We start from the raw sequence: 57,209 nt of genomic DNA, 5'->3' as shown, positions 1-57,209 counted from the left end.
CGACAGCATCAGGAACACAACCGGCAGCGTCAGATAGTTGTTGTGGGTCGACCGCAGCTTAGCAATCTTGCCATACTTCGGATCCGGCGTGCGCCCGTTCTTGAGGTCGTCCACCACGATCCGCTGGTTCGGCATGATGATGAAGAACACGTTTGCCGTCATGATCGTGGCGGTGAAAGCACCCAGATGCAGCATCATTGCCCGGCCAGTGAAGATCTGATTGTACCCCCAGCCCATCGCGACGAGCAGTATGAACAGCAGAATCATCAGCAGGGTAGGGCGTTCGCCCAGTCCTGACTTGCAAAGGAAGTCATAGATCAGCCAGCCCACTGTCAGCGAGGCAGCCGAGATCAGAATGCCCTGCCACAACGCCAGATCAGCTTTTTCGGCATCAATCAGATACAGTTCGCCTCCTACCCAATAGACAATCATCAGCAGGGCCGCACCGCTAAGCCAGGTCGCATAGCTTTCCCATTTGAACCAGGTCAGGTGGTCTGGCATGCGATCCGGAGCGACCAGGTACTTCTGGATGTGATAGAAACCACCGCCATGGACCTGCCACTCTTCGCCATCTGCAGGACCGGGTATGTTGCGATTCAGGCCAAGGTCCAGCGCGATGAAGTAGAAAGATGATCCGATCCAGGCAATCGCGGTGATCACGTGCAACCAACGCACTGCAAACGCCATCCAATCCCAGAATACGGCGAATTCGAACATGAGAGGTCTCTCCGATAAGGTGCCGCAACACTAGGCAAACCCGATTTTCTTCGGTATTCCCGTATATTGTCAAACTGTATCAAAAAAAACGATAAGATGTCCTATCTGGATAATATCCGTACCTTTGTTCGCGTCTACGATCTGGGCAGCATGTCCGCCGCGGGCCGCGATCTGCGCATATCGCCGGCGGTGACATCTGCACGTATTTCTCAGCTTGAAGATCACCTTGGCGTGCGTCTTTTCCAGCGTACGACGCGCAATCTCAGCCCGACCGAGCAAGGCAGGGCGTTCTACCCCGGGGCCGTTTCGGTTCTGGATGCGGTGGATGAGGCCGAAGCGCAGGTGATCCACCTGACCGAAGCGCCCCGCGGGTCTTTGTTTGTCGCTGCGCCCTTGGGTGTCGGTCGTCGATTATTGGCGCCGCATGTGCCTGAGTTTTTGGATAAGTATCCCGAAATCGACGTGCGCCTGCGCCTGACGGACAGGTCGGTGGACCTGACGACCGAGGGGTTGGATTTGGCGTTTTTCATTGGCCAGCCTGAAGACAGCACTTTGCGTATCCGCAAAATCGCTGATTGCCAGAGGGTGCTTTGCGCCGCCCCGGAATACGTGCAGCGAAAGGGCATGCCGCAGACCGGTGCTGATTTGATTTCGGGCAAGTATGAATGCCTGAACCTTCGTTTTCCGGGCGCGACGGAGTTTCAGTGGCAATTGGAAACACCCGAGGGGCCCAAGCGGTTTGCCGTTTCAGGCAGGTTCGAATGCGATGACGGTGACGTGCTGACCGATTGGGCCTTATCCGGGCAGGGCATTGCGATGAAGCCTGTCTTCGAAGTGGCTGAGCACCTGCAAGCGGGGCGTTTGGTGCCGGTTGCTGCGATGACGCCGCCGGTTCCTGTGCAGATGGCCTGTCTTTACACGCATCGCCGGCACCAAGACCCCAAGGCGCGTTTGTTCATGGATTTCATGATCGGTCATATCGCAAAGGTCGTGCGCAATGCGGAGTCGCCGGGCTAACCCGTCCTCCCGCCTCTGTTTGCGCCCTGCGGGCACTGCACAGCGTTGGGTCCGGCGCCGCGGCTTGGCCGCGGCGCGGCTGCATGAGTTTTAGCGGTACATGAGTTTCGTCTTGCGACCGCGCCGCGCCTGAAAGGTGCGGCGCTTGGCCCAACGGAAGGTGCCCCAAATGGGGCAGCCGACGGGCGGGAGGGTTTCGGGTTCTCCTAGCTGCCCCGGTACGTTGAATAGCCGTAGGGCGACAGCAACAAGGGAACGTGGTAATGCGCCTCTGGATCTGACATGCCGAACCGGATTGGTATCTGATCCAGAAACAGGGGATCCTCGGCACCCTGACCTGTGCCGCGCAAATACTCTCCGGCAGAGAAGATCAATTCGTAGGTGCCAACCTTGAAGTTTGCTTGTGGCAGGATGGGGCTGTTGGTGCGCCCGTCTGAATTGGTTTCGGTCTCAGCAAGCTTACGGCGGGTGTCTCCGGTGATCTCGTACAGCGTTATCTTCAGCCCTTCGGCAGGGCAGCCACGGGCCGTGTCCAGAACATGAGTTGTCAGATAGCCAGCCAAGGGAAGCTCCTTCGATTTATCTTTTGCTTTGTCGCAGTCTGACGCAAAGTTCAAAATAGTGGAAATGCCGAAAGAACCGGAAGCAGCGTTCGGATTAGTTTGATAATCACGGGCGCATTTATGCGGTAAGGCTGTCGAAACGCTTAAGAACGGAAGTTGTCATGAAGCCGCCCAGATACCCTCGCGACATGATCGGATACGGTGAGAACCCAACCAACGCCAAATGGCCCGGTGGTGCAAAACTGGCCGTGCAGATCGTGCTGAACTACGAAGAAGGTGGTGAAAACAACGTGTTGCATGGTGATGCGGCATCCGAGGCGTTCCTGTCCGAGATCGTCGGCGCTGCGCAATGGCCCGGTCAGCGTCACTGGAATATGGAATCGATCTATGAATACGGGTCGCGCGCAGGGTTCTGGCGCCTGCATCGGTTGATGCATGATCTTCCGATCACAATATACGGCGTAGCGACTGCTTTGGCCCGATCGCCCGATCAGGTTGCGGCAATGAAGGATGCGGGTTGGGAGATCGCCAGCCACGGCCTCAAATGGGTCGAGTACAAGGATATGCCGGAAGAGCAGGAACATGCAGACATTGCCGAAGCCATTCGACTGCATACCGAGGTTGTTGGAGAGCGTCCACGCGGTTGGTATACTGGGCGCTGTTCAGAGAATACCGTTCGATTGGCAGCCGAGGAAGGCGGATTTGCCTATGTGGCGGATAGTTATGCCGATGATCTGCCCTATTGGACGCAAGTCGAAGGGCGCGACCAGTTGATTGTTCCCTACACTCTGGACTGCAACGATATGCGGTTTGCCACGCCGCAAGGGTTCAACTCGGGTGATCAGTTCTATGCGTATCTTAAGGACAGTTTCGACGCGCTCTATGCCGAAGGCTTGGCGGGTGCGCCGAAGATGTTGTCTATCGGCCTGCATTGCCGATTGATCGGACGCCCGGGCCGCGTGATGGCGTTGAGGCGATTTTTGGACTACGCGCGCGGATTCTCGGATGTTTGGTTCGCGACGCGCCTGCAGATCGCCGAGCATTGGGCGGCACAGCACCCGCCAGCCCAGCACCCAAAACCTTCATTGATGACGCGCGACGTCTTTGTAGGCACCTACGGCGGGGTCTTTGAGCACTCCGCCTGGATTGCTGAGCGCGCCTATGATCTTGAGCTTGGTCCGGCCCATGACACAGCCGGGGGGTTACATAACGCGCTGACGCGTATGATCCGCTCGGCCTCGCAAGAAGAGCGGTTGGGCGTCCTGAAAGCTCATCCGGACCTGGCGGGCAAGCTGGCGCAGGCAAAGCGTTTGACGCAGGAAAGCACGTCTGAGCAAGCCTCAGCCGGGTTGGATGCGCTGACGGATCAGGAGCGAGAGACCTTTACCGACCTGAACCAGCGATACACAGAGAAGTTCGGATTTCCGTTTATCATTGCTGTACGGGATCACGACAAGGCGTCAATCCTGCAAGCGTTTCAACGACGCATTTCGCAGGATCGCGATACAGAATTCGCAGAGGCCTGCCGCCAGGTAGAGCGCATCGCGGAGTTTCGTCTGCGCGATCTTTTGCCATCATGACCCGGATTGTTGCCGCGCCGCTGACCGCAGCGGCTTTTGAGCCCTTTGGTGATGTTCTTGAGGTTGCAGGAGAGCCGGACAAGATCATAAATCAAGGACAGTGTGGCCGGTATCACGACCTTGCCGGGTTGGATTTTTCCGATGGCCGGGCAGGTATCAGCCTGTTCCGCGCAAATCCTAGGCACCTGCCGTACCGGCTGGACATGGTCGAACGGCATCCTGCGGGCAGTCAGGCCTTTATTCCCATGACGCATCAACCCTTTCTGGTTGTTGTCGCGCCGGATGTTGATGGACGGCCGGGGCGGCCTTTGGCCTTCGTCACGGCACCTGGGCAGGGCGTGAATTACCGGCGCGGCACGTGGCATGGGGTTCTGACACCCTTGCATGACCCTGGCCTATTCGCCGTTGTGGATCGGATCGGCGATGGAGCCAATCTGGAGGAGGTTTGGTTCGACGAGCCATATGAGGTGGTCGCAAGCTAAACCGGGTTCTCCCGCCCGGTCCGGTCGCATCAAAGATGCTTGGGACCGGTTGGGCCCGGCAGCGCGCGGGCAAGCCCGCCCGCTGCGCCCCTGTGCGGGATCAGGGTTGCGCCATAAGGCGGGCGACATCAATCATGCGCGCCGAGAAGCCCCATTCATTATCGTACCAACCAAAGACGCGGATTTGATTTTCGCCAACCATACGTGTCTCGGGACCGGCGATCACAAGAGACTCAGGTCTTGCGCGCAGGTCCGACGACACCAGCGGGTGATCAGTCCAGCCGAGAACCCGGGATTGCGCAACCGCGTTGCGCAATGCGGCTTCAAAGTCGGGGGCGGACATCCCGCGTTCCAGCGTTGCGACCAGGTCCACGGCTGAAACGCTGGCGGTCGGGACGCGTACGGCGGCGCCTGAAATGCGGCCCGCAAGATGCGGCATAACCTCATCAATCAGGTGCGTGGCGCTGGTGGTGGTAGGCACCATCGACAGGGCTCCGGCACGTGACCGCGCAAGATCGCCGCGCGGGGCGTCAATCATGGGCTGACTGTTGGTGTAGCAGTGAATGGTTGTCATATGGGCCGAAGCAATGCCACCTATTCCGTCGATTACCTTGACCATTGGTGCCAGCCCATTGGTGGTGCAGGACGCATTTGATACGATCCGTGCATTGCCCAATGTGTCTTCATTCGCCCCCAGAACGATGGTCACTTCGGTCGCGGGCGAGGGGCCGGAAATCAGCACTTTTCCCGCCCCTGCGGTCAGGCCTTGACTTGCAACGTCCGAGGTGCGCGCCACACCTGTGCAATCCATCAGAACGTCGACCCCGGTCAGATCAACGCAGGACAGGTCCGGGTTGTGCGTCATTGGTATGGCGTGTCCGTCAACCACCAACATGCTATCTGCAGCCTCGACCGTGCCAGGGTAGGGGCCGAATGTGCTGTCGTATTTGAACAGATAAGCGCAGGTTTCGAGCGGCGCGATATCATTGATCAACGCCAGCTCAATATCTTTGCCCAACGGCAACGCAAGCAGTTGCCGCAGAATCGTGCGACCTATGCGGCCGAATCCATTGATTGCGAGTTTCATGCGCAAGCTATGGCAGTGGGGTGCGCCGACCTCAATGCCCGCCCGGCGAAAGAATCAGTTGCAGCTAACCTGCGAGAAAAACTGACCCGAGATATTTTGATACATGCTGGCCACGATCGGCTTGCAACCGGTGGCCGCCTGAATGGCGGCAATAGCCTGAATGGTCCGCAGACGGGGCGGCGGGCCAAACGGGTTCAGGTTGTTGTTGTCGCGGGTGGCGCGAAACACGACCGGAGTATCCGCGACCTGCGTGATAGCCCAGGTGCGGCTCATGACGGAAACCGATTTGGTCTCTTTCGCGGCAACAGGGGTTGCCTCAAGGGCCGTCAGGCCAACTATAGCTGCCAGTGCCAGCAGGGATCCACGCAGTACCATTGAACAATCTCCAGTGCTAAAAACAGGTGTTATTTCACCAGATTAAAGCGCCCCTGTGAACCCCCGCGCCGTAAAAAGCGGGGTTAGCCGTGGCGTTTTGCCAATGACAGCGGCATGTGACGGTTCACATCCTTGTACAAAAGATAGCGGAATCGTCCCGGCCCACCGGCGTAGCATGCCTGTGGACAGAAGGCGCGCAACCACATGTAATCACCGGCCTCGACCTCGACCCAGTCCTGATTGAGCCGGTAAACCGCCTTACCTTCCAACACGTAAAGCCCGTGTTCCATCACATGCGTTTCGCAAAAGGGGATGACGCCGCCTGGCTCAAAATTGACGATGTTTACATGCATGTCGTGGCGCAGATCCTGGGGGTCGGCGAACCGGGTGGTCGACCATCGCCCCTGGGTGCCAGGCATTTCAACCGGAGCCACGTCGCGTTCATTGGTGATGATCGGATCTGGTGTCGGCAGGCCGGGCACGGCCTCATAAGCTTTGCGAATCCAGTGGAAGCGCGCGATTTCTTCGGTCCGGTTGTGCAAGGTCCAATCGCTGCCGGGGGGGATATAAGCGTATCCACCAGTATCCAGAACATGTTCGGAGCCGTTCAGATCCAGCGTTACGGCACCTTCGACGACAAACAGTACGCCCTGAGCCGATGGGTCGGTCTCGGGTCGGTCACTGCCGCCGCCGGGCTGAACCTCCATGATGTATTGCGAAAAGGTTTCGGCAAATCCGCTCAGCGGCCGGGACAGGACCCAAAGGCGGGTTTTTTCCCAAAACGGAAGGGCGCTGGTGACGATATCGCGCATAGTGCCCTTGGGGATCACCGCATAGGCCTCGGTAAACATGGCGCGGTCAGTCAAAAGCTGGTCCTGCCCAGGGTGGCCGCCCGTGGGCGCGAAATAGGTCGGGTTTGCCATCGGTGTCCTCTGATTCTTGGTGTGGGGACTATGGGCCGGTTGCAGGTCCGGACCAACCGGCAGAGTCCCACTAGGTTTGTTCGGCATAATTTGAAGGTCACTCCGGGGCTTGGCCCGCACCATTTGCCGGTATAGTCTTGAGCGCGAGATTATTTCAGTCAGGCGAGGCGAGTATGACAGCCCGGATTCTTTCTACCTTGGTTGCGATATGTGTGCTGGCAACGGCCTCAGCCGGTCAGGCCAAACCGCTGTCGCGCATAATTGCAGAAATGGGGCTGACGCCTGCGGATTTTAACGTTCTGAATGCCGCGTCGAATGCGATGCTGTCGGGGTCGGTGCCCCAGGTGGGTGAAGAACGCGTTTGGACCAATGATGAAACCGGTTCGAAAGGCACGATCCGCGTGCGCGATGTGCGGGACAATTGCGTGCATCTACAGCACATCATTCAGCCTGAAGGCGCTGATCAACCGCGTGAGGTCCGGACCCGCCGGTGCCGCGATGCCAGCGGCAACTGGATTCTGACCCCTTGACCCGAACCTAGTAGCCGCGCGATTTATCGACCTCGTGCAGTAAGGGCTCGCCTGAGGTCAACCGACGGAAATTTTCACCGACATCCGCCAGGGCTTCACCAAGATGCCAGCCCGAGACATGCGGTGTGATCGTAACGCTGGGATGTCTCCACAGCGGGCTTTGGGACGGCAGCGGTTCTGTCGAGGTGACATCCAGCACCGCGTGGCCCGGCGTGCCACGATCCAGTGCCGTGATCAGGGCGGTTTCGTCAATCAGGTCTCCGCGCCCCGCGTTCAGCAACTGGCTGCCCGGTTTCATTGCGGCCAGCATTTCCGCATCGAACAGCCCGACAGTTTGCGGGGTCGAAGGCAGAATGGCGCAAACATGATCGCATCGGCCCAAGAGATCAGGCAGAGCGGCCTCACCGTGCAGGCAGGTCACGCCTTCGATCTGTTTGGCAGAGCGGCTCCAACCCATCACCTGAAAACCAACGGCGTTCAGCATTCTGGCACTGCGTGCCCCGATATGGCCCAAGCCCAGCACGCCAACCACGGTATCCGGTGAGTATATCGGTGCCTTGGGCACCCATTCGGCACGGCGCTGGGCCGCCTCGTGAAAGGTCATGTGGCGCTGGTGGCGCAGCACATAAGCGACGAACCATTCGGCGATTCCCTGTGCAGGAGCATCAGGTTTAAGCCGCGCAATGCGCACATGGGCGGGTAGATTCGGGTTGCTGATGATCGTTTCGACCCCCGCGCCCAGCTTTTGAACCAGTTGCAGATTGGGCAGGCGCTGCGGATGGGTGTCCTTCAAGCCGACGACTGCAAGCATCGTGATATCGGCAGGATCACCAAGAGTGTCCGGCGTCCGCACATCCGCGTCGGGATACAGGTGACGAATGTTACGGGCAATGTCGCCGTCATTGATCCAATCTGTCAGCCCGGTTTCGATCAACAATGCCATGTCGCGCCTCCTCGGCTGCAAATTGAGTGAAATAACGCCCCGTCACCGAACTGGACATTGCTGGCGCAGCTAAGCCATTCTTTGATCGAACGTAAAGCCCGGTTGCCGGGTGGAAGGATCAAACAACACAATTGAGGCACCCCATGAACGGGACACAAGACCTGAGCCAGCAGGCCTATTTTCATCTGCGCGACGATGGCGTTTTTGTAGGCAACGATCCTGCGCGGGGGCCGTGGTCAGCGGATCACTGCCACGCAGGGCCGGTCAGCGGGCTGATCGTACGTGCAGCCGAGGCCGAGGTGGGACCGGAAAAGATGTTGACCCGCCTGTCGGTTGATCTGCTACGGCCGCAACCCTTGACCGGGTTGCGGGTTGCGGCGGAAACAACGCGCCACACCAAGACGCTGGCCACCACGCGGGTTACGGTTCACGACCTGAATGACTCGCTTTGCGCCACGGCGACGACAATGCATCTTGCGCGCCGGAATCTTGGATCTGTACCGAATGTAGAAATGCCGTCACCTCGGCTAGAAGATGCGGTCGCAGGCCCGTTTCCAATCGGCGAAGTGCGTCACGGACTGCCGGGTTTTGCCAACCATTCCAATGTTCTGTACCCCAAGGGCGGCAATCAGGGGGCAGGGCCAAAAACGGTCTGGATGCAGACCCCGGCCTTGCTGGAGGGTGAAGTGCCGTCACCGATTCAGGCGCTCTGCCCGCTGGCCGATTGCGGGAATGGTATATCGTGGAACGCACCAACCTCTGAGATGGGGTTCATGAATACGGACCTGACTGTGCAAATCCACCGCGAGCCTGCCTCGGATTGGTTGGCCTCTGAGTCGGTGTGTCATTGGCAGCCGTCCGGTATCGGAATGTCTCAGTCGGTTCTGTATGATACCAAAGGTCCGGTGGGTACGGCCTTGCAAACCATCATTCTGTTTCCACCCACCTGATCCGGTGGCCGGTTTCTGCGTGCGCAGTGTGAAACACATTGCCGCGCGCGGACCAAAACCCTATCGTGCGGCTATGCGCTGGATTGCACCTTTTTTGTTTTGCTGCCTGCCGATCCCGGCCATGGCCCATCCGCATGTTTATATCGACACCGGGTTGGAGTTCATCGTCGATGCGTCTGGCCACCTCACACATGTGCGCGTGACTTGGGCTTATGACGAGTTCTATTCGCTCTTGGTGCTCGAAGAGTTGAATCTGGATCAGGATGCTGATGGCGTTCTAACGGAAACGGAAGAACAGATCCTGTCAGGTTTCGACGCGCAGTGGGTCGAAGGATATAACGGTGATCTGGTTGTATTTGCAGACGGCGTGCCTGTGGCTTTGTCGGGCCCGATGGAGGCGGACGCCACGGCTGAAGAGGGGCGCATCGTGACGTCTCATATTCGGGTGGTGGATGGCGGTGGGGTTTCGGCAGCTGCGCTGACGGCCAAAGCCTATGATGAGACATTCTACACCGCCTACGAGGTGACGCGCCCGGTAGAGGTGTCCGGGCCAGCATCGTGCAAGATCGACCGGATCGATCCTGATATCGACGCGGAGTTGGCGCAAATGCGGGCCTTTCTGCTGACGCTGGATGCCAATTACGACCTTGAGGAAAATGACATTCCTTTGGTCGGTGAAAGTTTTGCAACCGAGATTTTTGTTACATGTCCAAGTACCTGATTGTTCCGGTTGCTATTGCCATTGCCGTATTGCTGTGGTTCTGGGGAAGCGGCGGTTTTGACAGCCTTGCGGCCTGGGCCGCAGGTGAGCAACGCGAATTCCAGAACCAGATCGCACGCGCCCTACGCGCAACGCGCGCCGAACAGCCTGCGGCCATCGCGACCTTACTGACAGTTTGCTTTGCCTATGGCTTTTTCCACGCGATCGGTCCCGGCCATGGCAAAGTGCTGATCGGGGGGTACGGGCTCGGTCGCAACGTCGCTTTTCTGCGCCTGTCCGCCATTAGTGTCCTGTCCAGCCTCGGGCAAGCGGTCACTGCCATCGTGGTGGTCTACGCGGGTGTGTTGATCTTCCAGATGTCGCGTGAAAGCTTGGTGGGTGCGACCGAACAGGTCATGGCACCGATCAGTTACGGAGCGATTGCCGTCATTGGTCTGTGGCTCGTGCTGCGTTCCATTCGCAGCTTCGCGCGGCGTCATCGAAACAATGCTGAACAGAACTACCACGATCACCATGATCACGGTGCTTGCGCGAGCTGCGGGCACCGTCACGGCCCAACGGCCCAAGAGGTGGCGCAGGTCGGAAGCCTACGCGAGTCTGTCTTGCTGATCGCAGGCATCGCAGCCCGCCCATGTACCGGAGCTTTGTTTCTGCTGATCCTGACGTGGCAGATGGGTATTGCCCTGGTCGGCATCGCCGGGGCTTTTGCAATGGCGCTTGGGACAGCGACGGTGACGACCCTTGTCGGTTGGACCTCGTTTGGGTTGCGCGGGGGATTGATAGCTTCGGCTTCGGCGACCCGGTTTGCCTCGGTACTGGCGCCCACAATCGAATTGGTGGCAGGTCTGATTATCGCCGTGATCGCCAGTGGCCTGTTGATGCGCGCAATCTAGTCGAACACCGGGTCCGGATAACCGACCCGCGCCAGATACAGACCTTGTGGCGGGCATACCGGCCCGCACGCGGCGCGATCCATGGCCTCAAGCGCGCTGCGGACATCCTCAGGTGTCCATGCGCCTGCGCCGACCCTTTCCAACGTTCCAACAAAACTGCGCACCTGATTATGCAGGAATGACCGGGCGCGCACGTGGAAATGCACCTCGGGGCCGGAAAATCCCTCAACCCGTTCGACACGCAGTTCATCCAGCGTTTTGACGGGACTGGCAGCCTGACAGATGGATGAGCGGAAGGTGGTGAAATCATGCTGTCCGATCAAAACATCCGCACCGGCCTGCATGGCGGTGACGTCAAGATCATGGCTGATCTGCCAGACTTGCCCGGCGTCATGTGTCGCAGGTGCGCGCCGCATCAGGATGCGAAACAGATATTGTCTTTCCAAAGCCGAGAAACGAGCGTGCCAGTCATCACCGACCCTTGCGGCCTTGACGATGGCCACAGGCTGCGGCTTGAGGTGATAGTTCAGCGCCTCGGACAGGCGGAACGAGTCCCAATCCTTCACTAGATCGCAATGGGCCACCTGACCCAGCGCATGCACGCCCGCATCCGTGCGACCAGCAGCAGCAATGGTGTGGTCGCCGGGCTGGATACGCGACAGCGCGTCTTCGATCGCCCCCTGAACGGATGGCTGATCCTTTTGGCGTTGCCATCCGGCAAAAGGCCCACCGTGGTATTCAACTTTCAGCGCGTATCTAGGCATGGCCCGCTCGTACCCTGACGCGCCATAGGGGGCAAGGGCGGGAAAGCTCTGGCATGTGGCGTGTCCTCTACCTATCTTGGGCGAAACGAAAAAAGCGGGGCGGCGGTTTGGTCATCTCATCCCTGGCAGACAGTCTTGTGCGCGGAGTCGAAGCCGTTGGCGATCGCGTATCCGAGACATTGTTCGAGCCGGTAATCCGCCTGGGCGTCACCGGTCTGGCGCGCTCGGGCAAGACGGTTTTCATAACGTCCCTTGTCGCGAATCTGCTGAACAGGGGGCGGATGCCGGGTCTCGTTGCGCAGCAAGAGGGGCGGATAAACGCCGTCTATCTGCAACCACAGCCTGACGATACGGTTCCGCGCTTTGACTATGAAAACCACCTGGCCGCGCTGACCGGACCGCAGCCGCACTGGCCCGACAGCACGCGCGCTGTGTCCGAACTGCGCCTGTCCTTCAAGGCCCGGCCTTCAGGCTTGCTTGCGGGGTTGCAAGGGCCGCGGACCCTCCATCTGGACATCGTGGATTATCCCGGCGAATGGCTTCTTGATCTGGCTCTTCTGGATAAATCCTATGAGGCTTGGTCGTCCGAGACGCTGGACCGCATTTCCGGGCGGCGTGAAGCTGAACAGTTTCTGGCGCAGGCCAAGGCTTCCGACCCGGCGGCGGCCCATGACGAGCCAACGGCGCAGGCATTGTCCAAGGCGTTTGCTGAATACCTTGCCGGCGCGCGGGAGGCCGGGTTTTATGACTGTACGCCCGGGCGATTCCTTTTGCCCGGTGATCTTGCAGGGTCACCTGTGCTGACCTTTGCGCCACTGCCCGTCGATGGCCATGCGCCCCGGCGCAGCTTGCACCGGGAAATGGCGCGGCGGTACGAGGCGTATAAGTCTCAGGTTGTGAAACCCTTCTTCCGGGACCATTTCGCCCGAATTGACCGGCAGGTTGTTCTGGTCGATGCGCTGGGGGCAATCCATCATGGGCCGCAAGCGGTCGAGGATATGCGCCATGCGATGGCAGATATCCTGTCGGCGTTCCGCCCGGGGCGTAATGCATGGCTCAGCCAGTTGCTGTTGGGGAAACGGGTTGAGCGTATCCTGTTCGCCGCCACCAAGGCCGACCACTTGCATCACACGCAACACCCCCGCCTGACCCATATAATGGAGGCCCTGACCCGCGACGCGCGTGACCGCGCCAGCTTTGCCGGTGCGCAAACGGCGGCGTTGTCGCTGGCTGCCTTGCGCGCAACAACCGAGGAAACACGGACGCACAACGGGGTTGAGCTGCCCTGTGTGCGCGGGACCTTGCTGAACGGCAAACAAGCTGCTTTTTTTCCCGGCAACCTGCCCGAGGATCCGGCCCATCTGCTGGGTCCGGCCCGCAACGGGGCCGAAAGCTGGCTGAACGAGGATTTTGGTTTCATGTCTTTTGCGCCTGCTCATCTGACGCTGCGCCCCGGAGACGGCCCGCCGCATATCCGGCTGGATCGCGCGGCGCAATTCCTGATCGGAGACCGGCTGTGACCCTAACCCTCCGCCCAGCCCGCACCACGGATGCCGGTCGTATAGGAGACATTTTGCACGGCTTTGCCCGCGAACACGAATGGATGCCCGAGCTGTATTCCGGTGCCGAAGCCATCGCGTTTGGTGGCTGGATGATCGACCAACACTGGGTCACGGTTGCCGAAACCAATGCAGGTGTCGTAGGGTTCTTGGCACTGAACGGGACAGAGATCCACTCTTTATACCTAACACCGTCTGAATGCGGCCGGGGGATTGGTCGGTGCCTGTTGGATCAGGCAAAATCCAAACGGGAAGAATTGTCTTTGTTTGCTTTTCAAGCCAATCAGCGAGCCTGTCAATTCTATGAGCGTAACGGCTTTATCGAAGTCGACCGCAGTGATGGGGCAGACAATGACGAAAACCTGCCGGACATCAAATATGTCTGGCGCAGGGGTGAGGTGGCGGATGGCTAAAGGTCCGGTACTGATTGATCTGGAAGCAGAGGAACCTGCGGCAGACGTGTCGCTGGCCCCGCCCGTGCCCGATATTGCGCCACCACAGGGGCAGGCCATGCAGACAGCCGTTCGGCTGGCGGCGCGGAAGCCATCAAGGCTTTCGCGCTGGTTCTGGGGGCTGTCATTGGCTGTCATCGGCGCGGTGGTGTCCGTTGCGGCGTGGGATTTCGTCAATTCACTGTTGCTGCGGGCACCTCTATTGGGTTGGTTTGTCACCGTTTTGATCGGCGCGCTGGTAGTGGTTGCCCTGATCATCGCGGTGCGAGAGCTGGCGGCGATTGGTCGGCTGTCTCGCGTGGACGGGATGCGCCAGGCCGTGGATTCAGCCCTTGCAGAAGACGATCTGGCCCAGGCCCGAAAGGTCACAACCCGATTGATCGCGTTCTACAAAGGGCGCGAGGAAACCAGGTGGGGCCGCGACCGGCTGGCAGAACGGATGGGGGAACAGTTCGACGCCTCGACCTTGTTCAGTTTAGCCGAGGATGAGTTGCTGGCCCCCCTCGATGCCGCCGCCAGCCGCGAGGTTGAGGCTGCAGCCCGGCAGGTCGCGACAGTGACGGCGCTGGTGCCCTTGGCGCTTGCGGATGTAGCAACGGCGCTCGCAGCCTCGTTGCGTATGATCCGCCGGGTGGCCGAGATTTACGGTGGCCGCGCCGGGTTTCTGGGCAGTTGGCGGCTGACCCGTGCTGTTTTCGTGCATCTCGTCGCAACCGGAGCAGTGGCCGTCGGAGATGATCTGCTTGAGCCGGTCTTGGGCGGATCGGTTCTAAGTAAACTGTCCCGCAGATTTGGTGAGGGTCTGGTGAACGGCGCGTTGACCGCCCGGGTCGGCGTCGCCGCGATGGAGGTCTGTCGCCCGCTGCCCTTTTCCGACCGGCACAAACCTTCGACTCGCGGTATGATCAAACGTGCGCTCAGCGGGTTATTCTCGAAAAGTTGATACAGCGCAAAGTCTTGTGGCCCGCTAAGATGCATAACACAGCCGGAGCCAGCGATGATCGACCACGGACACAGCCAGCAGGAAATCGCAGAACGGATCAATGCACCGCCGGGGCGCGGGGTTCTAAGAGACGTGGTTTATGGCGGCATTGACGGGTCCGTTACCACTTTTGCCATTGTCGCCGGGGTTGCTGGGGCAGGGTTGTCTCCGTTCATTATCGTGGCTCTGGGTTTGGCAAATGTGCTGGCCGACGGGTTTTCGATGGCTGCCGGGAATTATTCCGGCACCAAGGCCGAGCTGGACAATATCCGCCGTATCCGTGTCACCGAAGAACGTCATATCCGGCTGTATCCAGACGGCGAACGCCGCGAAGTGCGTGAGATACTGGCGCAAAAGGGGTTGACGGGCCGTGTTTTGGAAGAGGCCACAGATGCCATCACAGCCAACCATGACAATTGGATCAACCTGATGGTTGAGGGCGAGTATGGGTTGGGCAGCGTTGATCCCCACCCCCTGAAGGCGGCGATCGCGACGTTCCTGGCCTTTCTTTTTGCCGGTTTGGTGCCCTTGTTGCCGTTTTTGTTCTCGGTGGAAAACGCTTTTGTCGTCTCGGCCTGCATGACCATGTGCGTATTCTTCGCCATCGGTGCGTTCAAAAGCCACTGGTCCTTGTCGCCTTGGTGGCGTTCCGGCCTTGAAACCTTTGCGATCGGAGGTGTCGCAGCGTTGGTCGCCTTTTTTGTGGGATCTTTGTTCCATCCTTGACTGCCAACACTGTTGCAGGCCAAGCACCTAAGGTAGCCTGACGGGGCAACAACCCGGAGAACCCTGTGGAATCATTGTTAGTTCTGCTCGGACTGATTGTGCTGGCCATCCCGGTCACCATTCTCGTTCTATTGGTCAACCAAACACGCCTGCGCCGCCGGGTAGAGCACTTGGAGGCACAAATCCTCTCACTTGGTGGCGCGCTGCCAGAGCCAAAGAGCGTACAACCTAGTCAATCCACCGAAGCACCGGACAAGGCATCGAAGCCCGCCCCATGGGCCAAGCCCGAGGCTCCAACGGTTGAGCCTGCCGCTGAAAGAGCGCCGCCCGCAGCGGTTGTATTTCGCGAAGATCGCCTTGCGGCGCTCGGCTCCTGGCTTCGGGAAAACTGGTTTTACGCGGTGTCAGCCCTATCGCTGGCGCTGGCGGGGATTTTTCTGGTCCAATACGGCGTGGAGAGCGGCCTGCTGCCGCCATCTGCCCGCGTTGGTGCGGCCTTACTTTTTGGTGCAGCGCTGATCGCGGCCGGTGAGGTCATCAGGCGCAGATACGGTGATGACGAAACCTCGGCCACGGCCTATCTGCCGTCAGTTTTTTCCGGAGCCGGGCTGGTTACCCTGTTCGGAGGCGTGCTGGCTGCAAGGCAGCTTTATGATCTCATCGGTCCCGAAGCGGCGCTGGTCGCAATGGTCGCCATTGCATTGGTGGGTCTGGTGCTGGGTTGGTTTCACGGCCCCTTATTGGCTGCTGTCGGTTTGATCGGAGCGTTCTCTGCCCCTTTCGTAGTGGGCGGCGCGTCCGAGAACCCAAGCTGGCTGTATGCCTATTTCTTGATCGCCGCCACTTTGGGTCTGGGGATCGACACTGTGCGGCGCTGGGCGTGGATATCGGTATTGACGCTGTTCGGTGCCTATTCCGCTTGCTTGTTGCTGGTGCTGTCCGCGCCGTTGACCGAGGCCGCGTATCTGGTTTGTGTATCGGCACTGGCCGTGATCGCCATCGCTATTCCCGTCCACCGACTCTGGCCAAACCACGGCGGGGCGATGATCAGTTCAATTCTTCGGCGCAAGAAGGGGGACGCCTGGCCGGAATTCCCAACGCGATTGGGTTTTGCAGCGGTGGCTGTCAGCGCGGCCATTGTATCCCTGCACTGGCCGGATTCCTTGGGTGAGTTCTGGCTGGGCATTACCCTTCTGTCAGGGCTGACACTTGGGTTAATGGTCTGGGGACAGCGGGCCGAGGCGTTACAGGATGCAACCGCATTGCCCGCGCTTGGCCTCATCTGGTTTGTTTTGATGCACGGATGGGACAGCGGTATTGTGTTTCGCCAGTTTACCGAAACCTATGCCGAAACGGCTGAGGCTGACTACCCTTGGGTCGTTACTGTTCTGACTGTGCTGGGGGCCGTGGTTTCGCTGGCTGCGGCCTGGCGGTCGATGCGAGCGCGCAGCTACGCCGCGGTCTGGGCCGGTGCCGCGGTTGTTTTTGCGCCCGCCATGGCCATCGCGCTTGAGGTCGGTTGGCATCCTGCAACGGTTATCGGAGCGTACCCCTGGGCGCTGCACGCGATTGCGCTGGGCGTGTTGATGGTCGCCTTTGCCGAACGGTTTGCGCGTGTTGACGGCGAAAACCGCATGCGCCCTGCGCTGGCCACGTTGTCAGCCTTGTCCTGCCTGACCTTTGCCTGCGTCATTGTACTAAGCTCGGCGGCGTTGACGATTGCTTTGGTCGCTATGGTGGTTGTTGCTGCCGCCTTGGACCGGAAGTTTACCCTGCCGCCGATGGCCTGGTTCATCTGGGCAGGCGTCTTTGCCATAACAGTGCGGTTGGTGCTGAACCCTGGCCTTGATTGGGCCGGTACGGCGCCGATCATCGAAATGGTGCTCGTGTACAGCGTGGCGACAGTTGGCTTTGTGTTCGGATGGATGCTGCTTTGGCCCATGGATCGTCCTGTCGCGAAACTTCTGCTTGAAAGCGCAGCCTGGGCGACCGGAGGCATTCTTTTGTCCCTGTTGTTGGAGCGCTGGCTGCAAAGCTTTGGCGAAGGCAACGCCACCAACAGTCATTGGGGGCTGAGCCTGTTGGCGATCATCTGGTTGCTGTTGGCTTTTGCGCAGGTGCAGAGGTTCGAACTGGGCGGCAAGCTGAACTATGCCCGGTATCTGCTGGCCATTTTCTTTGCCGGGCACGGGATGTTGCGGCTGGGGCAAGCATTGTTTGACGCAAACCCGTTGCTCAACCCGGTTGCGCCACCGGTTCTGGGTCCGCCGGTGCTGAACACGTTGGCAGTGGCCTATCTGATGCCCGCACTGGCCATCGGTTTTTCGGTCTGGCGTATTCACGGGGCTCCGCTTTGGATCAAGCGGGCAAGCTGGGGGGTGGCAGGTGTCTTGGCGAGTATCTGGCTAGGGTTGATGATCCGCCACATCTGGCAGGGAGCAGGGGGAATGTTCGAAGGCAACGGTGTCACCCAGCCCGAGCTTTACACCTATACAATGGCTTTGCTGGTGATCGGTGCGGTGCTGTTCTACCAGTCGCTTGCGCGCCGCTCGGATGTGATGCGTAAGGCGGGGCTTGCGGTCATCGGACTGGCCGTGGCCAAGGTGTTCCTGATCGATATTGCGGGGCTGGGCGGGCTGATCCGGGTGTTCTCGCTGCTGGCTTTGGGTCTGGCGCTGGCGGGCTTGGCGTGGCTGAACCGATGGGCCAAGCTGCGCCATTCGCCGCATTTGGCGGAACCTCTGGACCATTAGGCGCGGGCGTCTTATAAGCCCGCCATGCTTGACCGTATGGCCATCATTATTCGAATTATATCCCCGGCGCTCTGACCCTCTGAGACGCCGGGCAAAGGTGTTTGAGACTTCGCACCGACCGCTTCGATCCTAGTACGACCAGATCATCCAAAGGACGCCCCCAATGTGCGCCGACACGATCCAGACACCTGACTACAAAGACACGCTGAACCTGCCCAAGACCGACTTTCCCATGCGCGCCGGATTGCCCAAGCGCGAACCCGCATGGCTGGAACGGTGGGAGACCATCGGCGTCTACGACCGACTGCGCGAGAAAGAAGGCCGTACGCCCTTTACCCTGCACGATGGCCCGCCCTATGCCAACGGCCACCTGCATATCGGCCACGCGCTGAATAAGACGATCAAGGATATGATCGTACGCAGCCATCAGATGATGGGTTTCGACGCGCGTTACGTGCCCGGCTGGGATTGCCACGGCTTGCCCATCGAATGGAAGATCGAAGAGCAGTACCGCAAGAAAGGCAAGAACAAGGATGAGGTGAACATCGTCGACTTCCGTCAGGAGTGCCGCAAGTTCGCCGAAGGGTGGATCGACATCCAGCGCGAAGAATTTAAGCGTCTGGGAATCACCGGCAACTGGGCCGACCCCTACATCACCATGGACTATCACGCCGAGGCCGTGATCGCGGACGAGTTCATGAAGTTCCTGATGAACGGCACGCTCTATCAGGGCTCGAAGCCAGTGATGTGGTCGCCCATCGAGAAAACCGCTCTGGCAGAGGCCGAGGTCGAGTATCACGACAAGGACAGCTTCACCATCTGGGTGAAGTTCAAGGTATTGATCAATGAAACTACGCCTCAGGTCACGGGCAAAGTGGGGCAAGTGCAACCACTTAGCGATCTTGACGGATCTTATGTTGTAATCTGGACGACAACCCCTTGGACCATGCCGTCGAACAAGGCAGTGGTGTACGGCAACGACATCTCGTATGGCCTGTACGAAGTCACCGGCGCGCCGGATGAATGCTGGGCCAATGTGGGTGACAGGTTCCTGCTGGCGGACAATCTGGCCGCTGATGTTCTGGGCCGTGCGCGCCTGAACGACGATCAGTGGACCCGCGTCCGTGACGTGACCACCGATGAGCTGGCGGGCGTTAAACTGACTCACCCGCTGGCCGGGGCCGAAGGCGGCAACGGAGAATGGGACGATATCCGCGACTTCCGCGCCGCTGACTTCGTGACCGACACCGAAGGGACCGGGTTCGTCCACTGTGCGCCCTCGCACGGGATGGAGGAGTTCGAACTGTACCGCGATCTGGGCATGTTGGAACAGGTCATCACCTATAACGTGATGGACGATGGCTCGTTCCGCGCCGATCTGCCGTTCTTTGGTGGCAAATACATCCTGTCCCGCAAGGGTGGCGAGGGCGACGCGAACAAAGCTGTCATCGACAAGTTGGTCGAGGTCGGGGGTCTGCTGGCACGTGGCAAGATAAAGCACAGCTATCCGCATTCCTGGCGCTCGAAAGCTCCGATCATCTATCGCAATACGCCGCAGTGGTTTGCATCCGTTGACCGCAAGTTGAACGACGGCATGGGCGAGATGGGCGATACCATCCGCGAACGTGCGTTGCGGTCCATCGACGAACTGGTGAAATGGACACCGAAAACCGGTCGTAACCGCCTGTATTCCATGATCGAAGCGCGCCCGGACTGGGTTCTGTCCCGCCAGCGCGCTTGGGGCGTGCCGCTGACCTGCTTCACCAAGAAAGGCGCCTTGCCCACCGACGCGGATTACCTGCTGCGCAACGAAACACTCAACGCCCGTATCAAAGCGGCTTTCGAGAAAGACGGCGCGGATATCTGGTACACCGATGGCTTCAAAGAGCAGATGTTGGACGGCATTGCCAACCCAGACGATTACGATCAGGTCTTCGACGTGCTGGACGTGTGGTTTGACTCGGGTTCGACGCACGCCTTTGTTCTGCGCGACCGCGAGGACGGCACAGAAGACGGTATCGCCGACGTCTATATGGAGGGCACCGACCAGCACCGCGGATGGTTCCATTCCTCAATGCTGCAAGCCTGCGGCACCAAGGGGCGTGCGCCGTATCGCAACGTTATTACGCACGGCATGACGCTGGATGAAAAGGGCATGAAAATGTCAAAGTCCATCGGCAATACCATCGTGCCGGAGGAAGTGATAAAGCAATACGGTGCGGACATCCTGCGCCTGTGGGTGGCACAAACCGACTATACAACCGATCAGAGGATCGGGCCTGAGATTCTGAAAGGTACCGCCGACAGCTATCGCCGTCTGCGCAACACCATGCGGTTCATGTTGGGCTCGCTGGCTGATTTCACCGAAGCGGACCGCGTCGCACCCGAAGATATGCCGCGCCTTGAGCGCTGGGTGCTCAGCCGTCTGGCCGATCTGGATGCACAAGTGCGCAACGGCTATGCTGCGTTTGACTTCCAAGGTGTGTTCAGCGCCATCTTCACCTTTGCAACGGTCGATCTGTCGTCCTTCTACTTCGATGTGCGCAAAGATGCATTGTACTGCGACGGTGACACCCTGCGCCGCCGATCCGCGCGTACCGTTCTCGATATCCTGTTCCACCGACTGACGACATGGTTGGCCCCGGTCTTGGTATTCACCATGGAAGAGGTCTGGTTGGAGCGTTTTCCAGGCAGTGACAGCTCGGTTCATCTGGTGGACTTCCCGGATACGCCAGCAGACTGGCGGGATACCAACCTTGAAGCCAACATGGCCAAGGTCCGCCGCGTCCGTCGCGTCGTTACCGCTGCGCTTGAGATTCAGCGTCAGGACAAGGTCATCGGGTCCAGCCTTGAGGCCGCCCCGATCGTCCATGTTGAGGAAGGCGACACGCGCGACTTGCTGGCAACCTTCGACGTGGATGACATGTGCATCACTTCGGGTTTGACCGTCACCGGAGACCCGGCCCCGGCCGAAGCGTTTCGCGTTCCGGAAATCGAAGGCGTATCAGTAGTCTTTGAAAAGGCGGTGGGCGAAAAATGCCAGCGTTGCTGGAAGATTTTGCCCGATGTGGGCCTGCATGCACATGCGGGCGTCTGCAAACGCTGCGATGTGGCATTGGGCTAACCTTTTAAACCCCTGGCACGCCGCCGGGGGTTTTCTTTCATCGCTTGCGTTGACGGTGGTGATCTGGAACGTTGCGCTCATGCCGATGATCGCCGTTGATACTCAGTTTGGTCGCCTTGGGGTCGAAGAAACCGACGGCGCAATCACACGCCTTGTATGGGGCGGCCGGAACGAGGGGCCGGAAACACATTTGCTGCAAGAAGCCGCGGCGCAGTTGATGGCTTATGATCAGGGGCGGCTGGACAAGTTCGATCTGCCGTATCATGTCGCCGGATCAGCGTTTCAGCAACAAGTCTGCGACCTGATGTATGCTATTCCAAAGGGCTATACCCGCACCTACGGTGATATCGCCAAAGAGCTTGGTCAGCCGGCGCAACCTGTGGGGCAGGCTTGCGGGGCAAATCCAATCCCGGTGATTATCCCGTGCCATCGCGTGTTGGCCGCCAACGGGCTTGGCGGCTTTTCCGGTGACGGCGGGATCGAAACCAAGGTTGCCCTGCTGCGTCATGAACAGGCGGCTGGCCTGTTGATCTGAAAAGACGGATTTCTGTTGCAATCAAGCTGGTTGAGGCTCAACCTGTCTCTGATGCAGAATTCAAAGGATCGTATTGAATGACCGCCCAATCAGACCCGGCTGCCCGCAAAAAGGCCATCATCGACCGATTGATGTCATTGGAAGCGCAGGAACTGGCGACTGCGCAGGCCCACTACGACGCATTTCTCAAAGACTCTCAGTTAGATGACCGGGAAGGGCATGACAAGGACGACATCGCCGCTTCGCGCGAGAATGCGGATTTGGCGGCGGCTTTCGACGCACCTGTTCACGCACATCACGCCAAGATCGACGTCATCGAAAACACAGATTTCAGCATAACGGATACCGTGCAGCCCGGCGCGGTGGTCAAGTTCAACAACCGGCGCTTTGTTGTTTGCGTTTCAACCACGCGATTTGATGTGGATGGAAAAACCTATATGGGAATTTCAACCCAAAGCCCAATTTATCTGGCCATGGCCGGTCTGCAAGAGGGCGAGGTTTTTACTCATAACGGCAGCGAGTTCGAGGTTCAGGAGGTTCTGTAGTCCGCGCTCTTGCGTTGTGGAATGATTTGCTGCGCAATCCCTGCGAAAACCAGATAAAGGCTGGTAATCACCAAACCCCAATGGGCCCAGCTTTCCGGGTGGAAATCAACCCAAGCCGCCCAACCTGCAAAGAACGTCCACGCGAAGGCAATGGGCAGCGATACGTTGCGCCATCTTTTGGTTCGTACCGGGTGGATGAACTTCAACGGCAGGAACATCGCCAGCGATAGCAGTGAAACCAGCAGCAATATGACCCAGAAATTAGGTTCCAGCGCGAAAATCACGATGACGACCATATTCCAGCACCCGGGAAACCCGGAAAAGGACTTATCCTTTGTTTTCATCCGGGTGTCGGCGAAGTACATGGCGCTGGCAAAGGTGATGACGATGATGGCGACCCATCCAGTCCAGCCATCCATCAATCCCGATTTGAACAGCGCAAACGCTGGGATAAACACGTAGGTCAGATAATCGATTATCAGGTCCAGAAGCTCTCCGTCGAATTCCGGCGCGTTTTTCTTGACATGGTAGTGTCGCGCAAGCGGGCCATCGATGCCGTCAACGACGAATGAAACCACCAGCCACAGGTACATCAGGCTCCATTTTTCATCGACAGCGGCCAGCATGGCCAACATTGCAAAAACGGCGCCTGTCGCCGTGAAGAGATGGACGGAAAGTGCTTTGAATCTGAGTGTCATGGGGGTGTCATGGACGATGCGTGAAGCAGATGCAAAGCAAAAAGCCCCAGATTGCCAGCCTTATAAGAACAGGTGTGAAAATTGGTCACTCAAACTTGGTTGTCTGGCTGTTACCTTGGCGTTTCAGGGCAAAATCGCGCGATTTAGGCGGCGGCTTTTTTCAGGGACCTGCTTGAAAACTCAGGCCTTTGGGTGCGCGCGGTTGTAAACATCCATCAACCGTGCGGTGTCGACTGCGGTATAGGTCTGGGTTGTGGACAACGACGCATGGCCCAGCAATTCCTGAATGGCACGCAGATCACCGCCAGCAGATAAAAGATGCGTGGCAAAACTGTGCCTCAAGGCGTGCGGGGTAGCCGTTGCGGGCAGACCAAGTTGCATCCGCGCTTTTGCCATAACCCCTTGGATAGCACGTGGGTTCAACGGACCACCGCGCACGCCGCGAAACAGTGCTTTGTCAGCGGTTTGCGTGTAAGGGCACAGCTTCAGGTACCGGTCCACTGCCGCGCGTGCAGCGGGCAGGACAGGGACGATCCGTTCTTTGTTGCCTTTACCAACAATGCGCAAGGTTTCAGGCAATGGTGCGTCGGTCCCGGTCAGGGAAAGCGCCTCGGAGATGCGCAGCCCGCAGCCGTAAAGAAGCGTGACAACGGCAACATCGCGGGCCGAAATCCAATCGTTTGCCGATTGCACCTCGACCGTTTCGATCATGGCGCGAGCGGCATCTTCGGCCAACGGTCGCGGCAGTTTCCTGGTGAACTTTGGTGCGCGGGTCGACAGGACGGCGGTGGGCTCAAACCCTTCACGCTCGGACAGCCAGCGGTAGAAGCTTTTCACCGCCGAGAGTTTGCGCGCCAGTGAACGAGCACCAACCCCTGAGGCCCGCTGATCCGCCATCCACGCACGCATGTCTGACACGGTGATCCGTGCCAGCGCCGCAAGGCCCTGCCGATCGCTGTGATGCAGGGTCATGAACGCTAGAAATTCTGTCACGTCACCGTTATATGCGGTCTTCGTGTTTTTCGACCGCCCGGCCAAGGCGCCCAAGCTGTCCAGCCACAGCTGTAACGCATCACGGCAAGCTGGTGAAATCAGGCTCACGACAGCCAGTGGCGCATCGACCGTTCAAACACGCCAGCAAAGAACGACAGAAGATCAGTACCAAGTTGCGGGGTGAAGTGGTTGGCATCCTTGGCGCCCATTGCGATCATGCCGGGTAGGCGACCCTCACCCAGATCAAGCTTCAGGCAGGCTTCAGACTTGATTTGGCTGGCATTGAGGCCAAAAATCCGAGGGCTGGGTTGTTGCACTTGACGCAGAACGACGTCACGCACAGGACCGCCGCGATCCTTGCTGAGATAAGTGTCGATCACACCGGGTTCGACCACGTTCAGAACGCCACCCAGTTTTTCGATTGCCGGGTCTTCCTGAATAACCGTGGATTCCAGAACCAACGTGATTTGGTCAACGCGCAGTATCTCGGCTACGCCATTGCCAAGCGTCTGCAGGAAGTCTTCGAACTCTACCGGCTCCAGCAGGCGCAGAATGGCGCGCTGTACTTGGTTGGTACCGGCCAGATTTTCATACGCTGCAGCAATGACTGAGCGGTGCGTGTCTTCAAGCCGATCCAGTCGCGCCTCAAGCCGCTGCATGGCGATGCCCCGCAAGTCGATAACGTTGGCACCGCGTGCGTGTTCGTTTGCGGCCACCAGTGCCTGCATCAAATCCTTGTCGTCCAGCACGGCGTCCGGCTCGGCCAGAATCGCGGCGCGGAGATTGTCCTTGAGTTTTGTGTTGCTGCTCATGTCCCGTCCGGTCTTTTTTTGTTGGCAGGTTTATAACATGAGATGTCGATTTTGCCTTGGAAAAAATGCAGGCAAAATCGGATTTTAAGCTGGTATGTGTTGCCAAGGCTCCCGCCTGCAAAATCCTGATCAAAAGATCAGGTTTTGCAGTTGGGCCCGGCGCGGCGCCTGACAGCGCCGCGCGGCCGCGCCAAAAATCAGAGGATTTTCTGACCGGTCTTTGCCCAATCAGACAGAAAGCTTTCCAAACCCTTATCCGTCAGCGGGTGGTCAGCCAGTTTTTTGATGACACCCGGCGGGGCGGTGATCACGTCCGCACCAATGCGTGCGCTGTCCGTCACATGATTCACAGTGCGGATTGATGCTGCGAGGATTTCGGTTTCAAACCCGTAGTTGTCATAGACCTGTCGGATGTCCGCGATCAGTTCCATGCCGTCGAGGTTGATATCGTCCAAACGACCTATGAAGGGCGAGATGAAAGTTGCGCCCGCCTTGGCTGCCAGAATCGCCTGGTTGACCGAAAAGCACAGCGTGACATTGACCATCTGACCTTCGTCGCTGAGGGTCTTACAGGTTTTCAGACCAGCCCAGGTCAGCGGCACTTTTACGGCTATATTTGGCGCGATTTTGGCCAGCTTGCGGCCTTCGGCGATCATGTCCTCGGCCTCGGTCGCGACTACTTCGGCGGAAACGGGGCCGTCGACGAGATCACAGATCTCTTTGGTCACTTCCAGAATATCGCGGCCTGATTTCAGGATCAGCGAAGGGTTAGTGGTCACGCCGTCCACCATTCCCAGGTCGTTCAGTTCAGCGATGGCGTCGATCTCGGCTGTGTCTACGAAGAATTTCATGAGGGCAGTCCTTTGATGGGTTGGCCTTGGTCGCGGATGGCTTTACCCCAAAGGAAGACATGCTGAAACCCCCTTGCCTAGGATATGCGGTGAGCACTCAGGAGTATTTCGACCACGGAGAACTGGTGGCGGTGCTGACAACGCAGCCGCTGGACCGGACGCTGGATTACAAATCGCCCGAGGGTGGTTGTTTCCTGGGTGCCTTTGTCGAGGTGCCATTGGGGCCGCGCAAGGTGCTGGGCGTGGTCTGGGGGCCGGGGCAGGGTGGCTTTGACCTGGCCAAGGCGCGTTCGGTGATCCGGGTGCTTGAGGTCGCGCCGATGCGCGAAGAGATGCGGGTTTTCCTGGGGAAAGTTGCGGATTACACGCTGACGCCAATGCCTGCAATGTTGCGTTTGGCGACGCGGGCGCCGGGTCTGGGTGACCCGCCATCGATGCGGAAAATTTACCGGTTGGGGCAGGCTCAGCCGGATCGGATGACCGACGCGCGGACCCGCGTGCTTGGGGTGTTGCAGGACTACGGCGGGCTGGCGTTCACGCTGAAGGAATTGGCCGAACAGGCGGGGGTGACGTCTTCGGTTGTGAAAGGGCTGGTCAAGCAGGGGGCCGTGCGCGAAGAGGACAGCCCCCGCGATCTGCCCTATCCGCATCTGGACCCGGATTTGCCGGGTAAGGCGTTGACCGGGGATCAGGCAGAGGCAGTTGCCAAACTGCAGGCAGGCCAGCGGACCGGCGATTACGGCACAACACTGCTGAAAGGCGTGACCGGATCAGGCAAGACCGAAGTGTACCTTGAGGCCGTGGCCGAAGCGCTGCGCATGGGGCGGCAGGCGCTGGTTTTGTTGCCGGAAATTGCGCTGACTGCGGAATTCCTGACGCGCGTCGAGGCAAGATTTGGTGCGCGCCCGGCCGAGTGGCATTCAGGCGCAACCATGACCGAACGCCGTCGGGTCTGGCGTATGGTCGGGCAGGGTGATGCACAACTGGTGGTAGGAGCGCGGTCGGCCTTGTTCCTTCCGTTTCGCGATCTTGGCCTTGTCGTTGTCGATGAGGAACATGATACCTCGTACAAACAGGAAGACGGGGTGCATTACAGCGCCCGTGATATGGCGGTTCTGCGTTCTGCCATTTGCGGCGCGCGGGTGATCCTTGCCAGTGCAACGCCATCGCTTGAAAGCTGGGCCAATGCCGAAGCCGGAAAGTATGACCGTATTGACTTGACCTCGCGGTTTGGTGCGGCAGTGCTGCCCGAGATGAACGCCATAGACATGCGGGCCGAGCAAATGCAGCCTGGAACGTGGATTTCACCGTCCCTGCGGCAGGCGGTTCTGCAGCGGATCGAAAAGGGTGAGCAGTCGCTGCTATTTATAAACCGACGTGGCTATGCGCCCGTGACGCTGTGCCGGGCATGCGGTGAGCAGATCGCCTGCGACCATTGCGATGCCCGAATGGTTGAACATCGGTTTCTTAAACGTCTGATGTGCCATCAATGCGGAGAAACCAAACCGATGCCCGATGTGTGTCCCTCTTGCGGGGTCGAGGGCAAACTGGCTCCGATCGGGCCCGGGATCGAGCGGTTGGCAGAAGAGGCTGAGGCAACCTTTCCCGATGCGAAAATCGCGATGCTGAGCTCTGATCTGTTTGGATCTGCGCGCGCGCTGAAAGCCAAGATCGAAGAAATTGCCCAGGGCGATGCGGATATTATCATCGGTACGCAACTTGTGGCCAAGGGGCACAATTTTCCCAAGCTGACACTGGTGGGTGTTATTGACGCGGATCTCAGCCTTCACGGGGCCGACTTACGCGCGGCTGAGCGGACATTCCAACTGATGCGGCAAGTTGCGGGGCGGGCTGGCCGGGCAGACAAGCCAGGGCAGGCTTTATTGCAGACGTTTCAGCCGGAACACCCTGTGATCCGGGCCATTTTGTCGGGTGATGAAGAAGGGTTTTGGAAAACCGAGGCCGCTGGACGACAAGCTGCAGGCGTACCGCCTTACGGACGAATGGCCGGGATCGTACTGTCCGGGCCAGAGGTCGGACCGGTCTTTGACATCGGCAACACCTTGGCCCGAAACGATGCGCCCCTGCGCGAAATCGGAGCGCAAGTCTTTGGACCTGCTCCTGCCCCAATTGCGCGTATTCGTGGCCGGCATCGTGTGCGTTTGTTGGTCAAGGCACCCAAGGGAGCACCTATTCAAGACGCGATCACACGCTGGATCAATCCGCTACGCCTGAAAGGTGACATACGCCTGACCGTGGACATCGACCCACAGAGTTTTTACTGACCCTGCGCCAATGCAGGGCGCTTGTGCGCGGCTTCCTTCTCGCCAAACTGAAAAAATGGGCGTAGAGGGGGTGCATGTTTAAACCCATGCCACTCTCTGAGGCGCAGAGCCTGCCGTTCTGGCGACGTCCTGTGACGTTGTTGTTCATGATGGCATTGACCATGCCCATCGCGTTCAATGGGTGGAGCGCCCTGCTGAACAACTTTGTGATCGAGGTGGCGAATTTTGACGGCGCGGATATCGGCCTGCTGCATACGGTTCGTGAGATCCCCGGATTTCTGGCCGTTGGCGTGATCGCCGTGATCATCTTCGTCCGCGAGCAGGTTCTGGCGATGATTTCGCTGATGATGCTTGGGGTGGCGACGGCAGTGACTGCGTGGTTCCCTAGCCTTGGTGGATTGCTGTTCGTCACGCTGTTCAGTTCGATCGGTTTTCACTACTACGAGACGGTAAACCAATCGCTGCAGTTGCAATGGCTGCCAAAAGACCGTGCCCCACAGATACTTGGGTGGCTGGTGGCCATGGGATCGGCGGCGACGGCTGTGGTTTATGGCTTGATCGTGCTGACCTGGGACCGGTTCGACCTGTCGTACAATGTCGTTTTCATGGCTGCCGGAGGGGTGACTACCCTGCTCGCTCTGTTTTGTCTGTTCGCCTATCCGCAGTTTAATGCGCCGACGCCGCAGACTAAGAAACTCATCCTGCGCAAACGGTATTGGTTGTATTACGCGCTGCAGTTTATGGCCGGAGCCCGGCGCCAGATCTTCGTTGTTTTCGCGGGCTTCATGATGGTCGAGAAATTCGGCTTTCAGGTCCATGAGTTGACTAGCCTTTACCTGATCAACCTCATGATCAACATGGCCGCCGCACCTTTGTTGGGCAAAGCTGTTGCCATGTTTGGTGAACGCCGAACGCTTATATTTGAATATACTGGCCTTGCGATCGTCTTCGCGGCCTATGGTGGCATCTACTGGTTCGGCTGGGGCGTAGTGCTGGCGGCGATCCTATACGTGATCGACCACGTTCTGTTCGCGCTGGCATTGGCTTTGAAAACCTATTTCCAGAAAATCGCGGATCCCGCAGATATTGCGCCCACAGCGGCCGTGGCATTTACCATCAATCACATTGCTGCGGTGTTTTTGCCTGCCTTGCTCGGCCTGCTTTGGGTCGTGTCCCCCGGTGCGGTTTTTGGCTTGGCTGCGGCGATGGCCATCGTGTCGTTACTGCTGTCGATGTTAATTCCACGTCACCCCGAGCCGGGCAATGAAACAATTCTGTCAAAATACGCACCGGCCCCGGCGGAATAGCGGGCAGAGCTTGACCTTGGCTGGCACACATCCTAGGCGCTGTCTCAACTGAGACAGGAGGCCGAAATGCCCACATTCACCGCGCTTACGACGCTGAAAGGCAAGAAAGCCGCCGACAGTTTGGGTGAAGCGATGGAGCGTCTGAACCCCGAACCCACGGGTGTCGGCGTTTTCGAGGTCGAAGATGGCTCGGGCCTTTGGGAAGTTGGTGGCTATTTCACAGAGGCTCCGGATGAAGCGGCGTTGGCCGTTCTGGCTGTTGCGTTCGAAGCAAAGCCGTTTGTGGTGTCGGAACTGCCCGAGACCGATTGGGTGGCCCATGTGCGCCGCGAATTGGCCCCGGTCGAGGCGGGGCGGTTCTTTGTGTACGGAAGCCATGATGCCGAAAAACTGCCCGAAGGGCGCATCCCGCTGCTGATCGAGGCCGCGATGGCCTTTGGCACAGGACACCACGGCACGACATTGGGATGCCTCAAGGCGCTGGATTACCTGCTGGATACGGGGTTCTCGGCGACCAAAGTGGCCGATATCGGATGCGGCACTGCTGTTCTGGCCATGGCCGCAGCGCGGGTTTGGGATGGCGATATCATCGCAAGTGACATCGATCAGGTCGCCGTGGATGTGGCGGAGGCTAACCTCAAGGCCAATGACATGGCCGGACAGGTCCACTGCGTAGAAGCTGCTGGTTTCGACCATCCAGACTTGCAGGCGCGTGCGCCTTACGATTTGATTTTTGCGAACATTCTAAAAGGTCCTCTTGTCGCATTGTCCCCCGAAATCGCAGCGAATCTGAGGGGCGGTGGATACGCGATCTTGTCGGGAATCCTCAACGAACAGGCCGATGACGTGATATCGGTTTATCTTCAAAATGGGTTCAATCTTATTAAAAACGATAAGATTGGTGAGTGGACAACGCTGATATTAAGCAAACAGGGCTTAAATTAGACCATTTGCAGGAGTTTCGTGGATTCTTGCCTCTATTTTGTCGCAATCTGTAACTACCGTCTTTACGTGGTTACGGGGGCGGTTTTTTGGAGGCTGCCATGACGGGAAAACAACTGGAATTTGATCGGCGCATTCATCGCCTGAACAAGAAACACGCAAAGCTCAGCCGGGGCTATCGCGCCACGATGCGCAAAGATGGTCTTGTCGTGATGAAACCGCAGCGGGTCCGTTCGGCTGTTCCGGCAAAGTTGCTTTTGATCTGTCTTGCGGGATTGTTCGCGTTCAAAGTCTTTTTGATGAGCAGCTTGGGCTCATCGGCCTATCAGTATCGCGTTGATAACCTGGCATTGGGAACGCCTGTTGAAAAAGCCGGTGCCTGGGTGATGCAAATCGATCCTGTGTCAGCGTTCCTTGCAACGCAGATCAACAGTTTCATAAACTAAGCCTCAACGGCTTTCGCAAAAAACGCCGCGCATTGCGGGATGCGCGGCGTTCTGTTTCGCCCCTTGTGGAGCGAGAGAGTGGTAAATTCGTCTTAGCGGCGACCCTCAGCCACGACGTCAATATCGCCACGGCAAAGGCCGATATCGTCCAGCTCGCGATCCGTCAGACCGCTTAGCGTGTTGCGGGTCACACGGGCGTCATTCCATTCGACAACGGCGTTAACAACCGATGCAAATGTTGCGCCGATACGGCCAACGAGGCCGAACGAGCCAGTGGTGGCGCGGGTAGTGTCCAGTGCAGCCATATCCTGTTTCCTTCTGTCTTAAGTTTAGGTCTTAACCGTCCAATCTGAGCGGCATCTAGTGTCGTCAAAATCGCTTAGCAAGTGCAAAAATTGCATGTGTCCTATGCAGTTTTTGCAATGCCCGATTTTCTCTAATTTCCCTTAATTTATTGGTCATTTTGCCTTCATAAATCGTGTCGATTTCAGACTTTTCGCTGTCGCAAACAGGCCGTTCTGTCGTTGGTGAGACAAGCGTGTCGTTTTCGGATAACGAGTCAAATTGCTTGGAAAATGTTCATGCTTCGTGCTATCCGGAAACAAAGGTCACAAAAACCCGAGCAGACCGAGGCATAACATGCGAATTCTGGGCATTGATCCGGGGCTTAGAACCCTGGGGTGGGGCGTCATCGAATCGCACGGCAGCCGTCTGAGTCATGTTGCCAACGGCTTGTGCAAATCGGATGGTGACGATCTGGGCGAGCGATTGCTGTCCCTGCATAACCAAATTATCGAGGTCATTGCCGAGCATCGACCGGATCAGGCGGCTATCGAACAGACCTTTGTGAACAAGGATGGCGCGGGTACGCTAAAGCTGGGTCAGGCGCGGGGCGTGGCGTTGCTCACCTTGGCCAAGGCAGGTTTGCCAGTGGGTGAGTATGCCCCCAATCGGGTAAAGAAGACGGTTGTGGGCGTCGGTCACGCCGAAAAAGAGCAGGTTCTTCACATGGTCAAACTGCAATTGCCGGGTTGCCAACCCAAAGGGGCGGACGCTGCGGATGCACTGGCGATTGCCATCTGTCATTCTTATTACGGTGCAGCGCCACAGGCGCGGATCAAAGAGGTAAAGGCATGATCGGGAAATTGACGGGACGGCTGGATTACCGCGCAGCGGATCACGTGCTGATCGATGTGCGCGGTGTCGGCTATATCGTCTATTGCTCGGACCGGACGATGGCGGCCTTGCCGGGTGTGGGTGAGGCTGTATCGATCTACACCGATATGGTCGTGCGCGAGGATCTGATGCAGCTTTACGGCTTCCTGTCGCTGGTAGAGAAAGAATGGCACCGGCTGCTATGCTCGGTTCAGGGCGTCGGGGCCAAAGTATCACTGGCCATCCTGTCGGCGCTTGGGCCGGATGGGGTAAGCCGGGCCATCGCGCTGGGCGACTGGGGTGCCGTCAAGGCGGCCAAGGGGGTCGGGCCCAAGACGGCGCAACGGATTGTACTGGACCTTAAGGACAAAGCCCCGGGTGTAATGGCAATGGGTGGGACTGTGACTGAGGCGATGGAGGGGCCAGAGCTGGATGTTGTCGACCTGACCGAACCAACCGCCGCGCCAAAGCGAGCGGCGAAGGCGGTTTCGGGCGCTGCGGCGGCCTCGGCCGGGGCGCTTTCGGCGCTTGGCAATTTGGGTTACGGACCTTCAGATGCGGCCTCTGCAGTGGCCGAAGCAGCGGCCAGCCAGCCCGATGCGGGTGAGGCCGATCTAATCCGGGCTGCGCTGAAGCTGCTTGCGCCGAAAAGCTGAATGAGAGGGTGATAATATGGTAGATGCCGACCCCACCCTGCGCCCGGACCCGCTTCCCGAGGACAATGACCGCGCCCTGCGCCCGCAGGGTTTGGATGAGTTCATTGGGCAGGCCGAAGCCCGGGCCAACCTGCGTATCTTCATCCAATCCGCGCGCCAGCGGGGTGAGGCGATGGATCACACGCTGTTTCATGGCCCTCCGGGGTTGGGAAAAACCACTCTGGCGCAAATCATGGCGCGGGAGTTGGGGGTGAACTTTCGAATGACTTCAGGACCCGTGTTGGCTAAGGCGGGCGATCTGGCCGCGATCCTGACCAATCTGGAATCGCGGGACGTTCTGTTCATTGACGAAATTCACCGTTTGAACCCGGCGGTCGAAGAGGTCTTGTACCCCGCAATGGAGGATTTCGAGCTGGACCTCGTGATCGGTGAGGGGCCAGCCGCCCGCACCGTGCGTATCGAGTTGCAGCCGTTCACGCTTGTTGGGGCAACGACGCGGATGGGATTGTTGACGACCCCTTTGCGCGACCGTTTCGGGATACCAACGCGATTGCAGTTCTACACTGTTGATGAGCTGCACGAGATCGTCACCCGTAACGCCCGCAAGCTGGGTGCGCCTGCCGAAGATGATGGCGCGCGCGAGATCGCCCGCCGCTCACGCGGTACACCGCGGATCGCCGGGCGTTTGCTGCGCCGGGTTGTGGACTTTGCGATTGTCGAAGGGGATGGGCGGATCACCCGTGATCTGGCCGATGGTGCATTGACGCGGCTGGGGGTCGATAATCTGGGTCTGGATGGAGCAGACCGTAGGTATCTGAAACTGATCGCCGAAAACTATGCCGGTGGACCAGTGGGGATCGAAACCTTGTCGGCAGCCCTGTCCGAGAGCCGGGATTCGCTGGAGGAAGTGATTGAGCCGTATTTGTTGCAGCAGGGCCTGATACAGCGCACGCCACGCGGTCGGATGCTGGCGCAAAAAGCATGGACGCATCTGGGTATGGCGGCCCCCAAGCGACAGAGCGATCTGTTTGGTTGAACTGCACGCCATTAGACTTTAAGGCTCTGGCGGCTTTGTTTGAAACACTGGGGGCAGGGCGTGACACCCGATCAGATCGAGGCGCTGTTTACACGCGAAAACGGTGATTTTCTGTTCGCCCGTTGGGGGCGACCTATTGTTCCCATTGTTTTTGGCGTTGAGGATGCGACCCTGTCCACAGTCAAAGGCGCGTTTGAGGCAGTGGTGGCATTGGCCGGGCACAAGATGGCCGAGACCGATCCCGAGTTGGGCGCCAATTGCATGGTCTTCTTTTTTAGTGAGTGGCAGGAGTTGCTGGAGGTTCCCGACCTCGACCGTTTGATCCCGGATCTGGCACCCTTGGTGGACCGTTTGGTGGCGGCGGACGCCAATCAGTATCGAGTCTTTCGGTTCGAAGAAGATGGCGCGATCCGCGCGGCTTTTGTCTTTCTGAGGATGGATAATGAATTGTCGAAGGTTCCGGCGGAAACACTGGCGCTGAGCCAGGTGGTACAGACCATTCTATTGTGGTCGGACACAGCCTTTCGATCGCAATCGCCCTTGGCTGTGGCGGGGCAAACGACGGTTCTCCGGCCAGACATCGCCGAGTTGATCCGGGCAGCCTATGACCCTGTTCTTCCCGGCGCGGCGCGGGAAGCGTCTCATGCGCTGCGATTGTTTGCGCGGATGAAGCCAGTGCAGTAGGACACAACGGGCTGCCGTGTCCGCGCGCCGAAATGCACAGATCCTGTCATTGTCTGTTGAATAAATGTATCCAGCTCGCCCAGTTCAGTGACCCCTTTCTGATCCAACTCTGCTCGCGCATATGGCTTGGCCCTTAGATCAGTCAGCAGCTGACCAAATTTTTTCTCCGAAATAGCGGCATGCAAAATTGTTGTCATACGGGGATTGCAGGCGGGGCTGTATATATGTGAGGCATGTCGCGTCCCGCGTCAGCAAATTTCAACAGTATTGAAAGATCGGACCGTCCCCTATGACCGACCAAGAACCCGAGCAGAAAAAGCACGTCTATTCCGTGCGGGTCTACTATGAAGACACCGACATGGGCGGCGTGGTTTATCATGCGAACTACCTCAAATACATAGAACGTGCGCGGTCGGACTACGTGCGCCAGCTGGGAAATGATCAGAACGCCATGCGTGATGAGGGGATCGTCTGGGTTATTCGGCGGATCGAAGCGGACTATCTGGCAACCGCGAGGTTCGAGGACGAGCTGACGGTGGAAACCCGCTTTATCTCGCGGTCCGGTGTTCGATTGAAGATGGGGCAGCTGATAAAGCGCGGCGAAACCGAGATTTTCCGCGCAACAGTCACCGCCGTATGCATGAATGCACATGGAAAGCCCGTACGCCTTCCGGCAGAGATTCGCGCATTGCTGTAACAAAATGCGAGGCAGAAGTGGTTCTGTTGGCTTTTCATGACCATCTGGGTTAGCGTTTGGAAAAACAAGGCCAAACGAACGGCCCTCAGGCAAAACAAAGAGCAGGTTCATGGAAGCTGAAACGCTGGCGCTGGCGCAGGAGATCGACTTCTCCATGTGGGGGCTGTATGCCCGCGCGACATTTATCGTCAAACTTGTGATGCTGATGCTGATTGCTGCATCCATCTGGTCGTGGGCGATTATCATTCAAAAACTGATCAACTATCGCGCCGCACGGCGCGAGGCGCAGGTGTTTGACGAAAGCTTCTGGTCCGGTAACCCTTTAGATGAATTGTTCGACCAGATCGGAACCCAACCGGATGGCAGTTCGGAGAAGATATTTGCGGCCGGCATGATTGAATGGCGGCGTTCGCATCGTACTGATGGCGGTCTCATCGCCGGGGCCACCGCGCGGATCGACCGCTCGATGGATGTCGCAATCGCGAAAGAGGCCGAGACGCTGCAAAAGGGATTGTCCATATTGGCCACCGTAGGCTCGACCGCGCCGTTCATCGGCCTGTTCGGCACCGTCTGGGGCATCATGAACGCCTTTATCGAAATTGCCGAGCAACAGAACACCAACCTGGCCGTGGTCGCACCCGGTATTGCCGAGGCGCTTTTGGCGACAGGCTTGGGCCTGTTGGCCGCGATACCGGCGGTTATATTCTACAACAAGCTCAGTGCGGATAGTGATCGGATTGTAGGCGGTTACGAGGCTTTTGCCGACGAATTCGCCACGATCCTCTCGCGCCAGTTGGACAGCTGACATGGGTGCGGCTGTTCAACAGAACGGAGGCGGTAACGGGCGCAGGCGGGGGCGCCGCCGTGGTCGCGCGCAACCCATGGCCGAGATCAACGTAACACCATTCGTTGATGTTATGCTGGTGCTGCTGATTATTTTCATGGTGGCCGCACCTTTGCTGACCGTAGGCGTGCCGGTCGACCTGCCGAAAACGGCAGCAAGTGCGCTGCCCGGGGATAATGAGGAACCTCTGACCGTGACGCTGACCGCGGATGGACGGGTACAGATCCAGACTACGGATGTTTTACGGCAGGAGCTGATCGGCAAGCTGCGCGCCATCGCGGCAGAGCGCAGCAGTGACCGCGTGTTCCTTAGGGCTGACGGTGCCATCCCCTATGCGCAGGTAATGCAGGTTATGGGCGCGCTGAATGCAGGTGGGTTTTCCAATGTGGGCCTGGTGACAGACACCGGTGGGCCAGCCTTGGACGAAGGTGGAGAGTGAGGCCGCGCGGTGGATACCGGCACCAAGATCTCAGCTATTGCCCATGTCACCTTGATTGGGTGGGCCCTGTTTGGCGGCACCTTTCGGTCCGAGCCCCTGCCAATGGCGGTACAGGAGGTTTCGGTGGTGTCGGCTGAGCAGTTTGCTGCACTGACCGCGCAGAGTGCCGCGCCCGAGGTGCCAACTCCAACGGCATTACAGCCTCCCGAAGAGCCCACCGAAGATGTGACGCCACCCGAAGCGACGGAGGAAGAGCTGACGCCGCCCGAGGTTGTGACACCGCCAGAACCTGACCCCGATCCCGTACCGGAACCAGTTGAGGCACCCCCTGAACCCGAATTGGTTGAAGAGCCTCCTACACTGGATCAGCCAGAAACCGTGTCTGAGACTCTACCAGTGCCTCCGGGCCCTGAGGCTCAGCCGCGACCGGCCGATAAAGTCGCACCACAGCCCATCGCGCCGCCGCCGCCAGAGGCTCAGCCCGATGAGGTGGAAACACCTGCCGTATCGCTGGATGACGGCTCCGAAACCCAGCAAGAGCAGCAGGATCAAACCGCCCCGGAAGAGGCCACCGATCAAATCGTAACCGAAGCCGAAGAAACCAAAGAGAATGCACCGCGCACATCCCCACGACCGCGGGTGCGACCCAACCGGCCTGCGCTCCCGGCTGAGCCTGAGGTAGCCGAAGAACAGAACGCAACCCCGCCCGAGCCTGCGCAGAACGACACCGCAATTGATGATGCTCTGGCCGAGGCGTTGGGGCAAAACAGTGCACCGTCCGGCCCGCCGTTGACGAGCGGAGAGAAAGAGGCCATGCGCCTTGCCGTATCGCAGTGCTGGAACGTGGGTTCCTTGTCTACCGATGCGTTGCAGACGGTGGTGGTTGTGGCATTTTCGCTGACCCCGGATGGCAAGGTTGTCGGGGGTAGCCTGCGCATGATCGACAGCTCAGGTGGCACCACTGCGTCTGCAAATCAGGCTTTTGAGGCCGCGCGACGGGCGATTTTGCGCTGTGGGGCAAAAGGATACACCCTGCCTGCTGAAAAATACGAGCAATGGCAGGATATTGAGATTACATTCAATCCCGAGAGGATGCGGATAAAATGATAAGATTTGTGACCAGCCTGTTGCTCGGCCTGACGATATTGACAGCGCCGGTCTACGCCCAAAGCGGGCCATTGCGCCTGGAACTGGATCAGGGGATCATTGAACCGCTGCCCTTTGCGGTGCCAAATTTCGTGCCCGACGGACCGGCAGCGGCGCAATACGCCAGTGATATCACTCGGGTTGTCGCAGCTGACTTGACGGGAACCGGGCTGTTCCGCGAAATCTCGGCCGATGCGTTCATCAGCCGGGTCAGCAGTTTTGATTCTCCGGTACAGTTTGCGGACTGGAAGGCCATCAATGCCGAGGCGCTTGTGACCGGGGCGGTAAACGTCTCGGGCAACCGCCTGACCGTGCGGTTCCGGGTTTGGGATGTGTTTTCGGGGCAGGAACTCGGCAACGGTCTTCAGTTTGCCGGCACGACCGAAGGCTGGCGGCGCATGGCGCACAAGGTCTCTGATCAGGTCTATAGCCGGATCACAGGCGAGGGCAGTTATTTCGACAGCCGCGTGGCGTTTGTGTCGGAAAGCGGGCCAAAGGATCAGCGGCTGAAGCGGTTGGCGATCATGGATTACGATGGCGCGAATGTGCAGTACCTTACGGATAGCTCAGCCATTGTTCTGGCTCCACGTTTTTCTCCCACAGGTGACAGGCTGCTTTACACCAGTTATGAAACCGGCCAGCCGCGCATCTACGTGCTGGACGTTGATCGGGTCAGGCGGACCGCGCTGAATACCCAGGACGGCACGATGAGCTTTTCGCCCCGCTTTTCACCGGATGGGCGTTCGATTGTGTATTCTTTGATCCAGGGTGGCAACACGGACCTTTGGAGAATGGATCTGGCCTCGGGTCAAAGCACGCGACTGACCAACACCCCGGCAATTGAAACGGCCCCCAGCTATTCGCCGGACGGGTCGCAGATTGTGTTCGAAAGCGACCGATCCGGCACGCCGCAGCTTTACATCATGCCCGCAAATGGAGGCGAGGCGACCCGTATCAGTTTTGGCCAAGGTCGCTATGGCACACCAGTATGGTCGCCGCGCGGCGATCTTATCGCCTTTACCAAGCAGAACAAGGGCCGTTTCCACATCGGTGTCATGCGCACGGATGGAAGCGAAGAAAGGCTGCTGACATCCTCGTTCCTGGATGAAGGTCCGACCTGGTCCCCCAACGGCCGCGTCATCATGTTCACCCGCGAAACCCAAGGGGCCAGTGGCCGGGCAACATTGTATTCGGTGGATATCTCGGGCCGGAACCTGCGCCCGGTGCGTACGCCCGACGGTGGCAGCGATCCCTCGTGGGGGCCATTGCAGAATTGATCAAGGCAGGAGTGTGGAAAAGTTCACAAGAAACCTGCACTGTGGTACAGAGACGGCAATAAACCGATAAAACAACGAGGCACTTGGAATGAATGTATTGGGCAAAATCATAGCCTTGGGTGCGCTGACCGCGATGGCAGCCTGTACCAATAACGACCCATCCGGCCTGGGCGGCTTCGGCAATGGCGCGAATGGGGCCAATGGGGCGTTCGCGTCGGGCTCACCCAGCGATCCGCGTTCACCGGCATATTTCCAGCAAACGATTGGCGACCGGGTTCTGTTTTCGGTGGATCAATCGACCCTGACAGCGCAGGCTCAGACGGTCCTAGAGGGGCAGGCCCAGTGGTTGCTGGCCAACCCGGACTATGTCGCGACCATAGAGGGGCACGCGGATGAACAAGGAACGCGCGAATATAACCTTGCTTTGGGTGCACGCCGAGCGAATGCAGCCCGCGAATACCTGATCTCGCGCGGGGTGGCGGGCAACCGTCTGACCACCGTGAGCTATGGCAAGGAACGCCCGATCGAGATTTGCAGCACCGAGGATTGCTATTCCAAGAACCGCCGCGCGGTGACGGTGCTGACCGGTTCAACCTTGGGGTAAGACGATGAGAATTGCAGGATGGATTCTGTCCGTGGTTGTTGCGACCGCCGGTGCGGTACAAGCACAGGATCAGCAGACTTTGGCAGATATCCGGCAGGAATTGACCGTGCTACACGTCGAAATACAGCGCCTGAAGCGTGAGTTTTCGACGACCGGTTCGCCGGCCCCGAACCTGTCAGGCAGTTCTGTACTCGAACGTGTAGATGCCATTGAGGCCGAGTTGCAGCGCCTGACACGTCAGACCGAACAGTTGAACCAGCGGGTGCAGAATATCGTGACCGACGGCACCAACCGGATCGGCGACCTTGAATTCCGCCTTGTCGAACTTGAGGGCGGCGATCTCAGCACGCTGGGTGAGACCTCGACCTTGGGCGGCGAAGCAGAGATCACCGCCGCTGCACCGGCCTCTCCGCTCGCTCCAACAGTGACCGAACAAGGAGAGTTGGCGGTTGGTGAGCAGTCCGACTTCGAAGCTGCTGCACTGGCGCTGGCCGAAGGGGATTTTCAGGCTGCGGCTGATCAGTTTGCGCAGTTCGATATCTCGTACCCCGGCAGTCCGCTTGCGCCCGAGGCGCATCTGAAACGCGGTCAGGCGCTTGAAGGGCTGGGTAACACGCGTGAAGCCGCACGGGCGTTCCTCGCCAGCTTTACCGGCGACTCCGAAGGCACCTTTGCACCCGAAGCGCTCTTTGAATTGGGTGCGGCTTTGGGGCGGCTGGGACAGACCGATCAGGCCTGCATCACCCTGTCCGAAGTTGGCGTGCGTTTTCCGACCTCGGCCACGGTGTCTGCGGCCACGCAGGAAATGGCGTCGCTGGGCTGTTCTTGACCCATCAGGCCGAAACGCTTCGATCTGAACTGCGCGCTGGGCTGCCCGAACATCTGCCACAGCGATTGGGCATTGCTGTCTCCGGCGGAGGGGACTCGGTAGCGCTCATGCATCTACTGCATGAGATTGCGCAGTCCGAAAACATTCACCTGTTTGCAGCAACCGTGAACCACGGGCTGCGTCCCGAAGCCGCCGATGAGGCCAAGCAGGTGGCGGATCAGGCTGCGCGTTTGGGTATCGCGCATGAAACACTTCTGTGGCAGGGCTGGGATGGTGCAGGGAACTTGCAGGACCAGGCTCGACAGGCAAGATACCGTTTGTTGACGGATTGGGCGCAGCGCAACGAGATCGAGGCGATTGCGCTCGGTCATACGGCGGACGATCAGGCCGAGACTGTGCTGATGCGGCTGGGCCGGGCGGCAGGTGTGACCGGCTTGTCTGGCATGCCCAAAGCAAGGGTCCATAATGGCGTCACATTGCTGCGTCCGATGCTGGGTCTTACACGGCAAGCCTTGCGGGAATACCTGTCAGAGCTTGGTGTCGGCTGGGTTGAAGATCCGTCGAATCAGGATCAGAGGTTCGACCGGATCAAGGCGCGCAAAGCGCTGCAGGACCTCAAGACAATAGGGATTTCTGCGCACTCTTTGGCCCGGGTGGCTGAAAATCTTGCACAAGCGCGTGAGGCTTTGGCGCGCTATACGCAAGAATCCGCGCGCAGTATCGCAGTGGTAGATAGCGGGGATGTTTGTCTGGACCGCAGTGGTTTCAAACAGGTCCCGGCAGAAATTCAACGGCGGCTTGTTGTGGCAATTATCGTGTGGATTGCTGGGCACGGGTACGCGCCGCGTCGGACTGCGGTTGATCAGGCTGTTGCGGCCGTCGCGGATGGCCGGACGTTGACGCTATCTGGCTGCATGTTGGTTCCACAAGGGAATAAAACGTGGTTTTGCAGGGAGCTAAACGCAGTGGCGGGCGAAACGGCCGCTCCGAATGAGGTTTGGGATGGCCGTTGGATTCTGACTGGACCACGGTCACCGGGTGCCGAGGTGCGCGTGTTGGGACAGGATGGTTTGCCGCAAGTGCCAGACTGGCGAGACTTGGAAAAACCCCGCAAGGCGCTTTTGTCTTCACCCGCAGTTTGGAAGGGGGAAAACCTGCTTGCGGCGCCTTTAGCTGCTTATTCAAATGGTTGGACAGCCGAATTTGCGCCACATCGGCCCGAGTTCTACTCTTCGATTTTATCGCATTGAACCTGCTTGAATCCTCTCTATTTTATAAATCAAAGCGGCAGACCTCCATCTGCCGAAATCTTGTGGGAGATCTTCCTTGGGCAACGCTCGTAACATCGCCTTCTGGGTCGTTCTGTTTCTACTGATCCTTGCACTGTTTAATTTTTTCAGCGGTCAAGGCGGAACGCTCCAAAGTAATGAAAGAACATATTCCGATTTTGTCAGCGCTGTTGAAAACGGCGAGGTCAAAAAAGTGACGCTAGATGGTGAGCAGATCCGCTACACGACGCAAAGCGGTGCGAACTATATGACCATCAAACCCGGTGATGCCGAAGTCACCAGGCTGCTTATTGACGAAAACATTCCTGTGGAAGCCGTTAAACAGCAACAGTCGGGTTTTCAGTCATTCCTGATCACGCTACTTCCGTTCCTGCTTTTGATCGGTGTCTGGGTCTATTTTATGAACCGGATGCAAGGTGGCGGCAAAGGTGGCGCAATGGGCTTTGGCAAATCCAAGGCCAAGATGCTGACCGAAAAGCACGGCCGAGTGACGTTCGATGACGTTGCGGGTATCGACGAAGCCAAAGAAGAGCTGGAAGAGATTGTCGAATTCCTGCGCAACCCGCAGAAATTCTCGCGCTTGGGCGGCAAGATTCCGAAAGGCGCGCTGCTGGTTGGCCCTCCGGGTACAGGTAAGACCTTGCTGGCCCGTGCCATTGCAGGTGAGGCGGGTGTGCCGTTCTTCACCATCTCAGGCTCTGATTTTGTCGAAATGTTCGTAGGTGTGGGCGCGAGCCGCGTGCGCGACATGTTCGAACAGGCCAAAAAGAACGCGCCCTGTATCGTTTTCATCGACGAAATCGACGCCGTGGGTCGCCACCGTGGTGCCGGTTACGGGGGCGGTAACGACGAACGTGAACAGACCCTCAACCAATTGCTTGTTGAAATGGACGGGTTCGAGGCGAACGAAGGTGTGATTATTCTGGCCGCGACCAACCGTAAGGATGTGCTGGACCCTGCGCTGCTGCGTCCGGGCCGGTTCGACCGCAACGTGACCGTTGGCAACCCCGACATCAAAGGCCGTGAGAAGATCTTGGGCGTTCATGCCCGCAAAACGCCGCTCGGGCCCGATGTTGATCTGCGCATCATCGCACGGGGCACGCCGGGCTTCTCGGGTGCTGATCTTGCGAACCTCGTGAACGAGGCCGCGCTCATGGCCGCGCGCGTCGGTCGTCGCTTTGTCACCATGGAAGACTTTGAGAACGCCAAAGACAAGGTGATGATGGGCGCCGAGCGCCGCTCGATGGTGCTGACGCAGGATCAGAAGGAAAAAACGGCGTATCACGAGGCTGGTCACGCTGTGGTTGGTCTGGAATTACCGCTTTGTGATCCGGTCTACAAGGCCACGATTATCCCACGCGGTGGTGCGTTAGGCATGGTTGTGTCGCTGCCGGAAATGGATCGTCTGAACTATCACCGTGATGAGTGTGAGCAGAAGCTGGCCATGACCATGGCGGGCAAGGCCGCCGAGGTAATCAAATACGGTGAAGACCATGTTTCTAACGGTCCAGCCGGTGACATCATGCAGGCCAGCCAGTTGGCGCGTGCGATGGTGATGCGCTGGGGTATGTCGGACAAGGTCGGCAATATCGACTATGCCGAAGCGCATGAAGGCTATCAGGGGAACACTGCCGGCTTCTCGGTCTCAGCTCATACCAAAGAGATGATCGAAGAAGAGGTGAAGCGCCTGATCCAACAGGGCTATGAACGCGCGCACAAGATTCTCACCGAGAAAAACGAAGAGTGGGAGCGCCTGGCGCAAGGTCTGCTGGAGTATGAGACTCTGACCGGTGATGAGATCAAGCGCGTTATGAATGGCGAGTCGCCGAACGAGAGCGACGACGAAGGCGATAAGCCTGACGAAGGCAGCGCGCCCAGCGTGACCGCTATTCCAAAGACCAAGGTTAAGAAGTCTCCGCCCGAAGGCGGGATGGAGCCGGAACCCTCGACTTAAACCGATACGACCCGGGCACCGTCCCGGGTCTTTTTTTGCCTTTTCAATTACGGCGTTCTGTCTTCTATTGCGCGTCTACAGTGTGGTTAAGACGGAGAAGGACAATGCCGGTTCTGCGCAAGACCGACCACAAGGCCAAAGTTGTCTGGCTGGGCCGTGTCCCCGCGGGCGCGAGTATTCGGGCCAAGGCGGTCGACAAGCTTGACCTTGGGTTTTCGGGTGATCGCGGCGCGCGGCATGAAGGTGAAAACAGGGCGTCCTGCTCACGTGTCACCAACCTCTACCCAAAGGGAACTGAAATCCGCAACGTCCGGCAAGTGTCGGTATTGTCCTTGGAAGAGATCGAGGCGACAGCGCAAGAGATGGGGATTCAAGATTTGGACCCGTCTTTTCTGGGGGCTACTCTTGTGCTGCGCGGCATCCCTGACTTTACTCATATTCCACCATCGTCACGGTTACAGGTTGCTGGTGGCCTGACTATCACAGTCGATATGGAAAACCGCCCCTGCGTGCTTCCGGGGCGTGAGATCGACGCAAACTTTCCAGGCCATGGCGCCGCATTCAAAGCGGCTGCTCAAGGGCGGCGCGGTATCACCGCATGGGTCGAACGGCCCGGAGAATTGAGGCTGGGCGATACCATGTCCCTTTTTGTGCCGGATCAGCGGAATTGGGCGCCTTAAGGTCCGCATGTTTCCGATGAGCAGCGCCTGATCCACTTCAACGCCGTTTCGCGGCATGATTATGTCGGAATCTATAGCCATCTCTCTGGCACACAACGGTATGGGTTTCCCAGCGCCGACGCATCGCGCCGGTTTAGCACGGCATTAAATCAGGGACCCTGCCCAATGAGCTATAAATCCGACATTGAAATCGCCCGCGAGGCAAACAAGAAGCCGATTCAGGAAATTGGCGCGAAAATCGGCATCGAGTCTGCTGATCTGCTGCCTTACGGCCATGACAAAGCGAAGGTCAGTCAGGACTTCATAAACTCGGTTCAGGACCGGGAAGATGGCAAGTTGATCCTTGTCACTGCGATCAACCCGACCCCCGCGGGCGAGGGTAAGACCACCACTACTGTTGGGCTGGGCGACGGTCTCAATCGCATTGGCAAGAACGCGATGATCTGTATCCGCGAAGCCTCGCTTGGTCCGAACTTTGGTATGAAAGGCGGTGCTGCGGGTGGGGGTTATGCGCAGGTTGTTCCGATGGAGGAAATGAACCTGCATTTCACGGGTGACTTTCACGCAATCACGTCGGCGCACTCGCTTCTGTCTGCGATGATCGACAATCACATCTATTGGGGCAACGAGTGCGACATCGACATCCGCCGCGTTGCCTGGCGTCGTGTGGTCGACATGAACGACCGTGCTCTGCGTCAGATCACTGCTTCGCTGGGTGGCGTATCGAATGGCTTCCCACGTGAGACAGGCTTTGACATCACCGTGGCCTCCGAGGTTATGGCGATCCTCTGCCTTGCAACCGACCTGCAAGATCTGGAAAAGCGTCTGGGCGACATCATCGTAGCCTATCGCCGTGACAAGACCCCGGTCTACTGTCGCGACATCAAGGCCGAAGGCGCAATGACCGTCCTGTTGAAAGACGCGATGCAGCCTAACCTTGTGCAGACGCTGGAAAACAACCCGGCATTTGTCCACGGTGGCCCCTTCGCGAATATCGCGCATGGCTGTAACTCGGTCATCGCGACCAAGACGGCGTTGAAAGTGGCCGACTATGTCGTGACTGAAGCTGGTTTCGGGGCCGATCTGGGTGCCGAGAAATTCATGAACATCAAGTGCCGCAAGGCAGGGATTGCTCCGTCGGCAGTGGTTCTGGTTGCCACCGTGCGCGCGATGAAGATGAATGGCGGTGTGGCCAAAGCCGATTTGGGTGCGGAAAACGTTGATGCGGTAAAGTCCGGCTGCGCCAACCTTGGCCGTCATATAGAGAACGTGAAATCCTTCGGTGTGCCGGTTGTTGTCGCGATCAACCACTTCGTCACTGACACCGATGACGAAGTTCAGGCGGTCAAAGATTACTGTGCCGAACATGGTGTCGAGGCGATCCTGTCGCGCCACTGGGAGCTGGGTTCGGACGGCTCTGCGCCTCTGGCCGAGAAAGTTGTGGAAATCGTCGAAAACGGTGCCGCTAACTTCTCGCCGATCTACCCCGATGAAATGCCGTTGTTCGAGAAGATTGAAACAATCGCCAAGCGTATCTATCGCGCAGACGAGGTTCTGGCCGACAACAAGATCCGCAACCAGTTGCGCGAGTGGGAGGCTGCAGGCTACGGCAATCTGCCGGTCTGCATGGCGAAAACGCAGTACTCATTCTCGACTGACCCGACCCTGCGCGGTGCGCCCACTGGCCATTCGGTGCCCGTGCGCGAGGTCCGCCTGTCTGCGGGTGCCGGTTTCATCGTGGTTGTCTGCGGCGAGATCATGACCATGCCTGGTCTGCCCCGCAAACCGGCGGCTGAGACGATTCGCCTCAACGATGAAGGTCAGATCGAGGGCTTGTTCTAAGCGCCCGAATGATACATCTCGTGGTCCGGGGACTTCCCCGGGCCGTGAGGAGATTGAAATGCCCACTCTGATACCGCCACAAGACTGCAACTCGATGCAGGAATTGCGGCCTCAGATCGACAAGCTGGACCGCCAATTGATCGAATTGTTGGTGACGCGCGCAAGCTATATTGATCGCGCGTCCGAGCTGAAACCCGGCGAGGGGCTACCAGCCCGCATTCCGGATCGTGTCGAAGACGTGGTGCAGCGCGTACGCATGAGTTCCGATGAGCTGGGTATGGACCCCGATCTTGCCGAGAAACTCTGGCGTATCTTGATTGACTGGTCGATTGCCCGCGAAGAACGTGTGCTCGGCCCTGAATGAAAAACCGGGCGCATATTGCGCCCGATCCGTTTTTTGAAAGAAGGGATCAAAGGATGGTAGCGCAGGTAATCGACGGCAAGGCTTTTGCGGCCAAGGTGCGTGCCCAAGTGGCCGATCAGGTGGGCAAACTGAAAGAGGAAAACGGCATCACACCGGGGCTTGCCGTAGTTCTGGTGGGCGAAGATCCGGCCAGCCAAGTCTATGTACGGTCCAAAGGCAAGCAGACTGTTGAGGTCGGCATGAACTCGTACGAACACAAGCTGGATGCCGAAACCTCCGAAGAAGACCTGCTGGCGCTGATCGCCAAGCTGAACAATGATCCAGCCGTCCATGGTATCTTGGTTCAGCTACCCCTGCCTAAGCACCTGAATGAAGACCTTGTGATCAACTCGATTGACCCGGCCAAGGATGTCGACGGTTTCCACATCTCGAACGTAGGTTTGTTGGGCACCGGTCAGAAGTCGATGGTGCCCTGCACCCCGTTGGGGTGCCTGATGATGTTGCGCGATTATCATGGCTCACTTTCGGGTATGGACGCGGTTGTGATTGGCCGCTCAAACATCGTCGGCAAGCCTATGGCGCAACTGCTGCTGGGTGATAGCTGCACCGTGACGATCGCGCATTCACGGACCAAGGATTTGCCGGACGTTGTGCGCCGCGCAGATATCGTTGTAGCCGCCGTTGGCCGCCCCGAGATGGTGCCCGGCGACTGGATCAAAGAGGGTGCGACGGTCATCGACGTCGGCATCAACAGGATTGAGCGCGACGGCAAGAACAAGCTGGTCGGCGATGTGGATTACGCCAGTGCAGCCGAACGTGCAGGTGCGATTACCCCGGTTCCCGGTGGAGTTGGCCCGATGACGATCGCTTGCCTTCTCGCCAATACGCTGACCGCGTGTTGTCGCGCCAACGGCCTGACCGAACCGGAAGGCCTGACCGCCTAACAGTTTTCGTTTTTAAAACGTGTATGGGTCAAAGGGCAATCCACCCTTTGACCCATTGGTATTCCAAGATCGCTGGAGCTTATTGAACTGGATTTGAATGTCTGTGCTTTCGATGATAAAGACACAATTCCAGTCTGTTACAAATTTAATCTTGCACCGACAAAAATGCAGACTGGTTTCAGTCGGCGGCATATTTTGAGTGATCGTGACAGTGGAGCCAAGCCGATTTCTGGCCGAGCTTAAAGTGCGCAGGGTGGTTGCGGGTCTCGTGTTTCCCCCTTTGATGGCATACACCTTTTCCGATGTTCTACTTGCCGTTTACTGAACGGCTGACCTTTTGGTTCGGGATCACTTTGTAGATGCGGTAACGACAGAAAGAGCACTTACGATCTGGTCCCGTTTCTGTGATGCAATCGCCGAGATGGAGCCCGTGTCAGGGCACTGCACACATCGATCCTACTGGGTGACGGACACTGCCATTGACCGGGTTGAAAAGGTAAGTGGAAAAACGTTTCTAAGTTGAAAAAGAATGACCTAGTGCCTGTCAGCCGAAAGTATAAATCTCAGCTCGAACATGATGGTCTTTTAAACCAACCTTATCGCGGCATCGGAATAATTCGAGGCTGCGGCCCCGTCAGGATGGCCATCGCCGGATCGTTCATCAGTGTGCTCAAAGCGTGATCTGAGCTGTGTAAACCTCCGGTATAAGTGCCATAGGCAGGCAGGATCAGCCGCGACTGATCTATCAGAAAGGCCGGCCGGGTGATTGAACGCCCCCGCGCTCTCAGCTGCGCCTTGGGATGATAGTGGCCTGAGACCTCGGCCTGCGCCCCAGGATGCGCGATATGTCGAAAGGTCAGAGGGCCGACTTCATATTCCACAAGATGCGCACCGCCCAGATCAATGGGGCCGGGGTCGTGGTTGCCTTCGATCCAGATCCAGCGGCGACCGGCTTGCAAGGCCGTGATGTCCTGCTTTTCAGAAAATTCCAATTCGGTCGAGGCATACAGGTCATCGAAACTGTCGCCAAGGCAAATGACGGTGCCGGGATTGGTTCGGGTGATATCGGCAGCCAGCCGGGTCAGTGTTTCCCTGCTGTCATATGGTGGCAGAGTTGGTCCACCCCGGCGTGCGATGCGCTGGGACTTACCCAAATGCAGATCGGACACGCAGAGCAGGCTTTGATCTGGCCACCACAAGGCACCGGACCCCAATGCGCTGAGGTTTTGCCCGACAAAGGAAAACGTCACTTCGTTCATGATACGTTCTTTGCCTGTTTCACCGAAGGACGCAAGTGGTATCAGCCGGGTTCCAGCCCAGCCGCCTGCAAAAGACGCGCGCTTTCTTCGGCCAAAAGGCGTTCCTCGGCCGCACCTTTGACGGGAACTTTGCCAGCTTCAAGAAATAACGGCGCGGCCAGAGGCGACACGTGTCTGAGGCGCAGCAGGTCGATGCGGTCTCCGATACGTGCCATCATCGATTCAATCCGGCCAAAATCCACCAAACCACGCATGGCCTCTTCTCGGGTGATTTGCATAAGCAAGTGGTTTGGATCGTATTTCTGAAGTGTGTCGTACAGGATATCAGAGGAAAACGTTTCCTGGCGCCCGCTTTTACGTTGCCCGCCCGTGTTCCGCTCGATCAAACCAGCGATCGTGGCCGAGGCGCGAAAGGTGCGCTTCATCACGGCATTTCCGGCCAGCCAGTTTTCAAGCCCGTCTCGCAGAGCGTCCATCTGGAACAAGGGGCGAGGATCGGTTACCGCATCCAACCCCCAGATCAGCGTTGCATAGTCCGTGGCTACGAATCCAAGCGGTGCAAACCCGGTCTCCTCCATTCGTTTGGTCAGCAGCAGGCCCAGCGTTTGCTGTGCGTTCCGTCCGGCGAAACCATAAACACACAGATGCTCACGGCCGTCATTGGGGAAACTTTCAATCAAAAGCCGGTCGCGTTGGGGCAGGCGGGACATATCCCGCTGCAGGGAAAGCCATTCGGCCGTATGTTGGGGAAGCTGCGGCCAATTGTGTTGGGCGAACATCCTCAGGATACGGTCGCTCAGCTGCGTGGAGGTGGCAAACTTGGTGCCCATGAAGGTCGCGACTTTGGGCTTCTTGTCGGCGCGTCGCGTGACCTCGACCACCATTTCGCGCAGGCCTTCGTATCGCACGATCTGCCCACCGATCAGAAAGGTATCTCCTGGGGTGAGCGATGCCGCAAAGGCTTCTTCTACCTCGCCCAGCGGTTTTCCACCGCGATTGCGTTTCAGACGCACTTTCAGCGTATCGGTATCCTGAATGGTGCCAAGATTCATTCGGATACGCTGCGCCGCACGGGGGTCGCGTAGCTGCCAGAGCCCGTCCGGGCGCTGCTGCAGCCGTTGCCAACGATCATAGGCACGCAGGGCGTAACCTCCGGTCGCGCAGAATTCCAGACAGGCATCAAATTCAGCGCGGCCTAACGCTGCATAAGGTCCAGAAGTAGTCATTTCGCCGAACAGCGTGTCTGCGTTGAACGGCCCCGCCGCAGCAGCGATGAGAATATGTTGGCACAATACGTCGCGGGGGCCGGACCCGCGCGGTTCACCATCCAGGTCATGCGCCTTGGCAGCTTCGAGCGCGGCAATGCACTCCACCACCTCAAACCGGTTTGCAGGTACAAGCAACGCCTTGGAAGGTGCATTGTAGCGGTGGTTGGCGCGCCCGATCCGTTGAACCAACCGCTTGACGTTCTTGGGCGCGCCGATCTGGATCACCAGATCGACATCGCCCCAATCAATGCCCAGATCCAGACTGCCGGTGCAGACGATCGCGCGCAGATCACCGCGTACCATGGCGGCCTCGACCTTTTCACGCTGTTGCCGGTCCAGACTGCCGTGGTGGATACCGATGGGCAGGCCGTCGTCATTGGCAAGCCAAAGGTTGTGAAAGAAGATCTCGGCCTGTGCGCGGGTGTTGTGGAAGATCAGCGTGGTCTTGTGCTGCTTGATCTGCTCCAGCACCGCCGGGATCGAATAAGCCGCACCTCCGCCCGACCAAGGCGGCATCTCAGCGGTTTCCAGCATCTGTATGTCCGGGTCAGGACCAGGGTCAGCTTGTACGATCCGACACGGGTCAGGGTGGCGGGCCAGAAACCGCGCGATGGCGTCAGGGTTCTCGACCGTGGCTGATAATCCGACCCGGCGCAGGCCAGGACACAAGGATTGCAGCCGGGCCAAGGCCAGCATCAACTGATCCCCACGCTTACTTTCCGCCAAGGCATGAATTTCATCTACAATCACGCGCTGGACACCTGCGAACATTCGGTATGCGTCTTCATAAGAGGTCAGCAGTGCAAGGCTTTCTGGCGTGGTCAGCAGAATATGCGGCGGGTCCACCCGCTGCCGTTTCTTTTGCGTGGCCGAAGTGTCGCCGGTACGGTCTTCGATCCGAATAGGCAGGCCGATCTCATCCGCTGGCCCGCGCAGGTTGCGGCGAATATCGGCAGCCAACGCCTTGAGCGGGGAAACATAGATTGTGTGCAGACCTGCGTGTTCGTGCTGAGCCAAATCAGCCAGAGTTGGTAGGAACCCGGCCATAGTCTTGCCGCCCCCGGTGGGCGCAATCAGTAACGTTGCCGGGTCCAAGGCCCGGTCATACATTTCCTGCTGATGAGGGTGGATGGACCAACCCTTGGTGGCAAACCAATCAGTGATCCGGGCGGGAATCTGCGTCATACGCGCAGATTACCCAACCCTTTACGGAATTGGCACGGCGTTATTTAACAATCGCCTCGTCTTTGACGAACATGTTGGACCACGCGCGGTCGATCAGGTCAGGGCTCATCTGATAGGGAATACCCTCAAACTCGCAGATCGAGATCATCTGGTCGATCAGGAAGATCGGCTGGTAATTCGCGTAGACGTTGTTGATGGTCGGGTATTTGACCTTCAGCAGATGCACCAACGCGGCCTCGTCCAACGGCATGCCGCGCTTGCGGGCGACCATCGCAAAGATTTTCAGGAAGTTTTCCTGGTTCGGACCGTCGATCTTGATCTTGAAGAAGATTCGGCGCAGGGCCGCTTGGTCAAAGATCTCGTTCGGGTGGAAGTTGGTCGAGAAGATAACCAGCGTGTCAAAGGGTACTTCGAACTTCTCACCTGATTGCAGGCCAAGAATATCCTTGTTCTCTTCCAACGGAACAATCCAGCGGTTAATCAGCGCCTGAGGCGGTTCTTGCTGACGCCCAAGGTCGTCCACGATGAAAATGCCGCCGGTGGACTTGAGCTGTAGCGGTGCCTGATAGGTCCGTGCGGTGGGATTGTAGACGAGGTCCAGCATGCTGAGCGACAGTTCACCACCAGTCACAACAGTCGGGCGTTCACACTGAACATAGCGTGAGTCGAACCGTTTGCGGCGGCGCAGGCTGTTGGGGTCGTCGGCTTCCTGCTCAATCGCTGTATGAACGATGGGGTCATAAACCGTGATCACCTGACCGGCATATTCGATGGCATAGGGGACGTAGACGTTATCGCCCAAGGCATCCCTGATCCCGTTGGAAATCGACGACTTCCCGTTGCCCGGGGGGCCGTACATCAGAACAGAGCGGCCAGCACTGACTGCCGGTCCAAGCTGGTCCAGCAAGCTGTCAGGCAGAACCAGATGGCCCATCGCGCCCGTCAACTGATCGCGCGTGACCTGTATGTTGCGGATCGACTGCCGTTCAACCTGTTCACGGTAGACATCCAGCGGCACTGGCATAGCGCCAAAATATTCGGACTGGCTCAGCGCGTCCAAGGCACGAGCCTTGCCAGCGTCGGTCAGTTGATACCCCATTTCATTGCCGCTGTTGGCGTTCAACGTTCCTGTTGCCTCGATCAGTTTTTGCTCGCGGGCCATGTCGATCAATTCTTGCGTGACGGACCCCGGCAAACAGATCGCCGCGGCGATTTCGGACACGGTGTCAGCGTTCTTTCGGAAGATCGTTTTCAACATGATGTCGCGCATCATGACGATCGGGAGCCTCATTTCACCCAACCCCTTGGGGGCAGGGGGGGCCATAACCGCGGTTGTCTGCATATTCATGAGCGTTGCCCGTCTATCTACTAATCACGCAAAAATTCCCACAATGGGCTGCTTGCAAAAATTTGGCCCGGCTTTGTGTCAGGACCAAGGCAGTGAAAAGGCAGGTTAATGATAGTTTACGAACCGTTGACAGTACCAAGGATCAGGTAAACGGCGAGACTGCCACCCAAGGCAAGACCCATCGGAAAGTGCTTGGCCCTGTTCCAGCTTTCCCAATCCGGTGCCATTTTTCGCAACGGTGTGTGCATGGCTAGCCGGTGTGCAGCAAATGCTGCAACTGTGGTTGTCGCCAGAATGAACAGGATCAGGTTCAAATCCCCAACCCAAACAAAGGGCGAGGCGGCGGCCAGGAACTTGGCATCTCCTGCCCCCATGACGCCAGCCGAATTAAGCAAGATACCAAGCATCAAGACAAAAACGATGTGCAGCAAGTGCCAAACATATGGGGGAAGGGCGACAGAGAACGATCCTACGTTTAACGTCGTCCATTCGGTCGCCCAAGGGGGCAAAACAAACAAGCCGACAACGACGAATACAATGGTCAATGCAACCACCGCATGGTTCTTGATAAGCATGTACCGCATATCCGTGAACGCCACGTACAAGCATATTGGCAGGACAAACGGCAGGAACCACAGCGATGCAGCTGCAGGAATGCTCATAGATCAGGTGCTCTCAAGCGCGCGGAGCGAGCGGACAGCCTCATCATAGTGCTGTGGATGGGTAGAAATGGCCTCTCGGAACAGGTTTTTGGCTGTCGCCACGTCCCCTTGCTTGACCGCGGAAATACCCATTGTATTCAATAGCATGGCGCGCTCTATTTGAGTCATTGGAACGACCGGCAAGCTGTAGTTTCCTTGTGCGGTCCGTGCAAGAACAAGGTTGTTCTTGGCGGTGAACAAAGATTTGTCCTGCCGAATTGCTTCGGTAAACAAACGCTCGGCTTCGGTGTATTGTCCGCGGGTCAGCTTGGAATATCCCCAGTTGTTCATAACGCCAGCGGGACGCGTGGTCAGACCGACCGCTGTTTCATAAAAGTGATCCGCGCGCTTCCAGTCTTGTCTGGAGTCGGCAACGAGGGCTTCAAGCCTGTATCGTTTGAAGGTCTCGTATGTCGGGGGGACGGAATCCAGCACCGTTTTGGCCTGACTCCAGTTCCCCGAACGCACCAGCGCGTCGGCATATTCAACCTTGTCGACACTACCGGCCCCCTTCATGGACGTCACCTTTTTCCAGGCGGAGGCGGCTTCGGTCGTACGTTTCGCGCGGGTTAACGAGATTGCCAACCCGCGTTGCAAGTCGATCCGGTCCGGATTTTTTGAAGCGGCACCTTGGAAATATGCGACCGCCTCATTGGGGTCGGCGGCTGTCAGCAACACCTCACTCAGGTTGGTCTCGTCAATGACGTTGACCTCCTGATAGGTGCGTTCGACTTTTTCTTCCTCGGTTTCTTTTTCGCAGGCAGACAAAACCAGCCCGCACACCAGCATAGGTGCTATCAAGAATTGTTGGCGCATTTTTGCGTCCCTTACTGCTCTTGCCCATTTTGCGGGAGCCTGCGCAGCTTGAATTGCCCGTCGCCTTGCTGCTCCAGCGTAAATTCTTGTTGTTCTGCGGTATTATTAACAGGATTTTCCATTTTTACGAGTGCCAAGCGTAAATTGTCGCGGATTGCGTCACTTTCGCCATTGTCCAGCGCATAGGCGCGTTTGAAGATCTGTGCCGCTTCGGGGTATTCACCCTGTTCCATCAGTAAAACACCCAGATTGTTCCAGGCAACGGGCCACTCGGGGTCATCTTTAACAGCACGGCGCAGCAGAGTTTCGGCCTGTCCTAATCGCCTAAGGCCCAGATTGGCCGTCCCCATGGATGTCAAAATCTGTGTTGTCATGCCTTGGTCCAGCGCGGCGCGTGTAAATGCATCCAACGCCAGTTCGTATTCACCGGACGCCATCAGACGATTTCCAACGGTGATCTCATCTACGCTTTCACCCTTGGGGTCGATCCCCGGAGCGTCCAGATCATCGGTCAGCCCTGTTTCTGTGCAAGAGGCCACCATGGCGATTACCATGGCGGCCTTTAAAGGACGGCGTATCCACGATTGAATGCGCCTGAAGCCTGACAGTAATGGGTTATCAATTACCCGCCGCAAAATCAGCGATCCCTTTCGCCGACGGCCCGACCAGAATAACCAGCAAAGGCGGCACCGTTAGGATCATTGTGGCAAGCGTCATCTTGGTTGGCAACTTGTTCGCGGCTTCCTCGGCGCGCATGACGCGTTTGTCACGCATTTCACCTGCGTATACCCTAAGCGCTTCGGCAATCGAGGTACCAAACGTGGCCGACTGGATCATCACCGTCACAAATGAGCTGACATCCTGCACACCGCAGCGGGTTCCGAAGTCGCGCAGAACAGTGTCTTTGTCTTTACCGGCCTTGAGTTCGTAGGCCACGACTTCGAACTCCTGTGCAATATCTGGGTATGACGCCTTCATTTCGCCCGCAACTCGCACGATGGCCTGATCCAGCGATTGACCGGCCTCGACACAGACCAGCATAAGGTCCAGCGTATCGGGGAAGCCGGACGTGATTGCTTCTTTACGCTCCTCGACGCGCCGCGTGATCCAATAGCGTGGCAGAAAATACCCTGCAGCGGCAGGAATCAGAACACGGATTGCCATTTGCTGCGCCGTGAATTCCTGACCGCCCGACAGAACTGTCACCAACAAAACGCCAATCAGGATACCTGTGATCCCCAGGGCGAACTGCGCAAAATGGAAGAAACGAACCGCATCTTTCGAGTGATATCCGGCCTGCCGCAGCTTGAGCTGCATCGCCGACAATTCATCCTCGTTCTGCGGTTCAAGGAATGTGGCGAATTTTTCAAGCTGCTCGTTGCGGCTGGCGGTGCGCAACTTGTCTTTCTTGGTTTTCTTGTCCAGCTTAGGTGCTGCAGTTGATCTTTGAAGCTTTTTCAGCGGGTCTTCCGGTTGCTTCATGATCAGTGTAAGGGCGATCAGGATCATGATCAGCCCCAATACCCCAACCAGGATAAGCGGTCCGAATTCACCAAGATACTGTTTGATCAGGTCGTTGAATGGGCCCAGAAATTCCATCGTAATCCCCTCAGACCTTAATGTTTGTAAGAACGCGCATCACGATCAGGTTCACTGTCAGCATGATGCCAACAAAGAAACAGGCCGGGATGAAATACGGGTGATCGATCACGTCGTCATAGTAGCCGGGGTCCGTCACCAGAATGAACACCAGACAGAATAGCGGGAAGCCGGACAGAAACTTGCCGGACCACTGCGCCTCGGCCGTGATCGCCTTAACCCTTCGAAACAGGCGGAAGCGCGCCCGGATCACTTTGGCCAGACCGGCCAGAATTTCAGCCAGGTTACCGCCCGATTGCTGCTGAATACCAACAGCAACGGCCAAAAACCGAAGATCCTGCATGTCCAGACGTTCGGCCAAATCTTTCAATGCCTCACCCACGTCACGGCCATAGGCGCATTCATCTGCGATTACGCCAAATTCCGTACCCAGCGGATCCTGGACCTCGTTCGCGACAATCTGAATGGACGATACAAACGGGTTACCCACGCGCAGGGATCGGACCATAAGCTCAACCGCATCTGGCAGCTGCTCTTCCATCATGCTCATGCGTTTGTTTGCTTTGCGATTCACCCACATATAGACGCCGCCGACGCCAATAAAGACGGACAGCGCCACCCGCAGAAGCATCTCGGTTGCTGTGCCGATGCTCAGCCCCACAAAGGCAAAGCCCGACAGTAGGACCATGACCAAGATCAATTGCCGCGGAGTGAAAGCGATCGCTGCCTTTTGCGCCTTGTCAGCAAGTAGCGAATAAAGCGGAATGCTTTGCGTCTTCATATGCTGCTGCATTTCTTTGCGCAGCTGTTCCAGGACCTGCTCTCGTCCGACGCCTTTTTCGAGCATATCCAGACGTCGGTTCACGCGGCTGTTCAGGCTTATGGACTTGCCGAACGCCACCAGATAGATACCTTCGACCAACGCGAAAACCGCGACGAAGATCACGACATAAATGAGCGCCTCAACAGGCAGTTGCATTGTCAGATCTCCTACATAGTCGTTGGTTCATAGACCGAAGCGGGCAGATCAAAACCCCACAGACGGAAGCGCTCGGAAAAGTGGCTGCGCACGCCGGTGGCGGTGAAGTGCCCAATGATCTTGTTGTCAGGTGTCAATCCAACGCGTTGGAATTTAAAGATTTCCTGCATTGAAATCACGTCGCCTTCCATGCCCGTAATTTCGGTGATCGAGGTCATGCGACGCGAACCGTCCTGCAGACGGCTGGCCTGAACGATCAAATTCACAGCGCTTGAAATCTGACTGCGAACCGCCTTGATCGGCATTTCGATCCCGGCCATTGCGATCATGTTTTCAAGACGTGAAATACCGTCCCGTGCCGAGTTGGCGTGAATGGTGGTCATCGAACCATCGTGGCCCGTGTTCATGGCCTGCAGCATGTCAATCACCTCGGCGCCACGTGTCTCGCCCACGATGATACGGTCGGGGCGCATACGCAGGGCGTTTTTAAGACAGTCGCGCGGGCTGACTTCGCCTTTGCCTTCCACGTTGGGCGGACGGCTTTCCATACGTCCCACATGGGTCTGTTGCAGCTGCAGTTCCGCCGTATCCTCGATGGTCAGGATACGCTCGGCGTCGTCAATAAAGCTCGACAGGGCGTTCAGTGTGGTCGTTTTACCCGAACCCGTACCACCGGAAACGATGATGTTCAGTCGGGTCGACACGGCAGCCTGAAGATAGGCGGCCATTTCTTCGGTAAAGGCACCAAAATTCACCAGGTCATCAATACCCAGCTTGTCCTTCTTGAACTTACGAATCGAGACCAGAGACCCATCCACCGCAATTGGTGGCACCATCGCGTTAAAACGCGAACCGTCGGCCAGACGGGCGTCGACGTAAGGGTTGGATTCATCGACACGGCGACCCACGGCGGACACGATCTTATCAATGATCCGCATCAGGTGCTTTTCATCTTTGAAAGTGATGTCGCTGATTTCCAGCTTGCCGTTGCGTTCTACAAAGATCTGCTGAGGGCCGTTGACCAGAATATCGTTGACTGTGTCGTCTTGCAGTAAGGTT

At 58.0% G+C, this 57,209-nt stretch carries 57 protein-coding genes (2 of these 57 cut by a window edge); 36 read left to right on the top strand and 21 right to left on the bottom strand.

Annotated features, from left to right (window positions below; genetic code table 11):
* On the bottom strand, positions 1-717 hold the 5' portion of the coding sequence (locus ACXAET_RS08840; RefSeq protein ID WP_475183821.1) for a urate hydroxylase PuuD. It extends 507 nt beyond the left edge of the window; 717 of the gene's 1,224 nt are visible here — the first part of the coding sequence; the start codon lies at positions 715-717; the stop codon falls past the left edge of the window.
* A 96-nt stretch (positions 718-813) separates the two neighbouring features.
* Between ACXAET_RS08840 and ACXAET_RS08835 the strand changes: the two genes are divergently transcribed.
* The gene (locus ACXAET_RS08835) at positions 814-1,734 is read left to right on the top strand and encodes a LysR family transcriptional regulator (protein WP_068337717.1); all 921 of its coding nucleotides are present in this window, start codon (positions 814-816) and stop codon (positions 1,732-1,734) included.
* A gap of 206 nt (positions 1,735-1,940) precedes the next feature.
* On the opposite strand, the gene uraH is transcribed toward ACXAET_RS08835, so the two are convergent.
* Complete coding sequence (gene uraH, locus ACXAET_RS08830) at positions 1,941-2,297, bottom strand: hydroxyisourate hydrolase (RefSeq protein WP_475183819.1); 357 nt, start codon at positions 2,295-2,297, stop codon at positions 1,941-1,943.
* Positions 2,298-2,458: 161 nt separating this feature from the next.
* Between uraH and puuE the strand changes: the two genes are divergently transcribed.
* The gene (puuE, locus tag ACXAET_RS08825) at positions 2,459-3,877 is read left to right on the top strand and encodes an allantoinase PuuE (RefSeq protein WP_475183817.1); all 1,419 of its coding nucleotides are present in this window, start codon (positions 2,459-2,461) and stop codon (positions 3,875-3,877) included.
* Complete coding sequence (locus ACXAET_RS08820; protein WP_475183816.1) at positions 3,874-4,359, top strand: ureidoglycolate lyase; 486 nt, start codon at positions 3,874-3,876, stop codon at positions 4,357-4,359. The genes puuE and ACXAET_RS08820 overlap by 4 nt, the downstream gene beginning before the upstream one ends.
* Before the next feature lie 100 nt (positions 4,360-4,459).
* Here the strand turns inward: ACXAET_RS08820 and ACXAET_RS08815 are convergent, their stop codons facing one another.
* The 3 genes from ACXAET_RS08815 to ACXAET_RS08805 all read right to left on the bottom strand — a co-directional run bounded on the left by ACXAET_RS08815 (position 4,460) and on the right by ACXAET_RS08805 (position 6,744).
* Positions 4,460-5,446 (bottom strand): type I glyceraldehyde-3-phosphate dehydrogenase, encoded by a 987-nt coding sequence (locus tag ACXAET_RS08815; protein ID WP_475183814.1) that lies wholly within the window; start codon positions 5,444-5,446, stop codon positions 4,460-4,462.
* A gap of 54 nt (positions 5,447-5,500) precedes the next feature.
* The gene (locus ACXAET_RS08810; protein WP_068337709.1) at positions 5,501-5,821 is read right to left on the bottom strand and encodes a hypothetical protein; all 321 of its coding nucleotides are present in this window, start codon (positions 5,819-5,821) and stop codon (positions 5,501-5,503) included.
* Positions 5,822-5,904: 83 nt separating this feature from the next.
* A complete protein-coding gene (locus ACXAET_RS08805) occupies positions 5,905-6,744 on the bottom strand; it encodes a bifunctional allantoicase/(S)-ureidoglycine aminohydrolase (RefSeq protein ID WP_475183812.1) in 840 nt (279 codons plus the stop codon).
* Between the two features lie 173 nt (positions 6,745-6,917).
* Between ACXAET_RS08805 and ACXAET_RS08800 the strand changes: the two genes are divergently transcribed.
* Complete coding sequence (locus ACXAET_RS08800) at positions 6,918-7,274, top strand: hypothetical protein (RefSeq protein WP_475183810.1); 357 nt, start codon at positions 6,918-6,920, stop codon at positions 7,272-7,274.
* Between the two features lie 7 nt (positions 7,275-7,281).
* Here ACXAET_RS08800 and ACXAET_RS08795 read toward each other — a convergent pair whose 3' ends face one another.
* Positions 7,282-8,217 carry a 2-hydroxyacid dehydrogenase gene (locus ACXAET_RS08795; protein ID WP_475183808.1) on the bottom strand — a complete coding sequence of 312 codons (936 nt, stop codon included), beginning with the start codon at positions 8,215-8,217 and terminating at the stop codon, positions 7,282-7,284.
* A gap of 143 nt (positions 8,218-8,360) precedes the next feature.
* Here ACXAET_RS08795 and ACXAET_RS08790 point away from each other — a divergent pair, with 143 nt between their 5' ends.
* The 3 genes from ACXAET_RS08790 to ACXAET_RS08780 are packed head-to-tail and all read left to right on the top strand — an operon-like array spanning position 8,361 to position 10,781.
* Positions 8,361-9,167 (top strand): thioesterase family protein, encoded by an 807-nt coding sequence (locus tag ACXAET_RS08790; RefSeq protein ID WP_475183807.1) that lies wholly within the window; start codon positions 8,361-8,363, stop codon positions 9,165-9,167.
* Positions 9,168-9,195: 28 nt separating this feature from the next.
* Positions 9,196-9,888, top strand: coding sequence for a DUF1007 family protein (locus ACXAET_RS08785; RefSeq protein WP_475183805.1), 693 nt, complete (start codon positions 9,196-9,198; stop codon positions 9,886-9,888).
* Entirely contained in the window at positions 9,873-10,781 is a 909-nt protein-coding gene (locus ACXAET_RS08780; RefSeq protein ID WP_475183803.1) for a nickel/cobalt transporter, read from the top strand. Before ACXAET_RS08785 ends, ACXAET_RS08780 begins: the two co-directional genes overlap by 16 nt.
* Here ACXAET_RS08780 and truA read toward each other — a convergent pair.
* On the bottom strand, positions 10,778-11,545 hold the full coding sequence (truA, locus tag ACXAET_RS08775; protein WP_475183802.1) for a tRNA pseudouridine(38-40) synthase TruA: 768 nt from the start codon (positions 11,543-11,545) through the stop codon (positions 10,778-10,780). The two genes, ACXAET_RS08780 and truA, sit on opposite strands and share 4 nt — an antisense overlap.
* 107 nt (positions 11,546-11,652) lie before the next feature.
* Here truA and ACXAET_RS08770 point away from each other — a divergent pair, with 107 nt between their 5' ends.
* From ACXAET_RS08770 to ACXAET_RS08735, 8 genes are all read left to right on the top strand, one after another.
* Positions 11,653-13,065: a YcjX family GTP-binding protein gene (locus ACXAET_RS08770; protein WP_475187182.1), complete on the top strand. Its 1,413-nt coding sequence runs from the start codon at positions 11,653-11,655 to the stop codon at positions 13,063-13,065.
* Positions 13,062-13,517 carry an N-acetyltransferase family protein gene (locus ACXAET_RS08765; RefSeq protein ID WP_475183800.1) on the top strand — a complete coding sequence of 152 codons (456 nt, stop codon included), beginning with the start codon at positions 13,062-13,064 and terminating at the stop codon, positions 13,515-13,517. Before ACXAET_RS08770 ends, ACXAET_RS08765 begins: the two co-directional genes overlap by 4 nt.
* Positions 13,510-14,499, top strand: coding sequence for a YcjF family protein (locus tag ACXAET_RS08760; RefSeq protein WP_475183798.1), 990 nt, complete (start codon positions 13,510-13,512; stop codon positions 14,497-14,499). The genes ACXAET_RS08765 and ACXAET_RS08760 overlap by 8 nt, the downstream gene beginning before the upstream one ends.
* Positions 14,500-14,553: 54 nt before the next feature.
* Positions 14,554-15,264 (top strand): VIT1/CCC1 transporter family protein, encoded by a 711-nt coding sequence (locus tag ACXAET_RS08755; protein ID WP_475183797.1) that lies wholly within the window; start codon positions 14,554-14,556, stop codon positions 15,262-15,264.
* Between the two features lie 65 nt (positions 15,265-15,329).
* Positions 15,330-18,017, top strand: coding sequence for a DUF2339 domain-containing protein (locus ACXAET_RS08750; protein WP_475183796.1), 2,688 nt, complete (start codon positions 15,330-15,332; stop codon positions 18,015-18,017).
* Positions 18,018-18,180: 163 nt separating this feature from the next.
* Positions 18,181-21,141, top strand: coding sequence for an isoleucine--tRNA ligase (ileS, locus tag ACXAET_RS08745; protein ID WP_475183794.1), 2,961 nt, complete (start codon positions 18,181-18,183; stop codon positions 21,139-21,141).
* A 79-nt stretch (positions 21,142-21,220) separates the two neighbouring features.
* Complete coding sequence (locus ACXAET_RS08740; protein ID WP_475183792.1) at positions 21,221-21,676, top strand: methylated-DNA--[protein]-cysteine S-methyltransferase; 456 nt, start codon at positions 21,221-21,223, stop codon at positions 21,674-21,676.
* A 77-nt stretch (positions 21,677-21,753) separates the two neighbouring features.
* On the top strand, positions 21,754-22,221 hold the full coding sequence (locus ACXAET_RS08735; RefSeq protein WP_475183791.1) for a hypothetical protein: 468 nt from the start codon (positions 21,754-21,756) through the stop codon (positions 22,219-22,221).
* Here ACXAET_RS08735 and ACXAET_RS08730 read toward each other — a convergent pair.
* From ACXAET_RS08730 to fsa, 4 genes are all read right to left on the bottom strand, one after another.
* A complete protein-coding gene (locus ACXAET_RS08730) occupies positions 22,206-22,919 on the bottom strand; it encodes a CDP-alcohol phosphatidyltransferase family protein (protein WP_475183789.1) in 714 nt (237 codons plus the stop codon). The genes ACXAET_RS08735 and ACXAET_RS08730 overlap by 16 nt on opposite strands.
* Positions 22,920-23,099: 180 nt before the next feature.
* The gene (locus ACXAET_RS08725) at positions 23,100-24,020 is read right to left on the bottom strand and encodes a tyrosine recombinase XerC (protein WP_475183788.1); all 921 of its coding nucleotides are present in this window, start codon (positions 24,018-24,020) and stop codon (positions 23,100-23,102) included.
* Positions 24,017-24,724, bottom strand: a complete 708-nt coding sequence (locus ACXAET_RS08720; protein ID WP_475183786.1) for a DUF484 family protein — start codon at positions 24,722-24,724, stop codon at positions 24,017-24,019. The genes ACXAET_RS08725 and ACXAET_RS08720 overlap by 4 nt, the downstream gene beginning before the upstream one ends.
* 197 nt (positions 24,725-24,921) lie before the next feature.
* The gene (gene fsa / locus ACXAET_RS08715) at positions 24,922-25,575 is read right to left on the bottom strand and encodes a fructose-6-phosphate aldolase (RefSeq protein ID WP_475183785.1); all 654 of its coding nucleotides are present in this window, start codon (positions 25,573-25,575) and stop codon (positions 24,922-24,924) included.
* Between the two features lie 89 nt (positions 25,576-25,664).
* Between fsa and ACXAET_RS08710 the strand changes: the two genes are divergently transcribed.
* The 4 genes from ACXAET_RS08710 to ACXAET_RS08695 all read left to right on the top strand — a co-directional run bounded on the left by ACXAET_RS08710 (position 25,665) and on the right by ACXAET_RS08695 (position 30,555).
* A complete protein-coding gene (locus tag ACXAET_RS08710) occupies positions 25,665-27,860 on the top strand; it encodes a primosomal protein N' (protein ID WP_475183783.1) in 2,196 nt (731 codons plus the stop codon).
* Between the two features lie 74 nt (positions 27,861-27,934).
* Positions 27,935-29,167 (top strand): MFS transporter, encoded by a 1,233-nt coding sequence (locus ACXAET_RS08705; RefSeq protein ID WP_475183782.1) that lies wholly within the window; start codon positions 27,935-27,937, stop codon positions 29,165-29,167.
* A 66-nt stretch (positions 29,168-29,233) separates the two neighbouring features.
* Positions 29,234-30,112 carry a 50S ribosomal protein L11 methyltransferase gene (locus ACXAET_RS08700; protein ID WP_475183780.1) on the top strand — a complete coding sequence of 293 codons (879 nt, stop codon included), beginning with the start codon at positions 29,234-29,236 and terminating at the stop codon, positions 30,110-30,112.
* A gap of 98 nt (positions 30,113-30,210) precedes the next feature.
* On the top strand, positions 30,211-30,555 hold the full coding sequence (locus tag ACXAET_RS08695; protein WP_475183779.1) for a hypothetical protein: 345 nt from the start codon (positions 30,211-30,213) through the stop codon (positions 30,553-30,555).
* 92 nt (positions 30,556-30,647) lie between these two features.
* Here the strand turns inward: ACXAET_RS08695 and ACXAET_RS08690 are convergent, their stop codons facing one another.
* A complete protein-coding gene (locus tag ACXAET_RS08690; protein WP_068337885.1) occupies positions 30,648-30,860 on the bottom strand; it encodes a DUF1127 domain-containing protein in 213 nt (70 codons plus the stop codon).
* Positions 30,861-31,194: 334 nt separating this feature from the next.
* Here ACXAET_RS08690 and ruvC point away from each other — a divergent pair, with 334 nt between their 5' ends.
* From ruvC to folD, 17 genes are all read left to right on the top strand, one after another.
* Positions 31,195-31,692, top strand: coding sequence for a crossover junction endodeoxyribonuclease RuvC (ruvC, locus tag ACXAET_RS08685; protein WP_475183777.1), 498 nt, complete (start codon positions 31,195-31,197; stop codon positions 31,690-31,692).
* Positions 31,689-32,366: a Holliday junction branch migration protein RuvA gene (ruvA, locus tag ACXAET_RS08680; RefSeq protein WP_068337662.1), complete on the top strand. Its 678-nt coding sequence runs from the start codon at positions 31,689-31,691 to the stop codon at positions 32,364-32,366. Before ruvC ends, ruvA begins: the two co-directional genes overlap by 4 nt.
* A gap of 16 nt (positions 32,367-32,382) precedes the next feature.
* A complete protein-coding gene (gene ruvB, locus ACXAET_RS08675) occupies positions 32,383-33,402 on the top strand; it encodes a Holliday junction branch migration DNA helicase RuvB (protein WP_475183775.1) in 1,020 nt (339 codons plus the stop codon).
* Positions 33,403-33,462: 60 nt separating this feature from the next.
* Positions 33,463-34,086, top strand: coding sequence for a hypothetical protein (locus tag ACXAET_RS08670; protein WP_475187181.1), 624 nt, complete (start codon positions 33,463-33,465; stop codon positions 34,084-34,086).
* 289 nt (positions 34,087-34,375) lie between these two features.
* Positions 34,376-34,783 (top strand): tol-pal system-associated acyl-CoA thioesterase, encoded by a 408-nt coding sequence (ybgC, locus tag ACXAET_RS08665; protein ID WP_475183774.1) that lies wholly within the window; start codon positions 34,376-34,378, stop codon positions 34,781-34,783.
* Positions 34,784-34,892: 109 nt separating this feature from the next.
* A complete protein-coding gene (tolQ, locus tag ACXAET_RS08660) occupies positions 34,893-35,588 on the top strand; it encodes a protein TolQ (RefSeq protein ID WP_068337653.1) in 696 nt (231 codons plus the stop codon).
* Between the two features lies 1 nt (position 35,589).
* On the top strand, positions 35,590-36,066 hold the full coding sequence (gene tolR, locus ACXAET_RS08655) for a protein TolR (protein ID WP_475183771.1): 477 nt from the start codon (positions 35,590-35,592) through the stop codon (positions 36,064-36,066).
* 9 nt (positions 36,067-36,075) lie between these two features.
* Positions 36,076-37,173 (top strand): energy transducer TonB, encoded by a 1,098-nt coding sequence (locus ACXAET_RS08650; protein ID WP_475183770.1) that lies wholly within the window; start codon positions 36,076-36,078, stop codon positions 37,171-37,173.
* Positions 37,170-38,489 (top strand): Tol-Pal system beta propeller repeat protein TolB, encoded by a 1,320-nt coding sequence (tolB, locus tag ACXAET_RS08645; protein WP_475183768.1) that lies wholly within the window; start codon positions 37,170-37,172, stop codon positions 38,487-38,489. Before ACXAET_RS08650 ends, tolB begins: the two co-directional genes overlap by 4 nt.
* Positions 38,490-38,577: 88 nt before the next feature.
* The gene (pal, locus tag ACXAET_RS08640) at positions 38,578-39,093 is read left to right on the top strand and encodes a peptidoglycan-associated lipoprotein Pal (RefSeq protein WP_068337644.1); all 516 of its coding nucleotides are present in this window, start codon (positions 38,578-38,580) and stop codon (positions 39,091-39,093) included.
* Between the two features lie 4 nt (positions 39,094-39,097).
* A complete protein-coding gene (gene ybgF / locus ACXAET_RS08635) occupies positions 39,098-39,922 on the top strand; it encodes a tol-pal system protein YbgF (RefSeq protein ID WP_475183766.1) in 825 nt (274 codons plus the stop codon).
* Positions 39,919-41,172, top strand: a complete 1,254-nt coding sequence (gene tilS / locus ACXAET_RS08630; RefSeq protein WP_475183764.1) for a tRNA lysidine(34) synthetase TilS — start codon at positions 39,919-39,921, stop codon at positions 41,170-41,172. Before ybgF ends, tilS begins: the two co-directional genes overlap by 4 nt.
* Positions 41,173-41,248: 76 nt before the next feature.
* Positions 41,249-43,165, top strand: coding sequence for an ATP-dependent zinc metalloprotease FtsH (ftsH, locus tag ACXAET_RS08625; RefSeq protein ID WP_475183763.1), 1,917 nt, complete (start codon positions 41,249-41,251; stop codon positions 43,163-43,165).
* 104 nt (positions 43,166-43,269) lie between these two features.
* Positions 43,270-43,845, top strand: a complete 576-nt coding sequence (locus ACXAET_RS08620) for an MOSC domain-containing protein (protein WP_475183761.1) — start codon at positions 43,270-43,272, stop codon at positions 43,843-43,845.
* A 165-nt stretch (positions 43,846-44,010) separates the two neighbouring features.
* Positions 44,011-45,687: a formate--tetrahydrofolate ligase gene (locus tag ACXAET_RS08615; protein WP_475183759.1), complete on the top strand. Its 1,677-nt coding sequence runs from the start codon at positions 44,011-44,013 to the stop codon at positions 45,685-45,687.
* Between the two features lie 58 nt (positions 45,688-45,745).
* The gene (locus ACXAET_RS08610; RefSeq protein WP_068337636.1) at positions 45,746-46,051 is read left to right on the top strand and encodes a chorismate mutase; all 306 of its coding nucleotides are present in this window, start codon (positions 45,746-45,748) and stop codon (positions 46,049-46,051) included.
* A 53-nt stretch (positions 46,052-46,104) separates the two neighbouring features.
* A complete protein-coding gene (folD, locus tag ACXAET_RS08605) occupies positions 46,105-46,995 on the top strand; it encodes a bifunctional methylenetetrahydrofolate dehydrogenase/methenyltetrahydrofolate cyclohydrolase FolD (protein WP_475183758.1) in 891 nt (296 codons plus the stop codon).
* A 596-nt stretch (positions 46,996-47,591) separates the two neighbouring features.
* Here the strand turns inward: folD and pdeM are convergent.
* The 9 genes from pdeM to ACXAET_RS08560 all read right to left on the bottom strand — a co-directional run.
* Positions 47,592-48,254, bottom strand: a complete 663-nt coding sequence (pdeM, locus tag ACXAET_RS08600) for a ligase-associated DNA damage response endonuclease PdeM (RefSeq protein WP_475183756.1) — start codon at positions 48,252-48,254, stop codon at positions 47,592-47,594.
* A 41-nt stretch (positions 48,255-48,295) separates the two neighbouring features.
* Positions 48,296-50,707, bottom strand: a complete 2,412-nt coding sequence (locus ACXAET_RS08595) for a ligase-associated DNA damage response DEXH box helicase (RefSeq protein ID WP_475183754.1) — start codon at positions 50,705-50,707, stop codon at positions 48,296-48,298.
* 40 nt (positions 50,708-50,747) lie between these two features.
* Positions 50,748-52,055: an ATP-binding protein gene (locus tag ACXAET_RS08590; protein WP_068337631.1), complete on the bottom strand. Its 1,308-nt coding sequence runs from the start codon at positions 52,053-52,055 to the stop codon at positions 50,748-50,750.
* Positions 52,056-52,171: 116 nt separating this feature from the next.
* Positions 52,172-52,717 (bottom strand): prepilin peptidase, encoded by a 546-nt coding sequence (locus ACXAET_RS08585; RefSeq protein WP_475183753.1) that lies wholly within the window; start codon positions 52,715-52,717, stop codon positions 52,172-52,174.
* A gap of 3 nt (positions 52,718-52,720) precedes the next feature.
* Complete coding sequence (locus ACXAET_RS08580) at positions 52,721-53,572, bottom strand: tetratricopeptide repeat protein (RefSeq protein WP_475183751.1); 852 nt, start codon at positions 53,570-53,572, stop codon at positions 52,721-52,723.
* Positions 53,573-53,583: 11 nt separating this feature from the next.
* Complete coding sequence (locus ACXAET_RS08575) at positions 53,584-54,126, bottom strand: tetratricopeptide repeat protein (protein WP_475183750.1); 543 nt, start codon at positions 54,124-54,126, stop codon at positions 53,584-53,586.
* Between the two features lie 64 nt (positions 54,127-54,190).
* Positions 54,191-55,171 carry a type II secretion system F family protein gene (locus ACXAET_RS08570; RefSeq protein ID WP_475183748.1) on the bottom strand — a complete coding sequence of 327 codons (981 nt, stop codon included), beginning with the start codon at positions 55,169-55,171 and terminating at the stop codon, positions 54,191-54,193.
* Positions 55,172-55,181: 10 nt separating this feature from the next.
* The gene (locus ACXAET_RS08565; RefSeq protein WP_475183747.1) at positions 55,182-56,150 is read right to left on the bottom strand and encodes a type II secretion system F family protein; all 969 of its coding nucleotides are present in this window, start codon (positions 56,148-56,150) and stop codon (positions 55,182-55,184) included.
* A gap of 11 nt (positions 56,151-56,161) precedes the next feature.
* On the bottom strand, positions 56,162-57,209 hold the 3' portion of the coding sequence (locus ACXAET_RS08560; protein ID WP_475183745.1) for a CpaF family protein. Its footprint extends 386 nt past the window's final position; 1,048 of the gene's 1,434 nt are visible here — the last part of the coding sequence; its start codon lies beyond the right edge, outside the window — the gene reads right to left on this strand; it ends in the stop codon at positions 56,162-56,164.

The sequence above is a fragment of the Ruegeria sp. AWH4_226 genome (assembly GCF_056159225.1).
The sequence above is the reverse complement of the archived record's forward strand: the minus strand, read 5'-3'. Positions and strand labels throughout refer to the sequence as shown.

Excerpts from the sequence above, each read along its gene's own strand:
- ACXAET_RS08835 (WP_068337717.1), top strand. The coding sequence starts at position 814 with ATGTCCTATCTGGATAATATCCGTACCTTTGTTCGCGTCTACGATCTG.
- puuE (WP_475183817.1), top strand. The coding sequence starts at position 2,459 with ATGAAGCCGCCCAGATACCCTCGCGACATGATCGGATACGGTGAGAAC.
- ACXAET_RS08820 (WP_475183816.1), top strand. The coding sequence starts at position 3,874 with ATGACCCGGATTGTTGCCGCGCCGCTGACCGCAGCGGCTTTTGAGCCC.
- ACXAET_RS08815 (WP_475183814.1), bottom strand. The coding sequence starts at position 5,446 with ATGAAACTCGCAATCAATGGATTCGGCCGCATAGGTCGCACGATTCTG.
- ACXAET_RS08810 (WP_068337709.1), bottom strand. The coding sequence starts at position 5,821 with ATGGTACTGCGTGGATCCCTGCTGGCACTGGCAGCTATAGTTGGCCTG.
- ACXAET_RS08805 (WP_475183812.1), bottom strand. The coding sequence starts at position 6,744 with ATGGCAAACCCGACCTATTTCGCGCCCACGGGCGGCCACCCTGGGCAG.
- ACXAET_RS08800 (WP_475183810.1), top strand. The coding sequence starts at position 6,918 with ATGACAGCCCGGATTCTTTCTACCTTGGTTGCGATATGTGTGCTGGCA.
- ACXAET_RS08795 (WP_475183808.1), bottom strand. The coding sequence starts at position 8,217 with ATGGCATTGTTGATCGAAACCGGGCTGACAGATTGGATCAATGACGGC.
- ACXAET_RS08790 (WP_475183807.1), top strand. The coding sequence starts at position 8,361 with ATGAACGGGACACAAGACCTGAGCCAGCAGGCCTATTTTCATCTGCGC.
- ACXAET_RS08780 (WP_475183803.1), top strand. The coding sequence starts at position 9,873 with ATGTCCAAGTACCTGATTGTTCCGGTTGCTATTGCCATTGCCGTATTG.
- truA (WP_475183802.1), bottom strand. The coding sequence starts at position 11,545 with ATGCCTAGATACGCGCTGAAAGTTGAATACCACGGTGGGCCTTTTGCC.
- ACXAET_RS08760 (WP_475183798.1), top strand. The coding sequence starts at position 13,510 with ATGGCTAAAGGTCCGGTACTGATTGATCTGGAAGCAGAGGAACCTGCG.
- ACXAET_RS08755 (WP_475183797.1), top strand. The coding sequence starts at position 14,554 with ATGATCGACCACGGACACAGCCAGCAGGAAATCGCAGAACGGATCAAT.
- ileS (WP_475183794.1), top strand. The coding sequence starts at position 18,181 with ATGTGCGCCGACACGATCCAGACACCTGACTACAAAGACACGCTGAAC.
- ACXAET_RS08740 (WP_475183792.1), top strand. The coding sequence starts at position 21,221 with ATGCCGATGATCGCCGTTGATACTCAGTTTGGTCGCCTTGGGGTCGAA.
- ACXAET_RS08735 (WP_475183791.1), top strand. The coding sequence starts at position 21,754 with ATGACCGCCCAATCAGACCCGGCTGCCCGCAAAAAGGCCATCATCGAC.
- ACXAET_RS08730 (WP_475183789.1), bottom strand. The coding sequence starts at position 22,919 with ATGACACTCAGATTCAAAGCACTTTCCGTCCATCTCTTCACGGCGACA.
- ACXAET_RS08720 (WP_475183786.1), bottom strand. The coding sequence starts at position 24,724 with ATGAGCAGCAACACAAAACTCAAGGACAATCTCCGCGCCGCGATTCTG.
- fsa (WP_475183785.1), bottom strand. The coding sequence starts at position 25,575 with ATGAAATTCTTCGTAGACACAGCCGAGATCGACGCCATCGCTGAACTG.
- ACXAET_RS08705 (WP_475183782.1), top strand. The coding sequence starts at position 27,935 with ATGTTTAAACCCATGCCACTCTCTGAGGCGCAGAGCCTGCCGTTCTGG.
- ACXAET_RS08700 (WP_475183780.1), top strand. The coding sequence starts at position 29,234 with ATGCCCACATTCACCGCGCTTACGACGCTGAAAGGCAAGAAAGCCGCC.
- ACXAET_RS08695 (WP_475183779.1), top strand. The coding sequence starts at position 30,211 with ATGACGGGAAAACAACTGGAATTTGATCGGCGCATTCATCGCCTGAAC.
- ACXAET_RS08690 (WP_068337885.1), bottom strand. The coding sequence starts at position 30,860 with ATGGCTGCACTGGACACTACCCGCGCCACCACTGGCTCGTTCGGCCTC.
- ruvC (WP_475183777.1), top strand. The coding sequence starts at position 31,195 with ATGCGAATTCTGGGCATTGATCCGGGGCTTAGAACCCTGGGGTGGGGC.
- ruvA (WP_068337662.1), top strand. The coding sequence starts at position 31,689 with ATGATCGGGAAATTGACGGGACGGCTGGATTACCGCGCAGCGGATCAC.
- ruvB (WP_475183775.1), top strand. The coding sequence starts at position 32,383 with ATGGTAGATGCCGACCCCACCCTGCGCCCGGACCCGCTTCCCGAGGAC.
- ybgC (WP_475183774.1), top strand. The coding sequence starts at position 34,376 with ATGACCGACCAAGAACCCGAGCAGAAAAAGCACGTCTATTCCGTGCGG.
- tolQ (WP_068337653.1), top strand. The coding sequence starts at position 34,893 with ATGGAAGCTGAAACGCTGGCGCTGGCGCAGGAGATCGACTTCTCCATG.
- tolR (WP_475183771.1), top strand. The coding sequence starts at position 35,590 with ATGGGTGCGGCTGTTCAACAGAACGGAGGCGGTAACGGGCGCAGGCGG.
- tolB (WP_475183768.1), top strand. The coding sequence starts at position 37,170 with ATGATAAGATTTGTGACCAGCCTGTTGCTCGGCCTGACGATATTGACA.
- pal (WP_068337644.1), top strand. The coding sequence starts at position 38,578 with ATGAATGTATTGGGCAAAATCATAGCCTTGGGTGCGCTGACCGCGATG.
- ybgF (WP_475183766.1), top strand. The coding sequence starts at position 39,098 with ATGAGAATTGCAGGATGGATTCTGTCCGTGGTTGTTGCGACCGCCGGT.
- ACXAET_RS08620 (WP_475183761.1), top strand. The coding sequence starts at position 43,270 with ATGCCGGTTCTGCGCAAGACCGACCACAAGGCCAAAGTTGTCTGGCTG.
- ACXAET_RS08615 (WP_475183759.1), top strand. The coding sequence starts at position 44,011 with ATGAGCTATAAATCCGACATTGAAATCGCCCGCGAGGCAAACAAGAAG.
- ACXAET_RS08610 (WP_068337636.1), top strand. The coding sequence starts at position 45,746 with ATGCCCACTCTGATACCGCCACAAGACTGCAACTCGATGCAGGAATTG.
- folD (WP_475183758.1), top strand. The coding sequence starts at position 46,105 with ATGGTAGCGCAGGTAATCGACGGCAAGGCTTTTGCGGCCAAGGTGCGT.
- pdeM (WP_475183756.1), bottom strand. The coding sequence starts at position 48,254 with ATGAACGAAGTGACGTTTTCCTTTGTCGGGCAAAACCTCAGCGCATTG.
- ACXAET_RS08595 (WP_475183754.1), bottom strand. The coding sequence starts at position 50,707 with ATGACGCAGATTCCCGCCCGGATCACTGATTGGTTTGCCACCAAGGGT.
- ACXAET_RS08590 (WP_068337631.1), bottom strand. The coding sequence starts at position 52,055 with ATGAATATGCAGACAACCGCGGTTATGGCCCCCCCTGCCCCCAAGGGG.
- ACXAET_RS08585 (WP_475183753.1), bottom strand. The coding sequence starts at position 52,717 with ATGAGCATTCCTGCAGCTGCATCGCTGTGGTTCCTGCCGTTTGTCCTG.
- ACXAET_RS08580 (WP_475183751.1), bottom strand. The coding sequence starts at position 53,572 with ATGCGCCAACAATTCTTGATAGCACCTATGCTGGTGTGCGGGCTGGTT.
- ACXAET_RS08575 (WP_475183750.1), bottom strand. The coding sequence starts at position 54,126 with ATGGTAATCGCCATGGTGGCCTCTTGCACAGAAACAGGGCTGACCGAT.
- ACXAET_RS08570 (WP_475183748.1), bottom strand. The coding sequence starts at position 55,171 with ATGGAATTTCTGGGCCCATTCAACGACCTGATCAAACAGTATCTTGGT.
- ACXAET_RS08565 (WP_475183747.1), bottom strand. The coding sequence starts at position 56,150 with ATGCAACTGCCTGTTGAGGCGCTCATTTATGTCGTGATCTTCGTCGCG.